This window comes from Rhizobium sp. RHZ02 (genome assembly GCF_014851575.1).
GTDB lineage: Bacteria > Pseudomonadota > Alphaproteobacteria > Rhizobiales > Rhizobiaceae > Rhizobium > Rhizobium altiplani.
The window spans coordinates 459,418-516,512 of record NZ_JACUZX010000001.1 but is presented as its reverse complement, the minus strand read 5'-3'; the positions used below and the strand labels follow the sequence as shown (position 1 = coordinate 516,512).

Here is a 57,095-nt window from a genome sequence, read left to right as displayed (position 1 = left end):
CTCGAGCGAAATCAATACCATGTCTTCCAGGTCACGGGCCTTGCCGAACCAGTGATGGGCAAGCGTGATCGCATGCGCATCGCTTTCAACGATGGTCGGGGTATCAAGCCTGGTCGTCATCTCGCTTGCAAAATCGACATTCGTGTCGCGAAAGATCGGGCTGCTGCGGATATGGCCGGTTCGGTGCTCGATCACGCCGGGAAGGCCAAGGCAGACGCTATCGACATCCTCGAGCGAAAGGCCGGCATCGACGACGCAGCGGCGCACCCCGTCTTCGACGAGGTCTGCGATCACGCCGATCGGCTGGCGGTCGATGCGGATCGGCAGGGTGATTTTCGACAGCACGTCGCCACGGAAATCGGTCACCACGAACACCAGGCGGTTGGCCGCGATCTTCGCCCCGACGACGCGTGCTGCATCGGGATTGAGCTCCAGCATGACGCGCGGCCTTCCGCGTGCCGCCTCGTTGCGAATATCGCCCTCGTGGCGCGGCAGGATCAGCCCGTCGTCGAGCAAGGAAGCAGTGATCGCCGAAACGGTCGTGGTCGACAACTGCGTGCGTTCGCTGATCTCGACACGCGATATGGGCCCGTGACGCCGGATCGTGTCCAGCACGTTCAAGCGATTGATCGCGCGCATCAATTCGGGATCTGCGGTCTTCATCAGGTCGGCCAGGCTCTTCAATGTTACCGCGGCGTGCGGGCTCATATTTTCAACGGTATGCGAATTAAATAGCGCGCCAGCATCCCCGTCTGTCAAGGCAAATCTGCCCGATTTTAACGAGGGGAGTTGACATTCGCCAAAACCTCCCGATGATTTAATCCGCATAAGGGAAAAATTGAAGAGGACGATTTTTGCCCTTGCTGGAGGAGAAAATCATGTTTGACCATATGAAGGCGAAAGCCTTGCTTCGCAGCCGTTTCATCGCCCGCTCGGCGGCCACGGGACTGGCGCTCCTGATTGCTGCGGGAAGTGCCGCGGCAGACACCACCGTCAAGTGGCTGCACCTTGAGCTCGATCCGAACTATGTCGCGATCTGGCGCAAGATTGCAGACAAATACCAGGCCGAACATCCCGGCGTGAAAATCGAAATGCAGTTCCTGGAAAACGAGGCTTTCAAGGCCAAGCTTCCGACCCTCTTGCAGTCGAGCGATGCGCCGGATTTCTTTTACAGCTGGGGCGGCGGCGTGCTGAAGCAGCAGCTGGCGACCGGAACGCTCATGGACCTGACGGCGGCGATGAACGCAAAGGACGGCGCCTGGGTGAAGAGCTACAACCCGGCCGCGATCAAGGGCCTGTCCTATGATGGCAAGATCGGCGCCGTGCCTTTCAAGATGGGCACCGTCTCCTTCTTCTACAACAAGGCGCTTTTCGCCAAGGCCGGTGTCGATGCCGCCAGCATCAAGTCCTGGGATGACTATCTCAATGCCGTGAAGAAGATCAAGGATGCCGGCATCGTCCCGATTGCGGGCGGCGGTGGCGAGAAATGGCCTCTCCATTTCTACTGGAGCTATCTGGTGATGCGCAACGGTGGCCAGAAGGTCTTCGACGCGGCCAAGACCGGTGAAGGGGAAGGTTTCAACGATCCGGCAATCATCAAGGCCGGAGAGCAGCTTGCCGAGCTCGGCAAACTGGAGCCGTTCCAGCCGGGCTATCTCGGCGCCACCTGGCCGCAGACGCTCGGCGTCTTCGGCGATGGCAAGGCAGCAATGATCCTGGCGTTTGAAAACACCGCGGCCAACCAACGCACGAATGCCGGTGACGGCAAGGGGCTCGATCCGGACAATATCGGCCGCTTTGCGTTTCCGGCCGTGACGGGCGGCGCAGGCGCGGTCACCGACACGCTTGGTGGATTGAATGGCTGGGCCGTGACGAAGAAGGCGCCGCCTGAAACGCTCGACTTCCTCGCCTATCTGACCAACGCCGAAAACGAGCGCGAGATGGCCAAGGCCGGCATGCTCATCCCGGTCGCCGTTGGTGCCGAGGACGGTGTGACCAATCCGCTGTTGCATCAGTCTGCCGAACAGTTGGCGCACTCGACCTGGCATCAGAACTTCTTCGATCAGGATCTCGGCCCCTCGGTCGGCCGTGTCGTCAACGATGTCTCCGTTGCCATAGTCTCCGGGCAGATGAGCCCTGCCGATGGAGCACAGCAGATCCAGGAAGCCTTCGAGCAGGATCAGCTCTGATCAAGACTATCGCGGCGCGGAGAAGCATCCGCGCCGCCCTCAATCTGAATGAGGAGGATCGGCTTTAATGACCACCATCAGCGCGACGAGCGTCATCCGTGCGCGCCCGACTTTAAGATCGTCGGCGCGCAGCAAGGATCCCAGCCTGGCGCGGCGCCTGCCTGTCCTGCTTCTGTTTCTGCCGCCAGCACTGCTGCTGTTCACGATCTTCGTCATCCTGCCGATGGGCGAGGCGGCCTGGTACAGTCTCTACAAGTGGGATGGCTACGGTCTGCCGACACAGTTTGTCGGCATGCGGAATTTCGAGGTCCTGTTCAAGAACAGCGCCTTCATAACAGCATTGAAAAACAATGCCCTGATCATCGTTGTTTCCATTCTGGTTCAGATTCCGCTCGCGATCTGGCTGGCGATGATGCTGGCGCACCGGATCGCCGGTGTGGTTCTCTTCCGCTTGATCTTCTTTCTGCCCTACGTCCTGGCGGAGGTGGCGGCAGGCCTCATCTGGCGCTTCGTCTATGACGGCGACTATGGCTTGTTTGCCTCGGCGGCCCACCTCATTGGCGTCGAGACACCCTATGTTCTGGCAGACAAGGACCTGGCAATCTATGCGGTGCTGGCTGTCGTCGTCTGGAAGTATTTCGGCTTCCACATGATGCTGTTCATCGCCGGGCTGCAGTCGCTCGACAAGAGCGTGCTGGAGGCTGCCGAAATCGATGGCGCGAGCGGCTGGCAACGGTTCCGCTACATCACGCTGCCGCTTCTCGGTTCGACGGTCCGCCTGTCCATCTTCTTTGCCGTCGTCGGCTCGCTGCAGCTCTTCGACCTCATCATGCCGCTGACCGGTGGCGGGCCGTTCAATGCGACGCAGACCATGGTCACCTTCCTGTTCAACTTCGGCGTCACGCGCATGCAGGTCGGCCTCGGCAGCGCCGTCGGCGTCGTCCTTTTCGTCATCTGCGTGACGCTGGCCTTCGGCTACAAACGGATATTCATGCGCAATGACTGACATGGCCTCATCTGCCCGGACCACGACCGGCACGAAGATCTATCTCTATGTTTCGCTGACGCTCATCGCGGCGATCGTGCTGGTTCCCCTGATGACGACGGCACTTGGCGGCTTCAAGGACCTCGGCGACCTCAGAACCAACCCCTTCGGGCTGCCTGCCGCATGGCATCCGGAGAACTATACCGACATTCTCTTCGGAGACCGTTACTGGCGACAGATGATGAATTCGCTGATCATCGCCACCTTGACTGTCTGCCTGACGGTTTCGGTTTCCGCCATGGCTGCCTTCACCTTCGCGCATGTAAAGTTCTTCGGTGCCGGCTTCCTGCTCAATTACTTCCTGATCGGCCTGATGTTTCCGGCCGCGACCGCCATCCTTCCCTTGTTCATCCGGATCCGGGACCTGGGCCTGTTGAATTCCTACTGGGGTGTCGTCCTGCCGCAGGTCGCCTTTGGCCTCGGCATGAGCATTCTCTTGTTCAGGAACTATTTTCGCAACCTTCCGGAAGAATTGTTCCAGGCTGCCATCGTCGACGGCTGTGGCTACATCCGGTTTTTCTGGCACATCTCGCTGCCGCTCTCGCGGCCGATCATTGCAACGGTCAGCATCATCTCCTTTGTCGGCAGCTGGAACAGCTACATCCTGCCGCTGATCATGCTGAATTCGGAGACGATGTATCCCTGGCCGCTCGGCATCATGGTTTATCGCGGCGAGTTCGGCACTGCCTGGCAGCTGGTGCTCGCTTTCATCACGCTGACAATCATGCCAACGATCATCGTCTTCTTCCTGGCGCAGAAGCACATCATCGCCGGCTTGACCGCGGGTGCGGTCAAGTCCTGAGGTGGCTTTGCCTCAGCCGAAGACGAGCCCGCCGTCGACGATGAGGTTCTGCCCGGAAACGGCGCGTGCCCAGGGGCTTGCGAAAAACAGGACCGCATCAGCCATTTCCTCGGGCGTCGTCACTTGCCGGAGCGGGGTGTTTGCCGCAATCAGATCGAAGACCGCATCCGGTGTGGCGCTGCTCGCTTCGGTGGCGCGCAGCAAGCCGCCCGAGACCATGTTGACGGTAATGCCTGATGGGCCAAGCTCTGCGGCCGCCGTGCGGGTCAAGGACAGAAGCGCACCCTTGGCAGCCGTGTAGTCATGGTAGGGCACCACCGGGTTCTGGAAGAGATTGGTGCCGATCGTGATGATCCGCCCAAAACTGGCAGTGGCCATGACCGGGCGGGTGGCCTGGATCACGTTCAAAGCCCCTTTCACGGCGGTATCGAGCTGTGATGTCATTTCACCCCAGGTCAATTGGTCGAGCTTCGATCGGGCGTCTCCGTTGAAGCTGAAGTCGGTCAAGGCATTGTGCACGACTGTCGTCGGCGCACCGAGTGTATCCTTGACCTCGGCCACCATGCGCTTGACGGCCTCGCTGTCGCGGACATCCGCCTGGAAGGTTCGGGCACGATCACCCAATGACGCGGCAAGCGCCTCGGCCTCGATGCGGCTGTTGCGGTAGTTGATTGCGACCTTCGCGCCTTCGCGGGCAAAGGCAGCAGCAATGGCGGCGCCCAGGCCACGCCCGGCCCCGGTGATGATGACGGTCTGTTCGCTGATCGCCAATGTCATCTCGAATGTCCTTCTCTCAACTTCCAAAGCTCATGAAAATGCTGAACCGGCCCGTGCCCGGAACCGACAGAAAGCGTATCCGCCTGCGCGACGGCATGGGCGAGGTAGCTTTTCGCATCCGCCACTGCCTCGGGCAGCGTCGCCCCCTTCGCGAGCTCGGCGGCAAGCGCGCTCGATAGCGTACAGCCGGTGCCATGCGTGTTCGCCGTCGGTATCCGGAGCCCCTCGAACCAGCTCAACCCTGCGGCTGTCGCCAGGACATCCGGGCTCTCCTGGCTTGGCAGATGACCGCCCTTGACCAGCACCGCCTCCGGGCCAAGAGCACGCAGGCTTTGCGCCTGCTCAGCCATGTCCGCGCGGGTATCGGCCGTCGGTCCATGCAGGAGTGCTGCCGCTTCCGGAAGATTGGGAGTAAGCAGCGTCGCAAGCGGCAGCAGCCGTCGGGTGAGGACGTCGACCGCGGACACATCGAGGAGGCTAGCCCCGCCCTTGGCGACCATGACAGGATCAAGAACGACCGGAATGCCCTTGTGGGGTTCGATCGCATCGGCGACAGCGTTGGCGATTTCGGCATTGGCAATCATGCCGATCTTGATTGCATCAACACGGACATCGGCAAACACTGCCTTGATCTGGTCGGCGACGAAGGCAGCCGGAACCAGATGCACACCGCAAACGCCCTGTGTGTTTTGCGCCGTCAGCGCGGTCAGCACTGCCATGCCGTAGACACCGCGGGCAGAGACGGCCTTCAGGTCCGCCTGGATTCCGGCGCCGCCGGAAGGATCGGACCCGGCAATGGAGAGAACGTTTCGGATCATCGGTGAACCTTTCTGATGTTTTCCGCGATCTCGCGAGCCGCCGCCTCAGGGTCACGCGTGCCGCATATCGCAGAGACGACGGCAAGACCGTCAGCCCCAGCAGCAAAGACATCCCCGACATGAGCCGCCTTCAGCCCGCCGATTGCGACTGCGGGAACGGGGCAGATGCGCACGAGGCGAGCAAGGCCAGCAAAACCGGTCGGCTCCTTGTGATCCGCCTTCGTCGATGTCGCAAAGACCGGGCCGATACCCGCGTAGTCGACGATTGCCGGATCGACCCCCGCGGCCAGCGCCTCGGTCTCAACGGAGAGGCCAAGGATCATATCGTCTCCAATCCGCGCGCGGGCAGTTCGCGCATCCATGTCCTCTTGCCCGATGTGCAGACCATCAGCACCAATTGCGACGGCAGCCTCCACGTCATCGTTGACGATGAGCAAGGCACCGGTGCCAGACAAAGCCGCCTTGAGCGCCCGACCTGTTTCGATCATCAGGGGTGTATCGGCATGCTTGTCGCGCAGCTGGACAACGCTCGCTCCGCCAGCAACAGCCGCCCGCGCGGTCTCCACCATGCCGAAGCCGGCACAAAGACCGGGATCGAGGACAAGATAAAGTGAAAGGTCGATGGTCCTCATGCGAAACGCACCCTTGCATGGCGATCGAGGAGCGGGGCGTCAAGCGCTGCAAGCGCATCGAGAAACGCCGGAGAAAACGAACCCGGGCCGTCCGCGCTGCTGGCTGCCATCTCACCGGCAACAGCAAAGGTCGTAAGCGCTGCAACCGTTGCCTCGAACGGCGCGGCAGGCCGGATCGCCGTGAATGCTCCGACGAGGCAGGTCAGTGCGCAGCCGAGCGCGGTCACCTTGGGCATCAAGGCCGACCCGCCTTCAATCCAGGCAGCTCGTTCACCGTCGGTGACGAAATCGACGACGCCGGTTACCGCGACCGTCGCACCGTGTGTCCTCGCAAGCAGCCTGGCGGATTCCTCTGCCTGTTCGACCCCGTCACGACTGTCCACCCCCTGGCCCCGACTTTCGCCACCGGCAAGGGCAATGATCTCGGAGGCGTTGCCACGAATGATGGTTGGACCGAGTTCCAGCAGCCGATCAACGGCCGCCCGGCGGAATAAGGTGGCATAATGGGCAACCGGATCGAGAACCCATGGCTTGCCGGACTGGCTGGCGGCGAGGGCTGCCGCCTCCATGCCGCGCAACCAGGATGACGACAGTGTGCCGATGTTGATTGTCAGTGCGCCTGCGATCGCCGCAAACTCGCCAGCCTCTTCTTCCGCATGCACCATGGCGGGAGACGCGCCGGCGGCCAGAAGCACATTGGCTGCGATGTTCATGGCAACGAAGTTGGTGATGCAGTGCACGAGCGGCGGTTGCGCGCGCAGTTCGCTCAGCAGTATTCCCGGTAAGGTCTGATCTTGCATGGTGCGCCTTTCGATCGGGGAGAAAGGCGCGGGGACTGACGCAGGAGGCGAAACGTCCCGAGCGACTCCCTCCGCCGGCATTATCCGGTTCAGGTTCAAAGGGTCCTTCTCAGCCCATCTTTCGAGGGCGCCCCTGTCTCTCACTGCCTTCTTCTCGCAGAGAAGCGCTGGCCTGTCATCCATAAAATGACATCGCCAGGTGAACCCGGCCATGCCAGGAAAGGCCCCGAAGGAGGCGCGGCGCCTGCCGGCCTTCTGGCGGTTGCATCACTCATCTGATAGCGCGCCATAATACAGCTGACGGAAGGACTTGGATTCCCCCTGCAAACGTTTCACTTCTGGATTGCGGTGAGCAACCTTTTACCGATTCCGGCGCCGCTTTTCTCTGTCCGAACCATGGCACTTTCCAAATGTTCGGCGGTTAATAGCCGGCAGTTGTAAGCATGGTTAGATGGCAGCCGACACAGCGATCGTGTTGCATTTACTTATTTTTGTTTACTTTCCAGGAATTGTGTCAAATGGCATACTCCCGCTCGCTGGGTAAAGGCGAGTTCCATGGGCGTCCGACGATTTTCGGTTCTGACCTACTCGACTGCTTGATTACACGCGGCCAATAGGCCGGCAAGACAATGCCGATACAATCGTCCAACTCGGTTGGCGACCGAAGGGAGGTCTTGATGCGAACACTTCATGCTGCAGTATTTGTACCGCTTCCTGCCGTGTGTGTTCTCCTATCTGCTACCATAACAATAATCTCGCCCGCACCTGCCCTGGCCCTGTTCGTCTGCGCAAACACCACAGGCTCGGGAGACGGGGCGGCTGCCGGTGGTGTCAATGACGTCGCCTGCGGAACCAATGCGACAGCGGCAGGCGCCGCGGGAGCAAACTCCGCTTTCGGTGCGGGAAGCAAGGCGACAGGCGGAGCCGCCACTGCCCTCGGCACAACGACGAATGCGTCCGGTGCGGCATCGGTGGCAGTTGGTCAAAATTCTCAGGCGACGGACAGGGGCGCGGTCGCCGTTGGTTTGGCCAGCAACGCCTCCGGATTCAACAGCACAGCCATCGGGGAAAATAGCAGAGCTGCCGGCCCTGGCGCGACTGCCCTGGGGGTCGACAGCAATGCGCAGAGTGTGGACAGCACGGCCGTTGGTGCTCGAAGCCTGACGACGGGTGCCGGTGCGGTTGCCATTGGGGTCGACAGTCGGGGCACCAGTGTTGATACTTTGGCTGCTGGCGTCAGAAGCCTTGCCAGTGCTGGCGGCGCAGTCGCGCTCGGAGGTGACAGCAGTGCAAGTGGCGGCAATAGCACTGCGGTTGGTAATAGGAGTTCGTCCTCCGGCAATCAGGCAACAGCGATTGGATTTAACAGCAGTGCCCGGGGCCTAAATAGTCTTGCCCTGGGGACCGGCTCAGTGTCATCAGGGCAGAATTCAGTGGCGCTCGGAGCTGGTTCGTCGGATGGCGGTATCGCCAATGTCGTCTCCGTCGGGGCGCCGGCCGCCGAGCGAAAGATCGTCAACGTCGCGCCCGGCACGATTTCGGCGACCTCGACGGATGCGATCAATGGCTCCCAGCTGGACGCCACCAATCAGAATGTCGCCCAGAACACGAACGAACTTGCCGATCACGAGACGCGCATTACGAACAATACCAACTTCTCAACCTCCATACGACTGAGATCGCCGGCCTCGATACGCGTGTAGCCGCAAATACAAACGCCATCGATTCCCTGGACAATCGCGTCAGCAGCCTCGAATCCAGCATGTCGCCGATGAATGGACGCATCGACAAGGCCTACGAGGGCACGGCGATGGCGCTGGCGATGGGTGGGGGAACCCTTCCGAATGACAAGAACTTTGCGGTGTCCATCAATTGGGGCACGTTCGAAGGCGAGAACGCTTTCGCTGGCAGCGCTTACGCGCGGATTACAGAGAATCTGCTGATCCATGGCGGCGTCGGCGTAGGGGCGAGCGAAGGTACTTTCGGTGGGACCGCGGGGTTGACATTCACGTGGTGATCGTCCGAGCGCTACAGCCGTTCGGTTCACGCGAGCCGAGATCCTCAACGATGCATCTGCCGTTCAAATTTATCGTCGCGGCGCTGGCAGTCCTTTGCATAGAGGCCGGCTTTGAAAGCCCCGTTCGCGCCGAAATCAAGAAATCCCTGAAGGAAGATGTTTCAAGAGCACCGCGTCCGGCAGATATCGATCGAAATGGCGTTCTTATCCTTGTGCGAAACACGCTTCTTGCCCTCGACCAGGCGAACAAGACTGGCAACTACACCGTTCTGCGGGAACTCGGCTCGCCAGGCTTTCAGGCCAATAATTCCGCGCAACTTGCAGAGATCTTTGCCTCGCAACGAAAACAGGGATACGACCTGAGTGGCCTTGCGGTCATCGAGCCGCAACTAACCGTGCTTCCGCAGATCGAGCCAGACGGCAAGTTGCATATGGCGGGGTTCTTTCCGTCGGTGCCAATCCAGGTGCATTTCGAGCTACTCTATGCGCCTGTCGATCGTCAGTGGAAGCTCTTCGGGATATCAGTGAACTTTGATGAAAGCGGCCCGGCCGCACCCGCAACAACCGACAATCGGCCCCAAAAGCCGGATGTTCCGGTGAAGCTTCCTGACCCGCCGACGCCTGCGGTCAGACCGAAAGCACCTTCTTCAGATTCGGGCCTTTGAGACGTCGACCTCGACGTCGTCGGGTTCCGGCTCCTGCACGGAAATGAGGACTGATCGATACGCCGGGCCATCAGATCCGCTCCCAGCTGCTGGTCAAGTGAACTCCCGTCGGTGCGCAAGGTCCAGGGTCGCGCCTGTGACAAGCTGGACAGATCATATCTCGGGGCCTAGTGTTCTGAAATGTTGGGATGTCGTCTTCTTCTCTTCGGTTTGATCGTGCTGTTCGCATGGACAGCAGGCGCGCAGCAGATGCCCTGTCCCTTTGAATATCCAGACACGCCGGTCAACCGGTCTCGCGGGGTGGTCGGCTGCTCGCTGCAGTGCGATCAAAAGCTCACGTGTCCCGGCCAGCAGGCGATCGAGCCACAAAAGCTCCCTTCGGCGCAGGCTCCCGGCAATGCGGTCAATGCGAGTGGAACTTGTCCGGAGGGGAAAAACTGGGATTCGAGAAGGAAAACTTGTGTCGCGTGCGCCGCGGGGGCGTCGTGGGATGCCAAGCGCTCGACCTGTTCCTGTGGGACCGGCCGGTTCGTTGATCCGAAGACAAAGCGCTGCGTCAGTTGTCCCGAGAATTGGGGTTGGGAAAAGGGGAGGTGCCTGTGCACTCGCAGCTTGAAATCCACCTTGGCGGGAAAGTCCTGCTCGCCCAAGCAGCCGGTCTGCAGGACCGACAGCGTTTGGGATGCCGAAAACAAGCATTGTGTGGCAGTGAAGCTGCGGAAGCCGAAGGCGTAGTTCGAGATGGATAGACGGCTCCAGACCCCGAATCGAGCTTGTCGTAGATCGTTCGTCCTGCGCGAGGGCAGGGGGCGCGAATTGCACGTAACATCCGCGTCGTTGCTGTAAGAGTACTTCACCAAAGCCCGGCCACCGTAAGGTGCTTGCGTTTCAATGAGGGAACCGGAACGTGATTGCAGCCCGTATTGTTCGGACACTTGCACCTTTGCTCGTCGCGGCAGTTCTTGCCAGCTGCGGTCATCCAAGCGGAGTCATGGCCCCTGTTGCGCTATCGGCGGCAACGCAGAATACCTCAAAGGTCAGCATGCTGGTCGCAACCACGCGCGAACCTTCCGGCGACCCGGCGACGCTCTTCACCGGCGAACGCAGCCCAAAGCCCTATCTGACGGCGATTGACGTCTCCATTCCGCCGAAACGGGCCTCAGGCACAGTCCAATGGCCGAAACATCTGCCGCCCAATCCCGCGACCGATTTTGCGGTGACCAGCGTCAAGGAGATCGACACCGTTCCGGAGGGGCGCGTCTGGTTCCACCAGAACATCCAGGGCGGGCATGCGCTGGTCTTTGTCCACGGCTTCAACAACAAGTACGAGGATTCCGTCTTCCGTCTGGCCCAGATCGTCCACGACTCCGGGATGCAGGCGACCCCTATCCTCTTCACGTGGCCGTCACGCGCGCAGCTTACCGCCTATCAATACGACAAGGAGAGCACCAACTATTCACGCACGGCGCTCGAGCAGGCGCTGCGGACGCTAGCCGCCGACCCCGACGTCAAGGACATCACGATCCTCGCTCATTCAATGGGCACCTGGCTGACCATGGAATCCCTGCGGCAGATGGGTATCCGCGACGGTCACGTGAACAGCAAGATTCACAACGTCATTCTCGCGTCCCCGGATATCGATATTCAGGTCTTTGCCAAGCAGTTCGCGGAGATGGGCACGCCGGCGCCGAAATTCACGATCTTCGTGTCTCAGGATGACAAGGCGCTTGCGGTTTCAAGTTTCATCACGGGAAAGGTCTCGCGTTTGGGCGCGATCGATCCGACCGTTGAGCCCTATCGCTCGAAACTCGAAGCCGCCGGCATTACCGCCATCGATCTCACCAAGGTCAAAGGCGAGGGCCTGAACCACGGCAAGTTCGCCGAAAGTCCTGAAATCGTTCAGCTAATTGGCCAGCGGATCGTCACCGGTCAGACGCTGACGGATTCCAACGTCACGCTCGGCCAAGGACTTACCGCTGTCGTTGGCGGAACAGTGACGACCATCGGTAACGTCGCAGCCACGGCTGTCGCCGCGCCGGTGACGGTGCTTGAACAGCCGAGGCGGGCCAAGAGGCGCCCTGTCGACGAAACCCTGCAAGGTGATCTCAAACCACAGCAGTTGACCCAGTAGGCGCTCCCGCGCATCGCCAACTGCTCCAGAAATTGCTCGCGTCCAGCTCAGGCCGTTCTTTGCAATCTTCTTGACCCCTATGATGAGGGTTGCGTCGCTCTACGAGACGACGGTGGTCGCTGAATTGGAAGCTGAGTTATGCCACAGCCACCCTTGCAAACTCGTCGAATATTTTCTGAATATCCCTTGCCGGTCGTGGTTTGCTGAACAGATAGCCCTGCACCTCGGTACAGCCCTCCACCTTCAGCATGTTGAATTGGTAGACGGTTTCGACACCTTCAATCGTGGTGTCCATTCCAAGGCTGCTACTCAGCATCGCCACCGCCTTGACGATCGCCAAAGAATCCGGCCGATCGGTGACATCGCGTACGAAGGACTGGTCGATCTTGATCTTGTCGAACGGAAATTTTCTCAAATAGCTCAGCGATGAATAGCCGGTGCCGAAGTCGTCCATCGATATACGCACGCCGAGTGCGCGAAGTTGATGCAGTGTCGAGAGCACCTCGTCCGTATGCTGAAGCATGACCGATTCGGTGATTTCTAATTCCAGCCTCCGGGCCGACAGCCCGGACGCGGCGAGTGCCGAAGTCACATCGAGAACAAGACCGGGGCTCTTGAACTGCACTGGAGACAGGTTGACCGCCACCCGCGTCATTTCAGGCCATGCCATGGCGTCAGAACATGCCTGCTTCAATACCCATGCGCCTATGCGCCCTATGATTCCGATCTCCTCAGCCACCGGGATGAACACGTCAGGCGAGACCATGCCGCGCTCAGGATGATGCCAGCGCAACAGTGCCTCGAAACCGGAAATGCGGTTGTCCTTCAGGTTGACCAGTGGCTGGTAGTATACTTCCAGTTCGCCATTGCCGAGCGCCTTGCGCAGGTCAAGTCCCAGAGCTCGCCGCTCCTGCATCCTGGCGTCCATCTCCTGTTCGAAGTACTGATAGTTGCCGCGCCCTTCATTCTTGGCCCGGTACAGTGCCATATCTGCAGCCTTGAGCAGCACGTCCGGATCATCGCCATCTTCGGGCGCCGCTGCGATACCGATGCTGGTGCCGACGACCACCTGGTGGCCGTCAATCTCGAATGGGGCACTGATCTCGGTCACGATGCGCTGCGCAAGCAAGCTGTTTTCACCAAGAGTCGCGTGACGCTGTATGATTGCGAATTCGTCGCCGCCGAGCCGAGCCACGGTATCATGAGGGCCAACTGCGTCCCTGAGACGCTTGGCGACGGCCTTCAGAAGCTGGTCGCCAATCGGGTGACCAAGCGTGTCATTGACATACTTGAAGTGGTCGAGATCCAGGAACAGGACATGGGCCGCCTGGTTTTCGCCCACAGCCAGTAGCGTGGCGTCCAGAACGTCGCGGAAAAGCACACGGTTCGGCAAATCGGTGAGAGCATCGTGATGCGCCATATGCGCGATCCGAGCCTCGGCGCGCGTCCGCTCGGTGATATCCTCATGCGTCGATACCCAGCCGCCGCCGGCCAGCGGACGACTGACGATCTTTACGATCCGCCCATCCACCGCGTTCACGATCGACGAGAACTCACCGGCCGCGAGACCACGCTGCATCATTTGCAGAACATAGCCCTTGTCGCCCTCCATATGGGCACCATGCGCAACCTGGTAGCTGATAACGTCGTCGAAGGAAGTGCCCACGCGCATCAACTCGTCAGGCAACTGGTAGATGTCGCCGAAGCGCTGGTTGCAGACGATCTGCCGACCGTCCTTGCCATACATTGTGAGGCCCTGCGACATGTTTTCCAGAGCAGCGTTGAATCGGTCGTTCTGCTGCTGGAGGTCACGGTCACGACGCTTGAGGCCTTCTAGCGCATGCTTGAGTTCGTCGTGGCTTTCCTTCAGGGAAGCGGCGAAGCGATAGTTGCCGATCAGCGCGAGCGTGCTGACAAGGCCGCTGACCACGAAAAGAACCGTCAGCATCCAGAATACATTGGTTGTCCCAGCGCTCGAAGCCGCGGCGGTCTGCTGGGCCCTGCCGGTGGCACTGGCTTCCAGCCGCTTCAGGATGTCGCCCGCCGTTCCGGCTTGCTGGAAGACGTTAAGGAAATGATATGCCTTCTCCCCCTCGGTCATGCCTTCCTCGAGGCCGTCCTTGACCTCGTCCCAGCTATGGCTGAACGCTTGCACCGCCTCCGTCAGCGCCTGCTCCTCCTGAGGGCTGAGAAATATGCTCGTCAGGCTCTTGGCGGACGTCACCTCACGCTGCAGAGACACAAGGTTCCTGTCGGTCTTGCTGTAGATCTCGCTGCGTTCCTCCTCGGACAGGTTCAGGGGAGCCGCGGCAAGGTTGAACATGCTTTCGCTGACGCGCGAGTGCAGATCCCGGGCTTGGGTCGCAAGCTCCGCTGCCTCGCGGTTTGCGTCGAGGTAGCCACGGATACCGGCAAGTTGCGATAGGCACAGTGCGCCCGGAACCACCGCTGCGAGGAGGCTCACCGACAGGACAAGACGCAAGCTTCCCTTATTGGCGAAAATCATCTCGAACATCGACCATTCCCTGAGAAAGGTTCTACCGCCGCTCAATGCTCTTCAACGATTTCGCCGGTGACGGGATGGTAGTAGATCTCCACCCGTTTTCCCTTCGCATTGCGACCGTAGACCTCATAACAATTGCCCTTGGTCTTCTTGAAGACTTCGACAGAATTGCCCGTGACAACGGCCCTTTCGCGTACCACAGCCTCCGAAAGCCAGACGCTTTCCGGCTCCTTTGTGCAGAACGGCGACGCCCAGGCTGAAAATGCCAGGCTTGCAAACGCTGCGGTAAAAAGAATGCGCACTACCCCGTCCTCCGATTGGTCAGACGACTATGGGCGTTATGAGTAAAACCAACGTTAAATTACAGTATTACCTAGAATAACCATCGGTGGCCGAGGGGTTCGCATGGCTCACCTCGCTGTCGGAGCCGACGCTGAACAGACTATGTCCGCCTGGATGAAGTTGACGACCAAAGTTCAGCTATGAGTGCGGGGCGGATAGAGAGCCCGAACACGGCTCCTCCGCTGGCATGGTGATGTGCCATATTTGCGGTGCTGTTAGAATTGGCGGTGGGCTAGCGGCTGAAGTCTGCGTTGAAGTCCAAGACTTGTCGACTGACACACTGTGCCCGACTGTCATGCGCGAAGGGACCAAGTGTCCTGGTCTCAAAACAGCGCTCCGACCGCTCGCCACAGATGCTCCTGTGCCGATGCTGATGTAACAGCCGTAGATCGCCTGAATTAATTTTCCTAGGCAGGCAATGGGGGCCAGTCTGCTGTCAGGTGGTGCAGAATATTCGGTTTGCTTGCACCACCTGCGCGAACGGCTTTTGCGCCTTTCCTCTCAACGTCGCGCTATCAAGTAAGACAATGTACGGACCGGTGCAGATGACATCTGGAGATACAATTCAGTCTTATCCGGAACATAAGGGAGATACATCCTAAGAGCACATCTTGGGCGTACCTTTTGAAACCCCAAGACGGAGTTTTTCCAATGTCGTCCTTTTCAATTGATATGAACCGGCGCAGTTTTATGGCAGCCGCGGCCATCGCTGGCGCAGCAACAATGTTGAAACCTGCCATGTCGTTTGCTGCCGCAGGAGCACCTGATGAAATTCGTCCGTTCAAAGTAAATGTCCCCGACCGCGCGATCCAGGAACTCAAACAGCGCCTGGCGATTGCTCGGTGGCCCGCCAAAGAAAACGTTGCCGACGACTCGCAGGGCCTCCAGCTCGATCGCTTGCGCGGCCTGGTCGACTACTGGGCAAACGATTACGATTGGAGAAAGGTCGAGGGGAAGTTGAATTCGCTTCCTATGTTCATCACTGAAATCGATGGACTGGACATCCATTTCATCCATGTCCGCTCGAAGCACGAAAATGCGCTGCCGCTGATCATGACGCATGGTTGGCCAGGTTCCGTTCTCGAAATGCTCAAGGTCATCGACCCGCTGACAAATCCAACCGCGCATGGTGGAAGTGAAGCAGACGCCTTCCACTTGGTGGTGCCTTCGATTCCGGGATTCGGTTTTTCTGGGAAGCCGACGGTGAAGGGTTGGGGATCTGATCATATCGGCCGCGCATGGGCAACGCTGATGCAACGTCTAGGCTACGAGAAATATGTCTCGCAGGGTGGCGATTGCGGCTCAGTCATTTCCGAGCGTATGGCTCACCAGAACGTACCGGGCTTGCTGGGAATTCACCTCAATATGCCTGCAGTCGTTCCTAAGGAGATTGTCCGCATTCTCGCGGTTGGCGATCCGGCACCCGCGGACCTCGACGCCAAGGAGCGTGCCGCCTTCGATAAGCTCGCCGCGTTTTACAGAGACAACGCAGGCTACGCGCAGATGATGGTTACGCGTCCCCAGACGATTGGGTATTCGCTGGACGACACGCCAGTAGGCATGGCGGCTTGGATGTACGATAAATTCGTCACGTGGACCTACAGCGACAAGCAGCCTGAAAAAGTTCTGACTAAAGATGAAATGTTGGATGATATTTCGCTCTATTGGTTCACGCAGACAGGCACCTCTGCCGCCCAGATCTACTGGGAAGACAAGACGAACAATTTCAACGCTCTCGACACCATCCTCTCAGTTCCAGTAGCCGTCAGCGTCTTCCCAGGCGAAATCTTCCAAGCGCCCAAGTCCTGGACCGAACGCGCATTTGCGAACCTGGTCTACTTCAACGAAGTGGACGAAGGCGGACACTTCGCCGCCTGGGAAGCTCCAGATTTGTTCACCAAGGAAGTCCGTGCAGCGTTTCGCTCGCTGCGCTCAGCTTAGCTGGATGGTGCCGCTTCGCGGCGGGCATCATCTAGCCCCGGTAGGTCGCTTGCGATCGCTCGCGGTGGCGTGGATCCTCTTCTTCGGCTTCGGCTTCGGCTTCGGCTTCGGTGCGGGTGGTGGCCCATTCTTGCCTGTCGTTCCTTAGCCTTCGCACAATCGAGGCAGCAGATGCTGCCTCGCTTTCTGGCTTACTCCAAGGGGTAGGGTATCTGTTAGCGGCTATAGGGCCAACGATGGTTGGATACCCCATGACCTTACAGGCGGATGGAGCGCGCCTCTAGTCCTATGCTTGGCCATGAGCGTGGCGATGGCCATCGTGGGGCTGGTCGCTGGTAGGAAGGCGCAGATCGCCCTTGATCACCTTCCGACGCTCACCTAAGAATTTGATGCCCTTTGTTCGTCAAGGACGATGGGGCATCGCCTGGCCAAGTACGAGCGCAATATCGGATGAAGAGAGAAGCTCATGTTGATCCCGTTATTGGCAATCCTCTGCGGATGCAACGAGGGGAGCCGCTAGCTCAGACACTCAGCACCGTCAGGGTAACTGGTGTTCTTTCCAGCAATATTGCGGTCGGGCCAGGGCGTTGGGCTACTTCAATTCCACATCCTGAAGCTTGCATTATTTTGTACATTATAACGGAGGGACATTGCGTCGGCGGGACGCTTGACCCTCGATACCTTATCGAGCTGAAGCGCGGTGACGCACTACTTCTGTCAACGCCTGTCCGGTGCCTGTTGGCCAAGGAGGATGACATTCCTCCTGTTCCGCTTGAGAGCCTTTTGCGCGAACAGCTCAAGGGACTTGATGATGTCGAGTCCAAATGGAAGTTTTTGTTCTCGTCGCCCTTTTTTCATGCGCGGGCGGACACAGGCGAGATTTCGACCGGGATAACGGCATTGCGGATGTTTTTTGATCCAGCGAGCCCGGCGCCCGTACTGCAAAGCCTGCCGCCGGTCGTTCATCTGCGTGAATTTGTACAGAGGAACGATACCTTCGTGTCTGCGATCCTTCCACAAATAGCAGCGTTTGGAGCGGAAGGTTTGTCAGGTCAAGTCACCGCCGTGCGGTTGGCTGAGGCATTTCTGGTGAAGGTTCTGATAGAAGCATTGAGCGATGGAAAGCACGCTGTGCCTGGACTCCATCGGGCACTCAGGGATCCGTACCTCTCGAAAATTGTGGGTGCAGTTCAGGCTGACCTTTGCGGTGACTGGACGTTGGAACAGATGTCTTCGCTGGTGGGACTGTCGCGGTCGGCTTTAGCGCAGCGCTTCCGTCATTTAGTAGATGCCGCGCCCGCACAATTTGTAACGTTGGTCCGCATGACGCGTGCAGCGGATCTCTTGCATCATGGACTGCTCCCCCTCGCATCGATTGCTGAGATGACCGGTTATGGGTCGGAGGCTGCGTTCAGTCGCGCTTTCCACAGGTGGAGTGGCTCACCGCCTGGCGCGTTTCGTCGTTCTGCGTGGGGGATCAATCTGGACGTTTGATCAAAAACGACGGTAAACCGGCTACAGATCCTCCCATCAAACCCAGCTACTTCTATCGCAGAGCCACCTTTGGTTTGCCAGATACGGCAAACGCGAGTGGCTTCCATTAGCTGGGAGGGCTTTTGGAGAGGCCGCTACAGGATCGTCGTTTGAACGCGGGACTGTGAGCCTTCTCGACTAAGACCCCCGAGCTCCATAGGCGATGGGAGGCATAAATTCTCGATGTTGGCGACCGATGTGAATTACAGCGACATGATCGTGGAGGCGCTCAGCCGCTATCCAGAACGAGAAGCGTTTGTGCTTGGCGAACGACGGATTACGTACCGCGAGACGGCGCGACAGATAGGCCGCTTCATGCAGGTGTTTGCAGCACGAGGCATCGGTGCCGCTAGCGCGATAGCCGTCCTAAGTCCAAACGTCCCCGAAGTTTGGATGGTACAGGCGGCGATATTTCTTATGGGTGCTCGCTTCAGTGGTTTGCATCCTTTGGGTGCGGTCGACGACTACGCTTACATTTGCGCCCATGCTAGCGTGGAGACGCTGGTTGTGCATCCCGATTACATGGCTCGTGCGCAGGCTTTGGCGGAGCGAGTGCCGACGATCAGAAACGTATTTTCGCTGGGTGCTTCATCCGATGCCGAGGACTTGATTGCCCTCACTGCGAACGCCTTGAGTGCAACTTTGGTCCGGCGGTATAGCAATCCGGATGATTTTCATTGGGTCGCGTATACCGGTGGAACAACCGGTCGACCAAAGGGAGTGGAAATACCGGATAGGGCGCTTGTTCAACAGGTGCAGACCGTCATCACATCCCTCTGCCTGCCAGACCGTCCGCGGTTCCTGGCCGTCGCTCCGATATCCCACGCTGGCATACTCCCAATTCTACCGACACTTCTGCGTGGGGGGACTGTTGTTCTGCAAGATGGCTTTGATCCCGAAAGGTGGCTTTGGACGGTCGAGCGGGAGAGGGTAAGTTGGAGCTTCATCGTCCCAACAATGCTTTACAACCTGCTTGACCGGGGGCGACCCGAGCGTTTCGATCTTAGCTCGCTCGATACGCTCATGTACGGTAGCTCGCCAATGTCACCTAGTCGTATCGCGGAAGCGCATGAAGTCATTGGGCCGGTGCTGCTGCAAGCTTACGGTCAGACCGAATGCGTTTCGTTCGCGACGACGCTTCGCAAGGACGAGCATGACCCGGTAAAGGAACCGGAGCTCTTGAAGTCGTGCGGACGGAGCGTAATCGGCATGCGTGTGGAACTCCTCAACGAACACAATGAGCCGGTTCGACAAGGCGAAATCGGCGAGATTTGTGTTCGCGGTCCAGGCGTAATGCGTGGCTATCACGAAATGCCCGAGGAGACAGAGGAAGCCCTCAACGGCGACTGGCTTCATACCGGCGACTTGGCCGTGCGCGACGAGCGAGGCTTCTTTTTCATTGTGGACCGGAAAAAGGATATGATCGTAACCGGTGGGTTCAATGTGTACCCGAAAGAGATCGAGGACGTCATCTCATCTCGACCAGAGATTTCCATGGTAGCGGTAATTGGCGTGCCGGACCCAAAGTGGGGTGAGGCAGTTAAGGCCGTGATTGTGCCTCGTCCGGGGGCTGAGATCGATGTCGCTTCGATCGTTGAAATGGTCAAAGAGCGCAAAGGTGCGCACCAGACGCCCAAAAGCGTCGATGTAGTCGAGCGGCTACCTCTGACCTCCGTCGGCAAAGTAGATAAGAAAGCCATCCGCGCTGCCTACTGGGCGGGGAGCGAGCGCATGGTGAACTAAGTACGCGCTTTAACGGGAGGAGGAAGAAATGCGAAGAACACTACTGACGATAATAGGATCAATAATGCTTCCAGGATTGCTGTTAGCACATGAGGTTGACCCGACAAAAGCACCGGTCCTAGTCGGGCAGCTCGTCTCCCGCACGGGAAACAACCCCGGCGGTCTAGACAACGAACAAGGGGCGGCTCTTGCAGTAAAGGAAATAAACGTAAATGGAGGCGTCCTCGGCGGGCGACGGATCGAGCTTCGCTTGGCAGACGATCGAACCGACCCAGAGAGCGCGGTTCGGGCTTTCGCCGAGCTAAAGGCGCAGAGTGTTTCTGCTGTGGTTGGCACATCTTTCTCGAACGCCAGCCTAGCCGTCATTCCGTCTGTTGAGGACGCGCAAATCCCTTACGTTTCCACCGGAGCGGCTGAAGCGCAGATTATTCCGGTCCGCTCCTATGTCTTTATGACCCCTCTAACTGGTAGACTTGTTGGGGAGAAGCTGCTTCGATACATGCAGGCGGCTGGATTTATACGGGTTACCGCAATCTATGACGCCGATAGCCTTTTCGGAAGAACCGGCTGGGCGACGCAAAAAGAGATGTTGGCCAGATACGGCATCGAGCTGGTCGAAGAGCATAGTGTCCACGTCAATACTCAGGACTTCTCGACTCTCCTGGAAAAAATCGATGCTAACAAGCCACAAGCCATCATGGCTTGGTTAACTGGCCCGCCCGCAATCGCTTTCGGAAAAGCCTACGCGGAGTCAAGCCGCACTGTGCCAGTACTGATGCCACACGGCATTGTCGGACCGGCCTTTCTTCACTCAGTTGGCGCCGGAGCCGATGGCATTATAGCGGCAGCACCTCTAACCGCTGTGGCTGCAGATATGCCGGAAGGTGAGGTCAAATCTGTGGCCAGCCAGATGGTTGGAGCCTTCAGAAATGCATATGGTCATGCACCATCTCAATTCGCGTTGGATGGATACGTTGCGGTAAGACTGATTGCGGCAGCGATAGATAATGCGGGTAGCAGCGACCCGAGCGCAATCCGAGATGCGCTCGAACGAGTAAAGGTACAGACGCCTCAGGGGCGCTATGCTTTCACCGCCACAAATCACTCCGGTCTCTCAATCGAGGACGTAACGATTACTCGGATTTCGGGCGGCCAGTTCAAATTGCTTCCTTGGTCAGCTTGTGAGCTTGCCGGACAGCCATGTCCGGCCTTGGCAACGAGTGAATGAATCGATCGACAGGGGTTGGTGCCTTCGATTGGTGACCACCGGCTCACATGCAACGGTATGTAAGCCGGCGGCTCACTTCCGTGCAGCTTGAGGCCCGGCCTAAATGGAAAGAAATGAGGTGGAGACCAAGATGGATAATCCCATTCAGTCAATGAAAAGCGGTCATGTTGTTACTATTCGCATGAACCGGCCGCGTGCGCTGAATGCAATCAATCTGGCCATGATTGAGATGATTGATGCAGCATTGATTGATGCTGCACGTGATCCCGATGTCCGAGTGCTTGTCATAACGGGTGCGGACACTGCGTTCTGCGTAGGTGCAGACATACGGGAACTCGGGCAGTGGCAGCATGATCCATCCCTAAGGGAGCGCTTCTATACCCTAGCGCCAGAGATGTTCCGGAAGCTGCGGGATTTCCCTCATCCTGTGATAGCGGCCGTTAACGGCCTCACGGTTGCCGGTGGATTTGAGCTCGGTTGTTATGCTGACCTGATCATTGCCGCCGAAGACGCGATGATCGGAGACGGTCACGCAAATTTCGTTGGGTTCGGGCCCGTTTCTGCCGTCCTTGCCCCGCTGATGATGCCGGGCAAGAAGGTCGCGGAGTTGCTCTTTACCGGTGACCTTTGGACTGCGCGAGACATGGCTGAGGCGGGCTTTGTCAACCGAGTGGTTCCGCGAGCGGACCTTATGGATGCGGTACAGGAAATTGCTCAGAAAATTGCTTCCAAGCAGCCGCTGGCCTTAACTGCGGCCAAAGCACTGCTGCGGAAGGCGGGGTCGGGAGATTCCGCAACTCTATTAGCGGACGCGTTCGAAAGTGCACAGCGGATATTCGAAACTGAGGATTTCGCCGAGGGTTTAAAGGCATTCGAAGAGAAGCGGCGTCCCGTTTTCAAGGGCAGGTAGTAGGACGGCATCTACCGCGCGTCTTCTCCCATTTCGTATATCCCATCTCGGAGGTCCGATCACAAAAAACAGTCATTGGATCAATGAACCCAAATCTCGAAGGGGCTATCATTTACGGCAAAGAGTCACGTTGATGATAGGGGTGAAAATGGCTGCATATTGGATCGCACGAGGAACATTCCACGATATGCAAAAAATCGAGCGCTACGCTGAGCTTATTCATGGCCTCGAGAAAGAGTACCCCTACGAGATCGTCGCTCGTGGTGGGAAATTTGCGGAGCTCGAAGGTGCTTCGAAGTTCGAGCACTACTTCATCTGGAAGTTTCCTTCGATGGATGTTGCCTTGGAATTGTATAACTCAACAAAATACCAGGCGGCAGCGGCAGTGCGTCAGGCCGCTGGCCGTAGCGAATTGGTAATTGTGGAGGGAGGCGACCGCTTCGCGGGAGCCCTATAGGCAAAGCCGACTGTACTCGCGACGCATCCGTCAGGACATTGTGCTGCCTCTACGTGGCGGCGATGCTGGCTGCTCGTCTTGCCAACGTCGACGGCAACCGCTCCAGCATTTGACCACCGATATTCAGATAGTACTTCTCTGACCAGGGCGGCAAACGTTCAGCTGAAGTTTGCCGCCCTGACGTCTTTTACAACAATTCCCCGTAAGAATGCGTGCAGCAAGCTCGCCACAACGACGCAGGCCGCCATAGTGTTACCGGTTGGGGTTTCTCCGGTCCAATCGCTTCCTAACCTTCAACGCGGTAGCGGGCCATCTTCGTTGTAGAACCCGCCGCTCGGGCCAGCATCATCAAGAGTAGCTAACTTCACGACGACCGTTGCCCCCTGGCCGGCGGTCCTTGTGCCTTGATGTCCATTGAGATCGGTCGCTATATGGCCCGGCGTAGCGGCGTTGATCTTAACATGAGCATGAGCGGCGCTCCGAGCGAAAGCGTTCGCGTACTGAACCGTCAGCATATTAACAGCCGCCTTTGAAGAGGCGTAGGCAAGTATCGTATCGGATTGACCAAACAGCGTTGTTGGATCGCCGCAAAGCGTTTGTGATGCAGTCGTGCTCGCGACTGTCACAATGCGTGGATGTTGCGACTTCTGTAAGAGGGGGAGCATTCGGTGAACGGTACGCACCATACCAAAGACGTTTGTGTCATAGGTCTCAAACATGTCTGCCGCTGTGGTTTCGAACGTAGCAACACGCCTAAGGATGCCGGCATTCGCGATCAGAACATCCAAGCGACCGAACGTATCGTTCACCCAATTTGCCGCCGCTTCCACGCTAGGCTCGCTAGTCACATCAATCTGCAGGGCGTAGGCTTCATGACCTTCCTTGCGAAGCTCTTCAGCCGTTGCTTCCCCCGAGGCGCTGTTCCTGCTGCCGATCAATACTTTTAGGCCTTGCTCGGCGAGTTGGCGGGCAACTTCTCTTCCAAGGCCTTTGTTCGCGCCTGTGACGAGGGCAATTTTCTTGTGATGCATTCAGAAATTCCCTTCTTGAACAGAGACATGATTTTCCAGTGCCAACAAGCTTGAGCTGTTGAATTAGAGAGGACGAACATGGATGGTGCTGCGGCTATCCGCGAGAGGACTCGAGAATTCCCATCGTAGAAATGTAGATGAGCCGCGAAAGTCGTTGAACGAAATCGACTCTCGATTCCGAAAGTGCCGGGCAATTTAGCGCCTCAAGAACCGATGCAGACGGGTTAGCGAACGGCCAGAGGCCGGCTACCAGAATGACAATCGTCGATACAAGTTCTCGTGCATTCCTTGCCCCTAACGCAGGCAGCGATTCAGCTATAATTTCTCCCAGTTTGTCCTGGCGTTCCGCGTGTTCAAGCTTGAATGCTCGCACGGCGTCGGGGCTGATATTACTTTCTAGCTCTCCACCCAACGCACTCCAGAGCTTGCAGATAATCGGGCGTCTACCGATTGCTGTGGCAAGGGCATGCGCGAGTTCGGTCGGTTGCACGGCTCTTGAGGAGAACTCATTCGCCAGTTCATCTCTCAGGCCAGCGAGCCACTCTTCGAGCTCCCGGTTTAACAAAGCGAAGAAAACCGCCTCGCGTGTCTCAAAGTAGCGAACGACGTTCGTTTTGGAGAGGTCAACTTTCCGACTGAGCTCTCTGAGGCTGACCTCGCTGACGGGTCCACCCTCCAGCAATTCACGTGCCGCACGCAGGATAACTGTGCGTCGCGCCGCTCTTTGTTCCTCGCTGCGAGCCCTTAGGAATTCGGGCTTTTGTTCGTCCGCCATCTCTTCACCTTGCCTAGACCGTCACCATCGTATCAGTGGCAACGGTCTAGCCCAATCTTCTAAACCAATTCTCTGGCTTATGCTGCGTAGACAACGGACTCGCTGACGGACCGCCATTTTTGGTCGGAGGCGGCAAGGTTGTCAGCGGCCATCTTCGCTACCGCTACAGCGTCGCGACCAAGCAGGAGGCGAAGGGGAGGGGCATCCATGGCGGCAACATCCAGGAGAACCTTCGCAATCAGTTCTGGATCACCCGGCTGCCTCCCGTCTGAATCCCTGAGACGCTGCACTACAGGTTCAATAACAGGCTTGTAGGCCCCGCTGACCAAAGGCACATTCATTGAGGAACCCGCCCAGTTCGTCCTCATCCCGCCCGGCTCGGCAACTGTGACCTTAATGCCGAAGGACGCGACCTCCTTCGCGAGAACCTCCGAGAAGCCGCCTACCGCCCACTTGGCGGCTTGATAGGCACCGAGCCCGGGCCCGCCGACACGACCGCCGACAGACGAGATCTGGATTATGTGTCCCGCACCCTGTGCTCTCATAACGGGGAGAGAAGCTCGCGTCATATTTACGACGCCGTAGAAGTTCGTGTCGATTTGGGCTCGAAACATCTCCTCGCTCATGTCTTCGATCGAAGCGACATCCGCATATCCTGCGTTGTTAACGAGGACATCCAAGCGACCAAAAGTCTGGACTGCCTCAGCCACGGCGCGATGCGCAGCTATGGTGTCAGTCACATCCAAGGAGAGGGTTTTTACTTTTGAACCATATCGCTCGAGCAGACCACTTAGTTGAGCTTTCTCTCGAGCCGTTGCAACAACGTTTCCACCTGCTTGCAGTATGCTTTCAGCGAGCTGTCGGCCCAGGCCACGGGAGCTTCCCGTGATGAGCCAGGTTTTATTGTCTGTCATGTGATTTCTCCGTTTGAGGTTGGGTAACGGCAGCTTCAGCTGAGGAAGCCGCCGTCGACAGCAAGATGGGCGCCCGTGACATAGGAAGCGTCATTGGATAGTAAAAAGCAGACTGCCGTGGCTATCTCGGCTCCATGGCCGAGGCGGCCGAGCGGAATTCGCTCCGCGATTTTTCCGACTTCGTCTGCGTTGGAGTTCTGCCGGGCGACGGCGATAACGCCAGGCTGAATCTCATTGATACGGATGCCTCTCCTTGCGTATTCGATCGCAGCTGAGCGGGTGAGCCCGCGAAGTCCGTGCTTGCTGGCGCTGTAGGCTGACCGGCCAACAAGACCACGGTCGGCAAAGACGCTAGAGACGTTGACGATGCTACCGCCGCCGGCTTTTTCCATCGCTTTGATTTCGTGCTTCATGCAAAGGTACACGCCGGATAGGTTCACCCCGATGATTTCGGTCCACCGCTCTCCATCGAGATCACCAACCGCACGGTTGTCACCTGGGATTCCCGCGTTGTTCACCGCCAGATGTACAGCGCCGAACCTATCGATTGTTTGTGCAATCGTACGCTCGACGGCAGCTTCGTCACTGATGTCCGCGGGCAAAGTGATGGCCGTCCCGCCATCTGATGTGATCTGAGCTTCAATGTCTCTCAGAGATGCTTCACCCCTGCCAACGAGAGCCACTGCCGCCCCGCGTCCGGCTAAGGTCTTCGCAATTTCTGCGCCGATCCCGGTTCCAGCGCCCGTTACATACGCCACTTTATTATCGAACGGCTTTGACACGATGTTCATCCAACTTAAAAGACCAGTGGTCTTTTAAATAAAAGGCCAGTGGAACCTTGTCAAGTGGAGCATGTCACGATGCACTGGATGAGTAAGCGCTTTGTGCGTTGTAGAAACCCTGCCCATGATGATGGCTAGGTTTGGGTGCTTCGCCCCACGGGCCTGCGTGAAGGCTCGCATGCGCGACGATGGCGCCTGCGACTTCAGTGTCGCAGTCCACGAGGAGCCGGCGTCCTGGCACATCCGGCAGCCGCTTTTCAGCCAGTGTTCCGTTTGTGTCTATGACCCCACACAACTAAAGCGCAAAGCACCGCTGACGCTGGAAGACTTCGTCGATGCCGCCCATGTCACGGTGTCATTCGAGGGCAATAGCGCGACGAATCTCGATACAGTTCTTGCCAAGGCCGGCCTGCGTCGCCAGGTCGTCGCCACCGTGCCTCGCTTCTCGGCATTGCCGCCGGCACTGAGGGCAATGCCGGCGATCGCCACCATTCCGGAATCGATTGCCCGTTGCATTGCGCAGTTGCACGGGCTCGAGCTCTCTGAGCCACCGATCGAGCTTCCGGCAGATCCGGTGACGATGCTTTACCGGCGCGTAGATCGCGCGGACGGCCGCTCGGTCTGGTTCCGCAGGCTGTTCGTTGATGTCGTCGAAGGCGCGCTCAAGGCGTCCGGTTGTTCCATGACCGTGTCGAAGGCCGCATGATCTTCAAACGGCTTGGTCAGCGGGTCGGGTGACGTCGACGGCACGGGCCGGCCAGCTCGTCAACGCCTCATCAAGCTCTGCTCGATCAGGCGCCCCGATGCGCCCTCCAAACGTCCGGCACTTTATGGCCGCCGCCATCGATGACGAGCGCATAACATCCTCCATCGCCATGCCCTCGCAAAGCATCAGCGCAAAGGTTCCATGAAAGATATCGCCCGCGGCCAGCGTATCGACGGCTCTAATGCGTGGTGCCTCGAGATGACGAATAAGGGCGTCATCATCATCGAACCAGTAAGAACCTCTCTCGCCGAATGTCACGCTGACGAAGGCATGAGCGAACGTCTCCTTCAACTGGCGAACGATCGACACCGGATCTGATGCTCCCGTCAGTCGTTCGGCGGCCGGTTGCGAAAAGATAATGTGGCTTGCGGCCGGTCCCAGCATCTCGATCACGCCCTCGGGCGCAACGTCGCCATCGAGGATGGCAGGAATGCCTGCTTTTCGGGCAGCAAGCAATGTCTTGAGAGCAAGCTCTGGCCAACGCACGTCGACCAGAACTGCATCAAATGCCGCGATATCTTCAGCAGTGACGGGTTGAACGCCGTGATGCAGCCGCGGATCATAAAACGGTATGATCAGGCGTTCGCCGGCATCATCGATCAGGATCGTCGATACGGCTGAGCGGGCGCCTGCCACGCAACGCATGCCAGCGGTATCGATGCCGCTTGCAGCCAGATCGCCGATGATGCGCTCGCCGGTCTCGTCATCTCCGACAGCGCCCCAGATGCTGGCGCTCCCGCCAAGCCTTGCAACAGCATAAGCGGCACTCGAGGCCATTCCTTCTGCGATCTGCAACATGTCGGTTGGCAGCACTTTGCCTTGGCCGGCGGGAATGACATGGACCCTGAAGAGCGTATCGAGAACAGCGGCTCCGACGCACAGAATACGCCGCGCCGGCTCCGGCTGCTGCTTGGTCGGGATCGTCGGTGTCACTTCACCGCACCCGCCGTCAGGCCGGCAACGATCTGCCTTTGCGCAAAGACGGTCAGGATCAACACCGGCAGGGTGACGATCAAGGCCGCGGCTGCAAGCGGACCCCAGCTGACCTGCTCGAAGGACAGCATGTTGTAGACCGCGACAGGCAGCGTACGCGTCTCACGACTAGCAAGGACGATGCCGAACACGAAGTTGTTCCAGGAGAAAATGACCGACAGGATAAAGGCGACGACGATCCCGGGCCTTGCGATCGGGAGGGCCACCAGGCGGAAAACCTGCCAGGGCGTTGCCCCGTCGATGCTTGCGGCTTCTTCCAGCTCCATCGGCGTCGTTTCGAAATAGCCGATCATGATCCAGACGACGATCGGGACGGTTACGACGAGGTGAATGATGATCTGTGGCCAGAGCGTGCCGAGCAGGTTCAGCCACTGGAACAGCAGGAACAGCGGAATGAGGAAGGAAAGGCCGGGCGTCATACGCGCAATCATGATGACGACGGCGGATTTCTCGGCCTTCAGGCGGGCAATGCCGTAACCAGCCGGCACGCCGATAACAAGCGCCAGAAGCGTTGCCGCACCCGTTACCAGGACCGAATTCCACAGATAAAGGAAGAAGTTGTTCTCCTCGAACACCTTGAGGTAGTTCGACCAGGCGAAGCGTTCGGGGATGAAGATCGGGGGGAAGGCGCCGTTGTCGATCTCGTACTTCAATGACAGTGAGATCATCCAGAGGAAGAACAGCACCACCGGCGACACCATCACCAGAGCCACGAACAGAAGTCCGATGCGATCGAGTGCCTTGCGCTTCATCAGCGTGCCTCCCCGTCGGACCAGTTGGCGCGCTGCTTTATCATCAGCAGAATGAAGGAAAGCACAACGATCAGAACGAAGAAGACGACCGCCATCGCCGAGCCATATCCGATATCATAGTAGGAAAACGCGGTGTTATAGAGATAGATGTTGATCGTCTCCGACGCGGTGCCCGGTCCGCCCTGTGTCATCGCATAGATGATGTCGAAGCTCTTGACCGCGTCGATGCTGCGAATGATCACGGCGATCATCAGGAACGGCGCGATCATCGGCAGTGTCAGGTAACGAAACTTCTGCCAGACATTGGCGCCATCGATTTCCGCGCTCTCGTAGGGCTCGCGCGGGACGGCGGCGAGGCCCCCGAGCACGATCAGCATGACGAGCGGTGTCCACTGCCAGGTTTCCACAAGCACCAGGGAGGGAATGACGCTCATCTGGTTGTAGATCCATTCCTGCGGACCGATCCCGACATAGGAAAGCAGGTAGTTCAGGACCCCGAGCTGCGGGTGGAACATCATCGTCCAGACGAGCGCGATGGCGACCGGCGTCGCCATCATCGGCATCACGAACACCCCGCGTAGGATACCGCGCAGTGGAAACTGGGTATCGAAGATGAGCGCGGCCAGCGTTCCGAGAAAAAGCGGAGCGACGACCGACAACGTCGTGTAGAGCACGGTATGCCACAACGAGTCCCAAAAGCGCAGGTCGACCGCGAGGCGCAGGTAGTTATCCAACCCGGCAAAGGCCTGTGCCTGACCAAGCGTCCAGCTGTTGACGCTCATCCACAGGGTAAAGACCCAGGGAAAAACGATGACAGCCGCCACGACGATCAGCGCGGGAATGACGAAAGGCCAGTAGTTGGGAGCAAACCGACCCGGTTTGCTCCTCTGCTTTTGCTTGGCCTTGGCCGCGGTTGCGGCTTCCATGCTCACCGAAGACATTATCCCTCGCTTCGTGCCAGCACCGGCTCGAACTGAGCCGTCGCCGTCTTCAGCTCGGCAGCCGGATCGGCGCCACCGATCATGTTGGTGAGCCCGACGCCATAGATGTCGCGGAACTCCGTGACGGGAATGATGATCGGCAGGGCAAGCTGCGAAACCTTTGCGGAACCTGCGACAGCATCGAGCCATGCGGCCGGCATCTTCACGCCTTCGCGCACCTTCTGATCCTCAAGGACCGACTGACGGAAGGGAACGCCGGCGCCAGCCTGCAGCAGGCGCGCACCCATGTCATGGGAAATCGCCCACTGGCAGAAGAGATATGCGGCTTCCTTCTTCTGGCTTGCAGCCACGACGCCGAGCCCGTCGCCGGTTGTTGCCGCCGCCTGGGCCTTCGGACCCTTCGGCATGATGCCGTAACCGACCTGGCCGACGACACGCGACTTTTCCGGGTTCTCGATCGGCGGCGCAAAGCCAACGCCATCGAGCCACATGCCGATCTTGCCCTGCAGGAAGGCCGACTGGGCTTCTGCCCAGTTGAAGCCGGAGACGCCGGGAGGGGCGGCCTTGGTCATCAGGCGCTGGTAGAGCTTGGCCGCTTCCACAGCCTCTTCGGAATTGGTGCGCAGCTTGCCGTCCGCCCCAAGCGGGCTCGATCCGTAGCCGAGCAACAACGTCGTCCAGACCGGTGTATTGGCGTTCTTCAGGCCACGAGCGACGAAGCCATAGGTGTTGGTCGAGGGATCCGTCAACGCTTCGGCAGCGCTTGCCATTTCCTCGAATGTGGTCGGATAGGAAAGCCCCTTCTTTTCGAAGAGCGCCTTGTTCCAGTACACGATCCAGTAGTCCACCGAGAAGGGCAGGGAGCGCAGGACGCCTTCAGGGTCCTTGGCGAAGGTCATGCCGGCGCCGGCAAAGTCGCTCTCGACCAGCGACGGATCAGTCAGCGATGGATCCTTGAGGAAACCGCTGATATCGGCAAGCCAGCCGCCCTTTTCAAACTGTCGCTTCTGGACGTGATAGCTCATATGCACCACGTCGAAACTCGGCTTGCCTGAGCTCAGTTCGATCGTGGTTTTCTGACGCTGCTGCTGCTCTGGCGTCGCTTCTGCATTGACCTTGATGCCCGTCAGCTCCTCAAACTCCGGGAGATACTTGATGAGTGTCTCACTGCGAGGGCTCTTGACCAGATTGACTTCCAGCGTCGTGCCGGCAAAACGCTTCCAGTCGACGGCCGCCGATGCAGAGCGGATGCCCATGAGGCTGCCGGCGCCGAGTGCCGCGGTACCGGCGAGAAAGCCGCGCCGGGTGGGATTCAAGAATGATGATGGCATGTAAGTCCTCCTCTGTTGCCGCCGATCTCCTCATCGCCGGCTATGATGCAATTAGATCCGCAGGGCGCGATCCCTGGCGTGGTTGATGTGAGCGGCGAGGTTGTTCACCGCATCCTCGGCCGAGCGGCTCTCTATCGCCTCCAGGACCTTCAGATGCTCTCCCATGACGGGACCGACACGCCCGTCGATACGGAAGCGTTCCTGGCTGATCAGGCGCATCTTGATCGAATTGACCCGGTAGGCGTTGGAAATGATCGTATTGCCAAGCGCGTCGATGAAGGCGTCGTGCATGCCCCAGTCGACGGCTTGTGCGCGTACTTCAAGCTCGTGGGAGGCGTCGCCACTGGCGATGGCTTCGGCGATATCGCGATGCTGCTTGATGAGCCCGGCAATCGTTTCATCGGAGGCGGAGCGCGTGAAGAGCGCCACCGCCTCCTTCTCCAGGAAGAGCCGGAGCTGAAAAGCCTCGCGGATGAGATTGAGGTCGATATGGGCGATCTGCAGGCCGCGCTGCGGGACCGTCTTGATCAGTCCTTCGGCCTCGAGCCGCGGGATTAGCTCGCGAATCGCAGCAAGCGTCAGGCCGGTCAACTCGACGAGGCGGCGCTGGGAGACAAATTGGCCGGGACGCACGTCGCGCGCCAGCAGGTGGCGCGTGAAGCTTTCATACGCCTTTTCCCGCAGCGTCGGCTGCTCCTCCAGTCCGTCCATTGCCTCCCCCTCGTACATGGTGCCTATGCAGCCTTGGAGCGGAAAAGTGAATCGAAGGCAAGAGCAAGCCGCTCCTGTCCCTCGCCAGATATCGAAATGAGTGGTGGGCGAACCGCAAGCCAAACATCGTCGCAGGTTTGCCTGGCCACCATGACCTTGACTGCCGGGGTAACCGGATACTTCAGAAGTTCGGCGACAAAATCCTCGACGCGGGCATCGTCCCTGCCTTCTTCCGCCATCAGCTTGACCTCCGCAGGCAGGAAGTTCGCCATCCCGGAGATCGCACCTTGTCCGCCGAGGCGAACACCCTTTGCAAGGTGGCGCTCGTCGCCGATCAGGATGATGAGGTCACCGTGCGCCTTCAAAAGGGCTTCGGTGAACGGCCAGTCGCCGGACGAATCCTTCGCGCCAGTGACAACCGTTGGAAAGGCCGTCCGCAAACGCCCGATCAGAGACACGGTCAGGGGCACCATCGTAACCGAGGGAATATTATAGACGATGATGTCGCGCGCCCTGTCGCCGAGGATCACAAAGACCGCCGAGAACCATTTGAAGAGGCCGTCATCGCTTACGTTCTTGAAGTAGGAGGGCGGGGCAAGCAGGATGTTGCGCACGCCACGGGAAAGCGCATACCCGGCCTGCGCTGCGGCATCTTCGGCGGCGTCAACAAGCACTCCCATGACGATCTTCCGCGGCTCGATACCGGCATCCAGGAATGCCCCGAGGATACGTTCGCGCTCCTGGGTCCCGATCGACGATCCCTCGCCGGTGGTGCCAAAAAGCGTAACACTCGAACATCCCTCTGCAAGGCTTTGTTTTGCCTGCCTAATCATCGTGTCGACAGCGATCTCGCCGCTGATTTCGAACGGCGTGGCAAGCGCAACGGAAAGCCCAAATTTCTCAGTCAATATCCATCCTCCAAGGCAACGTGTTAGACGTAACAGACTGACATGTTAGTTGTAAATAGGTAATATCTCGCAATGGAAATTTCTCCTGCGGCAAGCAGGGCGGGCGGTGGAAAATTTAGGCTGGGCTAGGCAAGGCCGACCTTCAGGCGCCGTTTTCCTTGACCGCCTCCATGGCAACGAAGGTCGATGTGCTGGCGACGAAGGGGAGGCTCGATATCTTCTCGCCGAGCACGAGACGGTAATTGGAAATGTCTGATGTGCGGATTTTCAAGAGGTAGTCGAAAGCGCCGGCGATCATATGGCACTCCTCGACTTCCTGCAGCTTCCGCGCGGCGATGTTGAAGGCCTTCAGCGCGTGCTCACGCGTGTCGGAGAGCTTTACCTCTGTGAACGCGACATGGTTCTTGCCAAGTTTCTTCACGTCGACGATTGCGCGGAAGCCAAGAATATAGCCATCCTCGATCAATCGCTTTAGTCTGACCTGGCAAGGAGTGTTGGACAGGCCGACCTTCTTTGCAAGATCGGTAATCGACATGCGACCGTCGGCGACAAGGGCCTCGATAATCCTGTGATCGAACTGGTCGATTTCTCTGCCGTTTGCGATGGTAGTCACGACATTGCCTCTGATTTCCGTATAAATTAGGCAAATACATTTCATTCCAGCCTATTTCAAGTGAAATCAACTTCATAGATCTGCTATGTATCAGCCATACCTGATCTGGAGCAAAGACATGACGATCACCAACGATACGGTGGGCAACGAAACCAATGGCGCGCAGCCGCGTGACGCTGCAAATCCTTTCGAGGGTTTCGCGCCGGCGGTCCGACCGCAAAGCGAGCTGCCCCGTGCCATTACGGCAGCTTATCGCACGCCGGAGACCGTCTGTGTTCCGCGCCTCATCGGGGCTGCGACGCTGCCGGAAAAGGTCAGCCAAGACGCAGCTTCGACCGCTCGCAGGCTCATTGCAGCGCTTCGCGCCAAGCACAAGGGCACCGGCGTCGAAGGGCTCGTGCACGAATATTCTCTTTCGAGCCAGGAAGGCGTGGCACTCATGTGTCTGGCCGAGGCCCTGCTGCGCATCCCCGATACAGCAACGCGCGATGCCCTGATCCGCGACAAGATTTCTGAAGGAGATTGGAAGTCGCATCTGGGCGGTGGTCGCTCGCTCTTTGTCAACGCCGCGACCTGGGGTTTGGTGGTGACCGGCAAGCTCACCTCGACAGTCAACGATCGCAACCTCTCGGCAGCGCTCACCCGCCTGATTGCACGCTGCGGCGAGCCGGTCATCCGGCGTGGCGTCGACATGGCGATGCGCATGATGGGCGAGCAGTTCGTTACCGGCGAAACGATCGACGAGGCGCTGCAGCGGGCAAGGCCGCTTGAACAACGCGGCTTCCGCTATTCCTACGACATGCTGGGCGAGGCCGCGACCACAGGCGCCGACGCCGAACGCTACTACAAGGATTATGAAGCGGCGATCCACGCGATCGGCAAGGCATCCGACCGCCGCGGCATCTACGAGGGCCCCGGCATCTCGATCAAGCTTTCGGCCCTCCATCCCCGCTATTCGAGAGCCCAGAGCGCGCGCGTGATGGGCGAATTGCTGCCGAAGGTGAAGGCACTTGCGCTGATCGCCAAGTCCTATGATATCGGCCTGAACATCGACGCGGAGGAAGCCGACCGGCTGGAACTGTCGCTCGATATCCTCGAAACGCTGTGCCTCGACGAGGACCTTGCCGGCTGGAACGGCATGGGCTTCGTTGTCCAGGCCTATGGCAAGCGTTGCCCCTTCGTCCTCGACTTCATCATCGATCTTGCCCGCCGCGCCGGTCGCCGCATCATGGTTCGACTTGTCAAGGGCGCCTATTGGGATGCCGAAATCAAGCGCGCGCAGCTTGATGGCCTTGAAGACTTCCCTGTCTTTACCCGCAAGATCTACACCGACGTCTCCTATATTGCCTGCGCCAGGAAGCTGCTTGCCGCGACCGATGCCGTCTTCCCGCAGTTTGCCACCCACAATGCACAGACGCTTGCCACCATCTACCACATGGCCGGTTCCGACTACTATGTCGGCAAGTACGAGTTCCAGTGCCTGCATGGTATGGGCGAGCCACTGTACGACGAGGTCGTGGGCCGGCAGAATCTCAACCGCCCGTGCCGCATCTATGCTCCTGTCGGCACCCATGAAACGCTGCTTGCCTATCTTGTGCGCCGCCTTCTCGAAAACGGCGCCAACTCCTCCTTCGTCAACCGGATTGCCGACCCCAATGTCTCCATCGACGAGCTTGTCGCCGATCCGGTTGAGATTGTCGCGAGAATGCAAGTGCCCGGCCAGAAGCACGACAAGATTGCGCTTCCCTCCGACCTCTACGGCCAGCGCCGCAACTCTGCCGGCCTTGATGTCTCCAATGAAACATCGCTGCAGGCGCTTACAGAAGCACTGAAGGCGAGCGCCACCGTCTCGTGGTCGGCCGCGCCAACCAACCAGACCGAGGCGGGAACTGCCCGCAACGTTCTCAACCCGGCCGACAACCGCGACGTTGTCGGAACAGTACGCGAGGCAACCGCAAAAGAGGTCGCCTCGGCAGCCGCGATCGCTCTGAAAGCTGCTTCGTCCTGGGGATCGGTAACGCCGGGTCAAAGGGCAGCACATCTTGATCGCGCTGCCGACATCATGCAGGCGAGGATGGAGACCTTGCTCGGCCTCATCATCCGCGAAGCCGGCAAATCGTTGCTCAATGCGATTGCCGAAGTGCGCGAGGCAATCGACTTCCTGCGCTACTACGCCGAGCAGACCCGCCGAACTCTTGGCCCTTCGCATGCGCCACTCGGACCGGTCGTGTGCATCAGCCCCTGGAACTTCCCGCTGGCAATCTTTACCGGGCAGGTGGCTGCTGCTCTTGTTGCCGGCAACCCGGTTCTTGCCAAGCCCGCGGAAGAAACGCCGCTGATCGCCGCCGAAGCAGTTCGCATCCTGCATGAGGCTGGTATCCCAGACGATGTCGTCCAACTGGTTCCCGGCGACGGAAGGGTAGGGGCGGCCCTGGTCGCAGCGCCTGAAGCCGCCGCTGTGATGTTTACCGGCTCGACCGAGGTCGCCCGACTGATCCAGGCGGAACTGGCCAAGCGTCTGTCAAAGGATGGCAAGCCGATTCCGCTGATTGCCGAAACTGGCGGTCAGAATGCCATGATCGTCGATTCCTCGGCGCTCGCCGAACAGGTCGTTGGCGACGTGATCGCCTCGGCGTTCGACAGCGCCGGGCAGCGCTGCTCGGCACTTCGTATCCTGTGCCTGCAGGAAGACGTCGCTGATCGCACGCTGGCCATGCTCAAGGGGGCGTTGCGCGAGCTTTCGATTGCCAACACCAACCGGCTGGCCTCCGACATCGGCCCGGTAATCACCGCCGAAGCCAAGGACATTATAGAGAAGCATGTAGATGCCATGGGCCGTTCCGGCAGTGCCGTGGAGCGCGTCGAATTGCCCGATGCGACCACGAATGGCACCTTCGTTGCGCCGACAATCATTGAGATCAACAAGATCTCTGAACTCAAGCGCGAAGTGTTCGGGCCTGTTCTCCATGTCGTTCGCTGGCGCCGCCAGGACCTCGGCCACCTGATCGACGAGATCAATGCAACCGGATATGGCCTGACCTTCGGGCTCCATACACGCCTCGACGAAACGATTGCGAACGTTACCTCGCAGGTGAAGGCCGGCAACCTCTATGTCAATCGCAACGTCATTGGCGCAGTTGTCGGCGTCCAGCCCTTCGGTGGCCGCGGCTTGTCGGGCACCGGCCCGAAAGCGGGCGGGCCGCTCTATCTCGGGCGGTTGGTGACGACGCCACCAATCCCACCGCAGCACAGTTCCGTCTACAGCGACCCGGCTCTTTCGGACTTTGCGAAGTGGCTGGACCAGCAGGGCCTTTCCGAGGATGCTGAAACGGCACGCCATCTCGGCAGCCAGTCGGCCCTGGGACTTGAAACCGAACTTGCCGGCCCCGTCGGTGAGCGCAACCTCTATGCTCTTCATCCCCGTGGAGCGATCCTGTGCGCTCCGGTCTCCCAGACCGGCCTCATTCGCCAGGTCTCGGCTGTGCTTGCCACGGGCAACAGCGCGGTAATCGAATGCGATGGGAGCCTCCGCACGACGCTGAAAGATGTTCCCGTCAGCGTCGCGCAGCGGATTTCCTGGAGGAAGGCAACTGACGATACCGAGCCCATGGCCGGCGCACTTGTTGAAGGCGATGCTGATCGTGTCTCCGCCATGCTCGCAAAGATCGCCGCGATGCCGGGCCCGTTGCTGCTGACCCAATCCGCTTCGACAGAAAAGCTCGAGCACGATCCGGATGCTTATTGCCTCAACTGGCTTCTGGAAGAGGTATCCACCTCGATCAATACCGCCGCGGCCGGCGGCAATGCCAGCCTGATGTCGATCGGCTAGGTCGATCGACGAAACCAGATTCCCTGCTTCAGGCGCAACCAGCTGCGCCTGAAGCAGGGTTTGTTTTCCGTGTACTTCACTCCGGAACTGGCGACCATGGAACGAGTTGTGCTTGAGTTCGCGCAAGGCTGCGGCAGCTAAAACCTTGTCATGTTCGCCGCCGGCGGGTTTGGTGATCGCGCAAGGCTCGCCTTATATTCTCCCACCGCCTGCAGCAGCGGCCCCAGAACCCAGTTGTACATCTCGCCGATATTGTGTTCCTCCTGTGGATCGGCCTCGATGTTGAACACTTGCGGATAACCGTTCATGGGTGCAGCACTCGCGCCAACGCCTCCCATCAACGTTGCGCCCCCTGCGCCGCTACGGCCCGGCGCCACGTTGACGAAATACGCACGGAACTGTTTCCAGCGGGCTGCGACCAATTCCGACCCGACGAAGGTCAGCAGGTGATCACGGGCACCGTCGTCGTCCTCTCCTAGCAACAGGCTGGTTTGATCCACACCGTCGATTGGCCGGTCATCCGGCACTTTGGCGCCAGCGATGTGGGCGAAGGTCGGGAAAAAATCCATGATCGAAAACATCGCGTACGAAGATCCCGGTTTGATCCGTTGCGGCCAGCGTATCGCCGCGGCCGTGCGTATCGCACCTTCGCTGATTTCGCCAAGCGCACCACGATACGGTCCGGAACTGCCAATATCCGGCATGTCGCCGCCGAAGCGGTTTGCGCCAGGGCCGTCCGGTCCATTGTCTGATGCAAAGACCACGATCGTATCCTGCTCGACCCCAAGGTCCTTGATTGCGTCAAGCACCGTTCCAACAATCGCATCGCCCTCCATCAGGGAGTCCCCGAACTGACCAATCCGCGACGCGCCCTCGAACCGTTTCGAAGGCAGGTTCGGGAAGTGCGTGCGCGATATCGGCAGGTAAAGGAAGAACGGCTTGCCCGCCGATTTTTGCCGCTTCATGAAGTCGATGCCGTGATCCGCCAGCTCCCAATCGATTTCGCGGCGGACTTCCTCGGTGTATGGCTTCACGGATTTAAGTGGCTGGCCGCGGCTCGCTTCGACGATTTGCGGCCCCTTGTCGAGAGGGATATCGAGCGCGTTCGTCTGCCTTGCCTGCCGGATCATTCCAAATGCGTCCCAGGTATCGCCGGGCGGAATACCGTAGAATTCGTCGAAACCCTGGTTTTGCGGTTGACTGTAGGCTTGCGCGCCGAGATGCCACTTGCCGAAGATTGCGGTCGCGTAGCCTGCGTCATGCAGCATTTCCGCCATCGTGACTTCGTTTGCCGGTAAGGAAAAAGACGTGCCCGGAACAGCAACCAACGACAGTCCGGAACGAATGGAATAGCGTCCTGTCATCAAGGCTGCGCGAGACGGCGTACAGGAGGGCTCGACCAGAAACTGTGTCAGTCGCAGCCCTTCGGAGGCAAGCTGGTCAATGCGCGGCGTCGGCGATCCACGCAAATTCCCGCCTCCGTAAACGCCGATGTCTCCGTAGCCGATATTGTCGCCGAGAATGAACACGATGTTCGGTTTTGCTTGCTGAGCGGATGCGGTTCCGGCAGAAAACGGATGCACGCTGAGGCAGGACGCCATTGCTACTGCTTCGGCCATCGGCCGCCAGTGTCTAAGCCATTCCATATTAGACCTCCCTGTTAGCCTTCTGGCTGGTCAGTCTGCCTGAGCTTCGTGGCGGTCGGTCATCGTCCAAGAACTCACGATCCGATCGCCTTCTTCACCGCGTCGATGAGTCCGACCCCTGCGAAAGGCTTTCGCAGATAGGCGACACACCCGGCTCGTTCTGCCTGGATTTTCAGGCGGGGGTCTTCGAGGGCGGTGATGAAAATCACCGGCAGTTTCGATCCTGCCTCTTTCAACTGGTGCTGCAATTCGATCCCGGACATGCCGCCGAGGTCGATGTCCAATACGAGACAGTCGATCAGGATGTCTGGATCGCGACCGAGGAAGGCTTCTGCAGATTGGTACTCAATGGCCGGAAATCCGTAAGCGTAGAGCAGGCGTCCGACGCTTCGACGCAGGCTCGCATCATCATCGACAACCGCGACAGTGCCGCGCAGCTTTCCCACTATCATGCCCCCATTGTGACATTTCTCGTGATCCGCAGTTGGCACCCATTGTAGGCGCGTCGTCGAAAACTCGATATTGCCCTAAGGGGAAGGCGGCCCGTCACTTTGCGTCACACGTCGTACTTGTCCGTGGTCGAGCCCGATGTCCGCGGCAATCGAGACAGCCTCCGCAAGCGACCTTGCTCCGAGCTTCTCCATAACCTGATGACGGTGAACCTTTACCGTGCGCTCCGATATACCAAGGGCGTAGGCAATTTGCTTGTTGAGATGGCCACGGACAACAAGCCCAAACACTTCAGCTTCGCGGGCACTGAAGCCAGCCACCAAAGTCCTCATTTGCTGCCGGCGCTCATACTCGGTCCTGCGCCTCTCATACTGAGCCAACGCGCGCTGGATGGTTTCCATCAGGACCGCACCTGAACTCGGCTTCTCCAGGAAGTCTTGGGCGCCCGCTTTCATCGCGTCGACGCCGGCCTTTATGTCCCCTTGCCCCGTAAGAAACACAATCGGAAGCAGCGGTGCGAGCTCGGATAGTTGGTGCTGTACCTGCAAGCCGGACCGACCGGGCATCTGCAGGTCAAGAAGAACGCAGCCCGGCTCGCAGCCTGGAAGGCGGGCAAGAAACTCATCACCGGATTCATAGACCTCCACTGCGATGCCATAGGCGGAAAGCAGCCGTGCCGTTGCCGTGCGGTAAGATTCGTCGTCATCGACGATATGGACGACCGGTTTCATGAGTGTCGCTCTCCGCCTCGGGCAAGCGGGAGCGCCACACGAAAGATTGCGCCACCTTCAGGTCGGTTGGTCGCAGAGATCGTTCCGCCGTAAGTCTCAACAATCGCGCGCGCGATGGAAAGGCCAAGACCCGTTCCTGCCTGCTTTGTCGTGTAGAACGGCTCGAAGATGCTGGACAGGCGTTCCTGCGGAATTCCGTTGCCCGTGTCGGCCACGCAGAGCTCGGCTTTCTCCTTCACAACTCCTGTCGCCAGCGTCAGAATCCTGCTGTCGGACCCCGCCTCGGTCATGGCATCCATCGCATTGGTGGCCAGGTTGAGGACAACCTGCTGCACATGAACCTTGTCTGCGCGCACCGGTAGCTCTGTCGTCGGCCGCTTTGTCTTGAGCGTGATCCCCCTGCGTTCCGCCTCTCCGTGAATGATGCTGATTGCGTTCGACGTGACATCGTTCAGGTCGAACTCCTGCCAGTCGATCTCGCTTCTTTTCTTGAGCAATCCTCTCATCCGGCCAATGATGTCGCCCGCACGCTGATCATCTGCCTGGATATCGAGAAGGATCTGCTGGATGAGCTGAAGGTCCGGGCTGTCATTTTGAAGCAGTACAGAGGCAGCCTCCGCGTTGTTTCTGATGGCCGACAGTGGCTGATTGAGTTCATGGGCAACGGAAGACGACAACGCCCCCGCCGTCGCAGACTGGTTCAGGTGGACAGCTTCGAGCAGGTGAAGTCGCGACCGGCTCTCTGCCTCCTGGCGACGGCGTCGCTCGAGAAGTAGGGCTGCGATGACGCCGGCCTGCATCAAAAGGACACCAAACGCTCCTGTCACTGCCAACCAGTGGCCTTCCCAGAGGCCCTTTTCCCTGTACATCTGGATGGTGCCCGCGGGCAGGTTCTTTTCCGCCAAGCCCCAACGCTTCAGTTGTCGCGCGTCGACGATGTACGTCTGGGGCGCTTGAATATCCTTAATCGGCCTACCGGCAATGGCATCGAGGACCAGGTTGCCGACGGTCTGACCCAAAGTTTCAAATGTGACGGTATTGCCGCCGACGACCCCGTAGTTGATGTAGGTCTGGTAGGGGCCGTAAACCGGAGCACTGGCCGTTGCAGCAATTTTTCCTATCGCTTCGCGCGGTATGAAATTCCGCCCGGCCTGATCCTTGAAGACCGTCAACGCCAGTATGATGCTGTCGGCAGGGACTTCGGCTGCCCGTTCAATGAATTGCTCGATCGTCAGGTTTTCGAGGTAAGTCGTTTCGTACGACTTGGAGAATTCGGCGAGGTCGGCGCGCGCCGTTGCCAGCCAACCCTGGTCGAATTCAGATGATCCGCCGATGATGTAGAGGTGACGGGCGCCGGGTTGCAGACCTCGCGCCATTTCCGCGGTCTTCAGAATGTCGAATGTCGTGAAAGCGCCGATCACGTCATCGGGAAGGTCGATGTTTTCAGAGGTCGAGTTGCCGAAACCGGCCGCAACTATCTTCGCGTCGGGAGCGATGCTTGCCCGGTTTGTCGAAATGAAACTAGCCGACTCCTTGCCCAGCGCGACAACGACGTCCGGGCGACGGATGGCATACTTCTCTGCCATGTACCGCCCCAGTCGCTGGACATGTTCAGCCTCCGGAAACCGCGACAGGTCCAGGAACTCGGAGAACAGATCGATCTTCCCACTGGTTGCTTCAAGGAGCCGGCCTCGCAGTGCTTCCCCGGCAGCCGTGGTCGCCGCGATCCTTTCGTCATATGGATAAAGTATGAGAACCCGCGGCGACCGATCGAGAGGCGGTGGAGTGGTTTGAGAGGCAGCGAATACGACCGAGGCCGTCAGAAAGAGCGGTGCCAGCAAGGCGCCGGCGCACCGCAATCGACCTTCCCCCTTGCCCGAAGCCATCGTCCAACTCCCAAAGCTCGCGCATGATAACACCTTGTCGCTGAAGTGTCATGCGTCGCCAAAGCCACTCATGGTTGCGCGGATTCCCCAAAGGGCAATATCGCGGAGGGAACGCTTTCGTTAGAGTCGATGCATGCCGGAAGAGAAGGAACGCGCAGCCCGCGCCACGCTTACCCTGGGGGTAAAAACAATGTTCCGCCACCTCGTCAACGCGCCACTCTACGTGGCTGCCGCCGTCATCTTTGGTGCGTTCGCCTTCGCAATATCCGCGTACGCACAAAGTGATCCCCTGCCGTCCTGGAATGATACCGGGCCAAAATCGGCAATTGTGTCGTTCGTGGAGAGAGTGACAAAGCAGGGATCACCCGACTTCGTCCCGGAACCGGAACGGATCGCCGTCTTCGACAATGACGGGACCTTATGGGTCGAGCACCCCATGTACACCCAGCTTGCTTTCGCCCTTGACCGCGTGAAGACCCTTTCTCCGCAGCATCCGGAATGGCAGAACGTCCAGCCATTCAAGGCCGTGCTCGACGGCGACATGGAGACACTCGCCGCATCAGGGGAAAAGGGTCTGCTAGAGCTCATCATGGTGACCCATGCGGGAATGACCACATCTGATTTTGAGAAGGTGGTGACCGACTGGCTTTCGACGGCCCGCGACCCGAAGTTCAAACGACCCTACACGGAACTCGTATACCAGCCGATGGTCGAGCTGCTTTCCTACTTGCGCGCCAACGGCTTCAAGACGTTCATCGTGTCGGGCGGCGGGGTTGAGTTCATGCGTCCATGGACCGAGAAGGTCTACGGCATCCCGCCGGAGCAGGTTATCGGTTCCTCGATCAAGACGCAGTTCAAGATGCAGGACGACACGCCGACCTTGTACCGTCTGCCGGAAGTCAACTTCATCGACGACAAGGCCGGCAAGCCGGTTGGGATCAACCAGGAGATCGGTCGTCGTCCCATCGCAGCCTTCGGCAATTCCGACGGCGATCTCGAAATGCTGCAGTGGACGACAATGGCAGGCGCGCCTGCGCGTCTCGGGGTCCTCATTCACCACACCGATGAGGAACGTGAATACGCCTATGACCGCAAGACGGACTTTGGCCGCCTCGACAAGGCGCTCGATGCGGCCGCGATCACAGGCTGGACCGTCGTCGACATGAAGGCCGACTGGAAAAAGATCTTCAAGGACTAAGCGGCTCTGCTGTTTGGGAGATCGCCACACCAGAAGTCTCAGACTTCAAAACGGGGCGTGGAAGGTGATGCAACACTACCCCGTTCCAACTGCGAGGACACATCCATGAAACTCGACCGATTGACTACGCTCATCCTGCTCGGAAGTGTTGCCTTGAGCCCCGCCGCCTTTGCCCAGGACGCACCGAAAAAGCCGCACGTGCCGTTGGAAAAGACGATTGGCGTGGTCACGCCGACAGGGCCGGTCCCGTCATTGGCGGTGCTCAATTCGTCTGGCGCGAAAATGGAAAGCGGCAAGCTCATTCTGACCGGCGTGTCGGCCAATTCGATCGTCTTTGCCGATCGGCCTGTTCGGGCCGCAGGGCATGTGACGACCGAACAATTCATCATGCAGTGGGACGACGGCAAGGACAACTTTGCGGTCGACCCGCCGAACGCAACGGTGTCGGTTCTGGGCGGCGACGGTTCAGATGTCAGCGACGCTGTCGTGACGCTCAAGACCCCTAAACTGGATGGGACGACGCTCACCTTCGATATAACCGTTCTGGAGGGCAGCCTTAATGGTGCCTCCGGACCGGCAGCCCTCTTCATCGATCATTTCGGCGGTGGTGGCGGAGGGTTCGGTGGTGGAGGATTCGGCGGCGGAGGATTCCACGGAGGAGACTTTGCCGGTGGTAGCTTCGGCGGCGGAGGCAGATTCGGAGGAGACATGCGCGGAGGAGACTTTGCGGGAGGTTTCAGGGGGGACGACGTGCATGTCGGCGACACCAACATCAACCGCGTAGGAGGTACATACTGGCAGGCGCCCGTCTATCATGGTGCCTGGTATCGTGGTGCCCCGGTTGCCGCGGGCGTGGTTGCAGGCGCTGCGGTGGGCGCGGCCGCAGCGCGACCCTACTACTACAACTCCTACTACAACGGTCAGCAATGTGGGTACTATCCGTTCCCACCTTGCTATTGATCCCAGCAAGGGACACGTCGCTTTCGTGGCGTGTCCCTGCCAGCAGGAAAGCAAGACTGAGGCCAACGAGCCACAGTCTCAGGCATTCTGTTGCTCCAGCAAGTCCGAATAGCCGTTTCGGCTTGCCGAACCCCATTCCCGTCACACACTGTCGACCCGGAAGCAATGCTGGGCGGTAAACGAGATCGGGGGATTCTCATGAAGACCATTCACTTGCCAGCGATCGTCATGCTCGCAGTCCTGTCGACCGCATCGCTCGCCAATGCGGCTGATCTCACACCCCTGGCACCCGAAGCGAAAACGGTCGAGACCCGCAGCGGCTGGGAATTCACCGTGGCGCCCTACTTCTGGGCTGCCGGAATTTCCGGGAACGTACGGCAATTCGGGCTTCCTGAGGTCAATATCGATGCCGATTTCGGCGACATTCTCGACAATCTCGACTTCGCCTTCATGGCTACAGCCGAGGCACGATATGACCGCTACAGCGTCGTCGGCGACATTGTCTACGTGAAACTGGGGGCCGATGCGCACACGCCGCGCGGCATCTTCGCCGATAGCGTCGGAGTGACGTCGGAGACATTTGCAGGGCTTCTGGGCGTGGGCTACGCCGTACTCGAAGATCAGAATGGCCACCTCGACGTGTTCGGCGGCATGAAAGTCTGGTCGGTTGAGACCGACATCACCTTCAACGGCGGACTTCTGGCTGGTGTGGAGCGGGATGACAGTGCCACGTGGGTGGACGCGGTCGTGGGCCTGCGCGGAAACTACTTCTTCACCCCCGAAATCTATGTCACGGGATGGGGGCTGGTGGGCGGTGGCGGCGCCGACGTTGACTGGGACGTGGGCCTCGGCCTCGGCTACAAGTTCAACGACACCATCTCGGCAGTGGCCGGATACCGTGCCATAGGCGTCAACTACGAGGATGATGGTTTTGTCTTCGACGTCGTCCAGCAGGGGCCGATCATAGGGGTAGCCTTCCACTTCTAGTGAAGGCGAACCCGCACAGTTCGATCTATCACCGCAACTGACGATCTTTGTGCTCGCCTTGGGAGAGCCTGATGTCCTGCAGGAACCGGAACAGGGATCCAGCCAGAAAGCAAAGCGACGCGATGAAAAGCACGGCGGCGCCTGGTTCGTGGCGGTACCCCAAGAATGCCACAACAAAGCCGAAGAGGAGTAACAGCGTCACCCCGATCCCGGCAAGGACAGCGAGGTGCAAGGCACTGTTCAAGAGCAGCTCCCGCCGTCTGAGTTCGCCGATCTCCTGCTTTAGCCTGGCTCGAACGAGGTCAGCTTCATCGATCTCACGGAGGTTTCTGATCCGCTCGGTAACGGAGGAGATCCGGTTGACGAGCACGGCCACCATCGCCGCGACGCCGTTGAGCATAAACGCCGGCGCCACCGCGTGATTGATCATTGTTGAAAGCTGATCGGCCTCGACTGACATCAGGCACCCTCGATCTCGACGGAACGAACAATGCGCCGCTACGGAATGACATTGACGGCGCGCGCAGCCACGAGCACGAGCGTCAACAGAGCAATGGCACTTTCGATCATCATCAGTCCCTTCGCACGTCTTGTCAGCGGCAGCACGTCGGTGGGACTGAAGGCAGCCGCCGTATTGAACGCGAGGGAAAGATAGTCGACGTAGAGCGGTCGCCAGTCCGGCGCGGCTAGCTCGGGAGCCGACGCCTGCGGGAAAAGCCAGTCGGGTCGTCCTGCCATGCTACGCGCGAGGCGCGCGGGACCACCCGCGTCGATCTGCCAGTAGAGCAGCGAGAAGGTCAGAACGTTGGTGATCCAGATCGTAAAGGATGACGTCAACAGCGAAACCGAACGCGTCTCGGGCGGATGAACGGTGATGATCCCGACCATGTCGCCAAGCTCTGCTGCCGTATTCCCCGCGTAAACACTGGCGAGCAGCATGATCGCGACATGCTCGACACGCAGCCACACGGCATTGTCGCTGGAAAGCGTGACAAGGACCATCGGTACAATGGCTGCCACCAGAACCGCGTATGATATCCACCGTGGCAGGGCGTAGACGTGATGCGGCAGCACCTCCAGAAAGGCAAACACCCCGAGGATTGCCAACACCGGAGCCCACCGCGGTTCATCATGATCTGCTTGGGTGAAATCGCTCATCGTTCGGCCCTCTGCAGCCCTTGGGCATACCGATGTAGCGGCCGCCATGTGGCGGCCGCTACAAATGTCGCTATTCGCCTGCGCGTCAGTCGTGACCAGTCTTCATTTCGCGGACCTGCTGCATCACTTGCTCCAGATTGTAGCTTGCAGGGCTCTGAAGCGGCGGAAAGTCGATGTAGGTCTCGAGATGCTTCAGCCACAACTGCTGGCCGATGGGCAGGATGTTCCAGTCGTAGACATAGGCGGTGGACGGTGACGCGATGGCGCCGCCTGTACCGAAGAGCGTCTTCAACTGTTGTCCGACCGAGGTTTCGAACGGGTCGCGCTTGATGTTGACGACCTGCGTCCAGGCGTAAGGCTGCACGCCGCCGATAAACCCAGCCGGATCGTCTGACACCATGGCGAAGTACATCTTCCAGTTCTTGTAGCGGACTGCCGACGGCTCCTTGCCGGAATAGTACAGGAACGAGTCGCGCTTGGATGGCGACTTGCCTTCCAGGAAGTCGCGCTGATCAATCCCGTCGAGCGTGGTCTTGACGATGCCAGGATACTTGCCTGCCTCGATCTCTTTTTTCAGGCCGTCCCCCTTGGGCCCACCGGCGATATTCACAAAGGTCGGCAGCCAGTCAAGGGCCGAGAACATCTCGTTCTTGACCGTACCGGGCTCGATGTGCCCCGGCCAGCGAACTACGAGCGGCGCACGCATGCCGCCTTCCCAGGTGCTGAGCTTTCCGCCCTTGAACGGAGTGGTGCCGCCGTCCGGGAACGTGATCGTCTCGGCGCCGTTATCGGTGGTGAAGACGACGATGGTATTATCGAGTTCGCCCATCTCCTCGAGTCTCTTCAAGACGTAGCCGATGTTGTCGTCCATCTGCTTCATGCCGGCTTCGTTGACGCCCCAGTCCTTGCCGCCCTGCTCACCCACCATGTTCAGGTACTTGTCCGGCAGCACGGTGGTGATGTGCATGCGCGCGGGGTTGTACCAGACGAAGAACGGCTTGTTGGTCTTCTTCGGGTCGTTGCGGTCGAGGAAATCGATGACCTTGGCGGAGATCTCTTCGTCAACCGTCTTGGAGCGCTCGAGCGTTAGTGGCCCTGCGTCCTTGCATGACTGGTTGGCCGGGGACCCGTCGGAGGATGTGCACGCGAGCATTGGACGCGGCGGCGTCAGGCAGGTCGTGGTTTTTGCATCCACCGCCGCCGGATCTTCCGCCATGCCAGGAATGGGCGTGTTCCTGCAAGGTGGCGCGATCCCTTGCTCGGTTGAGGTCTTGTTGATATCGGGGAAGCTCACCCCCTGCATGGCGTCGAGGTGATAGAGATAGCCCCAAAATTCCTGGAACCCGTGCGCCGTCGGCAGGGATTCGGTGGTGTCTCCGAGATGGTTCTTGCCGAACTCACCTGTGGAGTAGCCGAGATCATACAGGAACTTGGCGAGGTGAGGCGTGCCGGCCCGCAGGTAGGACGGACTTCCGGGGATCTCCGGCAGAACCATGCCGACGCGCACCGGCTGCATGCCGGTAATGAACGCGGTCCGCCCCGCCGTGCAGCTCTGCTCGGCATAGTAGGTCATGAACTTCGCGCCTTCCCGGCCGATGCGGTCGATATTGGGGGTTTCACCGACCGCGAGGCCTTGGTGATAGATGCTCGGCTGCATCCATCCGATGTCGTCTCCCATGATGAACAGGATGTTGGGCTTCCTCTCCTCCTGCGCATGTATTGTCGCGGTACTCGCAAGCAGGCTGCCCGCGACCGCCATTGCGGTTGTTATCAGCTTCGTGGTCCGTCTCATTTCGAATGCCTCCCTCTGGGGGCCGCCTCGATGACGGCCAAGGTTGGTTGAAAGACGAGTCAAAGCAAAAGAGGGTTTTCTCGGCGGCGCCCAGTTCACTACCCAATGGGCAGGTCTGCTCCGGTAAAGACGCGGCTCACGGCCGTAGGTGACCCTCGACTTGCAGAAGAGGACTTCCACTCTTCCAACCATTTTCTACAGTGTATTAGAGGATGCAGATATTGCCCTTTAGGGAATCGCCGTGATCAACCGCTGTGCTTGCCAGAGATGGAAGCCGTCCGCGACGACGCGTTCTTTGCGAGCGCGTCGTGGCTCCCTAAGGGGTAAAGGCAGCGACCGAAGCGAGGCAACGTCACAACGCCGGAACGGCTGGGCTGATCGGAGGGCGTGACCAATTCGGAGGCCGATTCCGGCCATTCCCTCGTATAATTCCGGTGACAGCAGGCAAAAGTAAGCCCTTTAGCCTGTCGGCCAGCGGATGCCGGCGATACGGGCCGCAGGGAACAAATCCCTGAAAAAAGTGGTGGGGCCGGAGGGACTCGAACCCCCAACCAAGCGGTTGTGAGCCGGTGGACGACTTGTTAGGTTCGGCTCAATTCCATCAGTCGCTTCAGGGGTTGAATCACTTATTTCGTTGGACGGCCGCGACGCAAATTTTGAGGCGGTCGCTCTCCTTCTGTCGGTTCGAGCAACAGCTCAAAAATCTTGCAGTGCAATACGGAGGCAATCTTTCCTAAAGAATCGACTCCGAGATTCACCTGTTTCCGCTCGAGTTGAGAGATTGAGACACGCTCCAATCCCGCTTCAAGCGCAAGGCGCTCCTGGGAGAGGCCTCGGCGAACTCGAAGTTTCTTCACATTCCAAGCGAGTAGATCACGTGGCGACATCCGCCCACCTGATCATTCTGTTGGGAATAAAATAACTGGCTATTCTATACAAATAACGATAGACTCTCCATGCTCACATGGCGAGCAGAGGAACGAATCGGTGGAACTACGCCAACTCACCTATTTCAAAGCAGTGGCCGAGGAACTGCACTTCGGCCGTGCGGCAGCCAGGATGCACATTGCCCAGCCGGCCCTCAGCAATCATGTGATGTCGCTGGAAAGGGAGCTTGGCTGTCCGCTGTTCATCCGCTCGACCAGAAGGGTGGAACTGACCAGGGCAGGGGAAACCTTCTATGATCGCTGTGTGCGGATCCTGAGCGACATCGACCTGACCACCGAACTGACGCGGGCAGCCGGCGGCAGTCGCATCCGCCAGATCAGGATCGGCAGCATCTATCCGGCCACCATGGGCATGCTGCCGACCTTCCTTGCCAAGATCGCCCGCAAGTATCCCGATGTCCGCATCCACATCGCCTCTGGCAATACCGGCGAGATCATCCGCGGCCTGGAGACCGGCCAGCTCAATTTAGGCTTCATCCGCCCGGTGGAAAACATCGGCTCCTTGCGCTTCGTCTCGCTTGCGCATGAGCGCTACTACCTGGCGGTTGGCCATGCCAATCCGCTGGCAGCCAGGGACGAGATCAGCATCAACGATCTGCGCACTCAGAAGATCATCGCCTTTAACCGGCAGAACCTGTCGTTTTCGGAACGCTACTTCAATGAGAAGTTTGCCGAATACGACCTCACCGCCAACATCGCCTTCAGCTGCGATGACACCTATGCGCTGGTGTCGCTTGTCTCTGCCGGGCTTGGCATCGGCTTTGCGCCGGAATGGACGCTGGATCTTCCCAATCGCGGCTTCGAGCTGAAGAAGGTAAGTGGGATCGACTTCCGGATCGGGCTTGGGATCGCCTGGAACAAAGAGGATCCAACCGCTGGCCGCGATGATATCGTCGACATTGCACGATCGCTGGCAAGGGCAGGGGGACGCTCGTGACCTGCGACTACAAGACACCGTTCGACTTTGGCGAAGAGGTGATCAGCCGCAGCAAAATCGTGCCATGACGGTTGGCTATTTCCGCTAACGTCATTTCAGTTGCAATGTACGCTCTTGGCCGCACAGCGGACGTCATCGCCATTGCAGAGTATAGGCTCGACCGTTACGATTGCTGCGCTCAGGCTAAGCCAACCAAGAGTGGCGGCAAAACAATGCCCGCAAATGGATTCAAGAACCTGTCAGAACGAATAAGAAGCTTTCCAACGCCGGTAGCAGGGCTGGCGCTTGGCATCGCGAGCCTTGGCTTGTCGTGGGAAAATCTGCTTCCTGGCGTTGGGCTTGCCGAAACCGGTGCCGTGATTGCTGCGTTTCTGCTCATCCTGCTGAGCGTGCGGTTCGTCCTTCACCCGAAAACGCTTTCCCGCGACCTCGCCAATCCCGTGGTGGGCGGTGTGGTCGCTACGTATGCAATGGCTTGGATGCTTGTCTCGATAAGTCTCTGGCAGTCCAATCATCTGGCCGGGGCGTTGCTATGGTTGTTCGGGCTATGCGTGCATGTTGTCTTCTTGGCATTGTTTGCCAGAAACAGAATGGCGGTTCGGTTCGAACTGCCGCATATGGTACCCAGCTGGTTTATTCCCCCGGTCGGCGTCATTGTTGCCGCCGTGTCCTATCGAGGTCCCCACGAAGGACCGTTGTTCTTGTTGGCGGTTACTGCGTTGTATTTCGGGATGGTTATCTACGCGCTGATGCTGCCGGTGATGTTTTACCGGTTCATCTTTGCGGAGAACGTTGCGGTTACAGCAATGCCGACGCTGGCGGTCCTCGCGGCCCCGGCCAGCCTGTCGCTGACAGGATATTTGTCGTTGGTCGACGACCCACAACCATTGCCAGTTATTCTGCTGATGGGAATCTCGGTGCTGATGACTGCCATTGTGTATGTCGCGTTCATACGATTGCTTGCGCTTCCGTTCTCGCCCGGGTTTTCGGCTTACACTTTCCCCTTGGTCATCGGGGCGACGGCGCTTTTCAAAACGGCCGATCAGCTAGAGGTCTGGCAAATCCGACAGAAACTAATCGACCAAACCCACGGGCTGGCGGTCTTCGAATTGCTGATTGCGACCGCAGTTGTCGTCTACGTGATTGCACGGTTCGGTCAGTTCGCGTGGACACACTGGTGGCAAGTGCCTCGACCCGACTTGCTGGAGGTATAGTCACGGAAAGATTGCCCAGGTAAGTCGGAAGCAACCGCCACGAGTTTCTGGGATAAGTGCGGCCGGAATTGGGGCGCAAAGAGGGTTTCGCCCGCGATCGGCTCATTAGCGGACAGGTGTTATGGCCAGGAGCAGTGCGAAGAGGGCCTAAGGATATGAATCCACCCCGGCAGGAAGGTTACGTGTACTTCCAATCGGAACCTAGTGCGCAATCGATTGCTGCGGGTCCTCTGCTTTCCGCCCACGAACCTCAGTACGAAGTCAGAAAAAGCACGCGAGCCGTCAGCGGGCGAGACGAGGGTCCAAAGGGCTGGTAGGCCACCTTTAATCCCGACAACCAATGCGTGGCAAGCGTCTGGTGGCGGCCGATCATCCACTTGCCTGTTCACACGATAGCCACAGCTTAATCACTTCAATCCCTGAACGTTTCGCGCCCGCTAGATCGCTGCGACCTGGACGATGTAGGGTGAGCTAGCCCTTTTTCATCTCGGCCATGTCGTCGGGAAGTACGCGCATGCCTGCTTCATGGGCAGCATCGACGAATGCGGCCCGGACCGTATCGGCATCGGTGTAAAACTCAAGGGCTTCGACCGATCGCATTAACGCACTGTGAAATTTATCGCCGTCGCCGGGAATATGCTGGATCGGATCAAATGGGAAGCCGCCTCCGGTCGCTTACAGCGGCACCCGTAAAAATCTGGTCTGGGTCAAACCGACACTTATCGCAGAGATCGATACCGAGCCTGGACGGATGACGGGAAGCTTCGTCACGCTTCCCATAAAGGGCTTCGGGACGTGCAAGACAATGTGGCCGCCTTCGACATTTCTCTCGGTTAAGTGCTTCTTGCTGTATGCCTCGGTATCGCATGCCATCGAAGACGGCGCTCGATTACTACAAGATTCAATGAGGCGCTCGCTCAGAAGAAAAGGTCGCCCGGTTTCGTTTGCCGGGCGGCCTCCCACTGCCGCAAAATTTGATTATCGCGATTAGCGCTAATCAGTTTACCTAGTTGCTGCGGCAAGCTGCTGGGGACTTAGGCGAAGCGCTGCTGCGCGGCGGTGGCCCTCAAGCTTTTCTGTGGCACTCTGCCGAACGGCCGCGGGGGCGACTGCTGCAACACCGCGCTCATCCAGCCACTGGTGCGTGGCGATCTTTACATAGGAGCCAACCCAGAGGCCACCGGTGTAACGGCCAGCAGCCATCGTAGGCAACGTGTGGTTTGTGCCACAGCACTTGTCGGAGTAGACGACGCTGGCCAATTCGCCAATGAAGAGGGAGCCGTAGTTGCGCAGCTTCTTAGCGGTCGCTTGTGGATCACGGGTATGGACCTGAAGGTGCTCCGTCGCGATGTAATCCGAGTAGGCGATCATGGTTTCTTCATCATCGACAACGGTGACCTCACCATAATCCTTCCAGGCAACGCTGGCGACAGGAGCTGTCGAGAGAGTTTCAAGCTGCTTCTCTACTTCCTTGATTGTTTCTTCTGCCAGCTTGCGGTCGGTTGTAACAAGGCCGACGCGGGTGCGTACGTCGTGCTCTGCCTGGGCCAGCATGTCAGTTGCGAGGGTTGCAGGATTGGCCGTCTCATCGGCAACGATGAAGATTTCACTCGGGCCAGCGAGCTGATCGATTCCGACCTGACCGAATACTTGGCGCTTCGCCTCATTGACGAAGGCGTTGCCCGGGCCAACGATCTTGTCGACTGCGGGGATCGTTTCCGTACCGTATGCCATAGCCGCAATCGCTTGGGCTCCTCCGACCCGGAAGATGCGGTCTGCGCCAGCGAGATGGCAGCCTGCGATCATTGCGGGATGAGCATTCGGCGGAAGGCATGCGATCACCTGGTCACAACCAGCGACCTTGGCCGGGACAATGGTCATGACCGGTGCCGAGAGGAGGGGGTAACGACCCCCCGGAACATAGCAGCCCACGATCTCGATGGGAATGACGCGGTGGCCAAGGTGTAGGCCCGGCAGGCTTTCGATTTCGAGTGGCAGGATGGTTCCGAGTTGAGCTTCCGCGAACCGGCGGACGTTTGCAATGGCGAACTCAGTGTCTTCGCGGGTTTGCGGGTCGAGATCGGCGATGGCCTTCAGCTTCTCTTCCTCGGTAACCTCGAAGTTCGCGACGTCGGCCTTGTCGAACGCCACCGAGTATTCACGCACCGCGGCGTCGCCCCGCTCACGTACGCTAGCGATGATCTCCTTAACCGTCTTTTCAATCGAAGCAGTGTCGGAAACTGCGTCGCGCTTCGGTTCCTTGATCCGTGTAAATTTGCCTTTCAGGGCGTCGAGCCGCGATGTCATGAGGTTCTCCTATGTGCGTGCTGGAACGAAGCATCCCGTACTGAAGCCACTCAGACAATTGCCCACTAGACAGGTGTTCAGTATTTTCACCGCGGCTCGCGGACTGCACGCATTGTGGATAGGCGTGCGTGCTCACCAATGCCATGCTAGCGAAGGCGCATATTCTAAAGGGAAATCGCATGCCAAAAATTGGGGTGAAGCTCAGAGAGCTACGTCGTCGTCGCGATTTGGGTGTTAGAGAACTTGCAGCACGTTCGGGGATCTCACACTCGACGATATCCCTCATTGAGCGGGATCGGATGAGCCCCTCGATCGACACGCTGAGTGCCGTCTTGGACGCGCTGGGTACCACGCTGCCGGGTTTCTTCTCAGATTTGCAGTCTAGCCTACCGTATACCCCATTCTACACGTCCCAAGATCTCGTAGAAATTGGCAAGGTCGATACGATCTCATATCGAGTGATTGGCCTCGATCATCCCAATAGGCAGCTTCTAATGCTCCACGAGCGTTACGCGGTCGGGGCAGATTCTGGCGAAGCGTTCACCCATGCGGCCCAGGAAGCAGGCATGCTCCTGTCGGGAGCAGTTGAGGTTACCGTGGGCGGACAGCAGAAAATTTTGCGCCCGGGCGATGGTTACTATTTTGACAGCCGTCTTCCACATCGATTCAGGAATGTCCACGATGGGGAGAGTGAAATTCTGAGCGCCATCACCCCGCCCACGTATTAACCCTCTAAGCAGCGATCACCAGCGGTGAGAATAGTCACCAAGCCCCCAACGCTCACTTCCAAAAGTGGCAAAACGTGGTTTCCTGTTCGAGGTTCAAACCAACAAAAGGGAACGCCGATGAAACTCCTGAAAGTCTCGCTCATTGCGTCAACAGTATTGGTGACTGGCGTCCTCGCCGCCCAAGCTCGTGATCTCACAGTTGTGTCCTGGGGTGGAAATTTCCAAGACGCACAGCGCAAAATTTTCTTCGAACCATATGCAAAGGAGTCCGGCAAACCGGTTCTCGATGAGAGCTGGGATGGCGGGTACGGTGTTCTCCAGGCCAAGGTTAAGGCTGGAACGCCGAACTGGGACGTTGTCGAAGTAGAGTCCGAGGAATTGGCTCTTGGTTGCGCGGACGGCATCTACGAAAAGATCGACTGGCAGAAGCTTGGAGGTAAGGAGTCCTTCCTGCCAGCAGCCGTCAGTGATTGCGGTGTTGGTAACATTGTTTGGTCAACTGGTCTTTCTTACGACGCTGACAAGCTTAAGGAAGCACCTCAGACGTGGGCGGACTTTTGGGATACCAAAAAATTCCCAGGCAAGCGTGGTTTTCGCAAGGGGCCGAAATATGCGCTCGAATTCGCACTGATGGCGGACGGCGTTCCGGCTAATGAGGTCTATAAGGTCCTCAGCGCCGAAGGCGGAGTCGACCGTGCGTTCAAGAAGCTCGACGAGCTGAAGAAAGACATCGTCTGGTGGGATGCAGGTGCGCAACCCCTCCAGCTCCTGTCTTCCGGCCAAGTCGTTATGACAGCAGCCTACAATGGTCGTATCACCGGCATCAACCGCTCCGAAGGCAAGCATTTCGGCTTCGTGTTCCCAGGCAGCGTTTACGCTATCGATAGCTGGGTCATTCTGAAGGATGCTCCCAACAAGGACGCGGGCATGGACTTCATTGCCTACGCAAGCAAAGCCGAAAACCAGGCCAAGTTGCCCGAATACATTGCTTACGGCCTGCCAAATCTTGGCGCCTCCAAGCTCGTGCCGGAGAAATACCAGAAAGAATCCCCGACCTCGGAAGAAAATCTTAAGGGCGCAATTCCCTTGGATGTCGACTTCTGGACGGATAACTCTGAGGAACTGACCCAGCGATTCAACGCTTGGCTCGGTCAGTAACTATTGGTGCGGGGCCTCCTCGGAGGCCCCTTGTCGAACGGCTGTTTCAGCAGTTCGCGTTAGAGAAGAGTCGGCTTACATGACAAACGCCTTCATTCAATTCGAAAAAGTCAACAAATCGTTCGGGATCATGACTGTCGTCGACAATCTCGACCTCGCGATTGCAAAGGGCGAGTTTGTCAGCATGCTGGGCCCCTCTGGCTCGGGCAAAACGACTTTGCTCATGATGCTTGCGGGCTTCGAGAAGCCGACCAGCGGCGCGATATCTGTTGGCGGGAAGCGTGTCGACGGCCTGCCGCCTTACAAGCGCAATATGGGCGTTGTTTTTCAAAACTACGCTCTGTTTCCCCACATGACCGTTGCAGAAAATGTCTCGTTTCCCTTGAAAATGAGGGGTGTCTCCAGATCTGAGATCGTGGAGAGGGTCGGGAAGGCGCTCGATATGGTGCAGTTGGGCGCGTTTCAGGATCGGAAACCGATCCAGCTGTCCGGGGGACAGCAACAGCGTGTGGCCCTGGCACGTTCGTTGGTATTCGAACCTGAAGTCGTCTTGATGGACGAGCCCCTCGGTGCTCTTGACAAAAAGCTTCGCGAGCAAATGCAGCTCGACATCCGTGACATCCACCGAAGGCTCGGTTTGACGATCGTCTTTGTCACTCACGATCAGACGGAGGCGTTGACCATGTCCGACCGGATTGCGATCTTCAATCACGGGAAAATCGAACAGATCGGAACGCCCGCACAAATTTACGATAACCCACAGACGCAGTTCGTTGCTGAATTCATCGGGGAAACGAACCTTCTAACGGGCAAGGTCAAGAGTGCCGGAAATGGTGTCTTAGGTGTCCATCTCGAAAGCGGCGCAAATATCGAGGTCCGAACCTCGACGATTGCCGACGTGGGCAAACCGGTCAAGGTTTCGGTTCGACCTGAGCGTGTCGAGATCAATTCCGATGTGCCAGCCAGCAATCGCCTGAGCGCCACGGTCGCCGATATTGTCTATCATGGCGACCATCTGCAGGTTCGCATTCGCAACCAAGGGAAAGACTTGATCGTCAAGGCGAACCGTAAATCCTCGCCATTGAGCGTTGGCGATGAAGTTGTCGCTTCCTTCTCTCCAGAACAATGCTGGATCGTGGCATGAAGGACACTTGGCTCTGGAAACAAGCCGCATCGTTATTGTTGGTAGCGCCGCTGGCACTCTTTCTCGTCTTCTTCTTCGTCGCGCCGCTCGCGACCATGATGAAGTCGGCAGTATCCGACCCCGTCGCATCTCGTGCTCTGCCAACGGTCGCCTCTGCATTAAAGGGGTGGGACAGGGCGAGCGCTCCTCCCGCTGATGCTCAAAAGGCTTTTGCAGCCGACATCCGGGGCATCAAGGACGACGAGCTTTTTGGTGATCTCGTTCGGCGATTGAACAGCGCCAAATCAGGCTTCCGCACCCTGATGAGTAAAACAAAATCCGCCGTTTCATCCGACCCCAACATTAGCGACCTTACGACGATCGACAATCGCTGGAGTGATCCTGCATTCTGGATTGCTATCCAAGACGCAGCGAGTTCTCCAATAACGGACCGCAACCTGCTCGCCGCCGTGGATTTGACCCGGGACGTAAATGGATCGATCACGAGTGCTCCAGCAGGAACGTCCGCCAACCGGGATACCTTGATCCGGACGCTCACTACCGCCGCTACTGTCACGATTTGCTGCATTCTGCTGGGCATGCCGTTCGCAATGGTCGCATCCTCAGTCACAGGGTGGACCAGGCAGTTGTTGCTGGGCGCGGTCCTGTTGCCACTATGGACATCGCTTCTAGTTCGAACAGCGTCTTGGTTCATCCTGCTTCAGGACAACGGACTAATCAACTCCACACTTCAAGCAGTTGGTTTGACTAGCGGGCCTATCCCTTTGATCTTCAACAGGGTAGGGGTCGTGATCGCCATGACCCACGTGCTATTGCCGTTCATGGTGCTGCCAATCTTCAGTGTGCTGATCAGTATTCCCAAGAATCTGATGCCTGCGGCCGCATCGCTCGGGGCAAATCCGGTCCGCTCCTTCTACCTTGTGCTTCTTCCCCTCTCGCTTCGCGGCGTTGTTTCGGGATCGCTGCTCGTCTT

General features: G+C 58.6%; 51 protein-coding genes, 2 pseudogenes and 1 riboswitch (2 of these 54 only partly in view). Of the genes and pseudogenes, 25 read left to right on the top strand and 28 right to left on the bottom strand.

The genetic code is table 11. The features are described from left to right. On the bottom strand, nt 1-663 hold the 5' portion of the coding sequence (locus tag IB244_RS02450) for an ROK family transcriptional regulator (RefSeq protein WP_192303142.1). It extends 537 nt beyond the left edge of the window; only the first 663 of its 1,200 coding nucleotides appear in the window; its start codon is at nt 661-663; its stop codon lies beyond the left edge, outside the window. 215 nt (nt 664-878) lie between these two features. Between IB244_RS02450 and IB244_RS02445 the strand changes: the two genes are divergently transcribed. The 3 genes from IB244_RS02445 (at nt 879) to IB244_RS02435 (ending at nt 4,036) form a co-directional block, all read left to right on the top strand. Continuing rightward, nucleotides 879-2,189 carry an ABC transporter substrate-binding protein gene (locus IB244_RS02445; protein ID WP_192303041.1) on the top strand — a complete coding sequence of 437 codons (1,311 nt, stop codon included), beginning with the start codon at nt 879-881 and terminating at the stop codon, nt 2,187-2,189. Between the two features lie 67 nt (nt 2,190-2,256). Beyond that, on the top strand, nt 2,257-3,195 hold the full coding sequence (locus IB244_RS02440; RefSeq protein ID WP_169683491.1) for a carbohydrate ABC transporter permease: 939 nt from the start codon (nt 2,257-2,259) through the stop codon (nt 3,193-3,195). Then, nucleotides 3,188-4,036 carry a carbohydrate ABC transporter permease gene (locus tag IB244_RS02435; protein WP_169683493.1) on the top strand — a complete coding sequence of 283 codons (849 nt, stop codon included), beginning with the start codon at nt 3,188-3,190 and terminating at the stop codon, nt 4,034-4,036. Before IB244_RS02440 ends, IB244_RS02435 begins: the two co-directional genes overlap by 8 nt. Nucleotides 4,037-4,048: 12 nt before the next feature. Here IB244_RS02435 and IB244_RS02430 read toward each other — a convergent pair whose 3' ends face one another. From IB244_RS02430 to thiM, 4 genes are read right to left on the bottom strand one after another with little or no spacing between them, the layout of a single operon-like run. Beyond that, entirely contained in the window at nt 4,049-4,813 is a 765-nt protein-coding gene (locus IB244_RS02430; protein ID WP_169683495.1) for a 3-oxoacyl-ACP reductase, read from the bottom strand. After that, nucleotides 4,810-5,631 (bottom strand): bifunctional hydroxymethylpyrimidine kinase/phosphomethylpyrimidine kinase, encoded by an 822-nt coding sequence (gene thiD / locus IB244_RS02425; RefSeq protein ID WP_192303039.1) that lies wholly within the window; start codon nt 5,629-5,631, stop codon nt 4,810-4,812. Before thiD ends, IB244_RS02430 begins: the two co-directional genes overlap by 4 nt. Further along, a complete protein-coding gene (gene thiE, locus IB244_RS02420) occupies nt 5,628-6,263 on the bottom strand; it encodes a thiamine phosphate synthase (RefSeq protein ID WP_169683499.1) in 636 nt (211 codons plus the stop codon). Before thiE ends, thiD begins: the two co-directional genes overlap by 4 nt. Then, nucleotides 6,260-7,063, bottom strand: a complete 804-nt coding sequence (thiM, locus tag IB244_RS02415; RefSeq protein ID WP_169683501.1) for a hydroxyethylthiazole kinase — start codon at nt 7,061-7,063, stop codon at nt 6,260-6,262. The genes thiE and thiM overlap by 4 nt, the downstream gene beginning before the upstream one ends. A 49-nt stretch (nt 7,064-7,112) precedes the next feature. Next, a riboswitch (TPP riboswitch) is annotated at nt 7,113-7,208 on the bottom strand. 532 nt (nt 7,209-7,740) lie between these two features. On the opposite strand from thiM, the gene IB244_RS02410 reads away from it, so the two are divergent. From IB244_RS02410 to IB244_RS02395, 4 genes are all read left to right on the top strand, one after another. Beyond that, nucleotides 7,741-8,766 carry a hypothetical protein gene (locus IB244_RS02410; RefSeq protein WP_169683503.1) on the top strand — a complete coding sequence of 342 codons (1,026 nt, stop codon included), beginning with the start codon at nt 7,741-7,743 and terminating at the stop codon, nt 8,764-8,766. A gap of 59 nt (nt 8,767-8,825) precedes the next feature. Further along, entirely contained in the window at nt 8,826-9,080 is a 255-nt protein-coding gene (locus IB244_RS02405; protein WP_169683505.1) for a YadA-like family protein, read from the top strand. A 50-nt stretch (nt 9,081-9,130) separates the two neighbouring features. Next, entirely contained in the window at nt 9,131-9,745 is a 615-nt protein-coding gene (locus IB244_RS02400) for a hypothetical protein (RefSeq protein ID WP_169683507.1), read from the top strand. Nucleotides 9,746-10,736: 991 nt separating this feature from the next. Next, complete coding sequence (locus tag IB244_RS02395; RefSeq protein WP_246734282.1) at nt 10,737-11,876, top strand: alpha/beta hydrolase; 1,140 nt, start codon at nt 10,737-10,739, stop codon at nt 11,874-11,876. A 136-nt stretch (nt 11,877-12,012) separates the two neighbouring features. On the opposite strand, the gene IB244_RS02390 is transcribed toward IB244_RS02395, so the two are convergent. Together IB244_RS02390 and IB244_RS02385 are read right to left on the bottom strand one after the other, a co-directional pair. Beyond that, the gene (locus tag IB244_RS02390; RefSeq protein WP_192303037.1) at nt 12,013-14,391 is read right to left on the bottom strand and encodes a putative bifunctional diguanylate cyclase/phosphodiesterase; all 2,379 of its coding nucleotides are present in this window, start codon (nt 14,389-14,391) and stop codon (nt 12,013-12,015) included. Nucleotides 14,392-14,423: 32 nt separating this feature from the next. After that, nucleotides 14,424-14,681 (bottom strand): PepSY domain-containing protein, encoded by a 258-nt coding sequence (locus tag IB244_RS02385; RefSeq protein WP_169684148.1) that lies wholly within the window; start codon nt 14,679-14,681, stop codon nt 14,424-14,426. Between the two features lie 691 nt (nt 14,682-15,372). On the opposite strand from IB244_RS02385, the gene IB244_RS02380 reads away from it, so the two are divergent. The 6 genes from IB244_RS02380 to IB244_RS02355 all read left to right on the top strand — a co-directional run bounded on the left by IB244_RS02380 (nt 15,373) and on the right by IB244_RS02355 (nt 22,533). Then, a complete protein-coding gene (locus IB244_RS02380) occupies nt 15,373-16,662 on the top strand; it encodes an epoxide hydrolase family protein (RefSeq protein WP_169684149.1) in 1,290 nt (429 codons plus the stop codon). A 450-nt stretch (nt 16,663-17,112) separates the two neighbouring features. Next, nucleotides 17,113-18,156, top strand: a complete 1,044-nt coding sequence (locus IB244_RS02375) for an AraC family transcriptional regulator (protein ID WP_169684151.1) — start codon at nt 17,113-17,115, stop codon at nt 18,154-18,156. A gap of 222 nt (nt 18,157-18,378) precedes the next feature. After that, nucleotides 18,379-19,938, top strand: a complete 1,560-nt coding sequence (locus IB244_RS02370) for an AMP-binding protein (protein WP_169684152.1) — start codon at nt 18,379-18,381, stop codon at nt 19,936-19,938. A 64-nt stretch (nt 19,939-20,002) separates the two neighbouring features. Then, nucleotides 20,003-21,166, top strand: a complete 1,164-nt coding sequence (locus IB244_RS02365; protein WP_169684153.1) for an ABC transporter substrate-binding protein — start codon at nt 20,003-20,005, stop codon at nt 21,164-21,166. Nucleotides 21,167-21,296: 130 nt separating this feature from the next. Then, nucleotides 21,297-22,076, top strand: a complete 780-nt coding sequence (locus IB244_RS02360; RefSeq protein ID WP_169684155.1) for an enoyl-CoA hydratase/isomerase family protein — start codon at nt 21,297-21,299, stop codon at nt 22,074-22,076. A 148-nt stretch (nt 22,077-22,224) separates the two neighbouring features. Beyond that, the gene (locus IB244_RS02355) at nt 22,225-22,533 is read left to right on the top strand and encodes a DUF1330 domain-containing protein (protein ID WP_169684157.1); all 309 of its coding nucleotides are present in this window, start codon (nt 22,225-22,227) and stop codon (nt 22,531-22,533) included. A gap of 293 nt (nt 22,534-22,826) precedes the next feature. Here IB244_RS02355 and IB244_RS02350 read toward each other — a convergent pair whose 3' ends face one another. From IB244_RS02350 to IB244_RS02335, 4 genes are all read right to left on the bottom strand, one after another. After that, nucleotides 22,827-23,564, bottom strand: a complete 738-nt coding sequence (locus IB244_RS02350) for an SDR family NAD(P)-dependent oxidoreductase (protein WP_169684158.1) — start codon at nt 23,562-23,564, stop codon at nt 22,827-22,829. A gap of 94 nt (nt 23,565-23,658) precedes the next feature. Next, entirely contained in the window at nt 23,659-24,339 is a 681-nt protein-coding gene (locus IB244_RS02345; RefSeq protein ID WP_169684160.1) for a TetR/AcrR family transcriptional regulator, read from the bottom strand. Between the two features lie 77 nt (nt 24,340-24,416). Next, complete coding sequence (locus IB244_RS02340) at nt 24,417-25,253, bottom strand: SDR family NAD(P)-dependent oxidoreductase (RefSeq protein WP_169684161.1); 837 nt, start codon at nt 25,251-25,253, stop codon at nt 24,417-24,419. 35 nt (nt 25,254-25,288) lie between these two features. Beyond that, nucleotides 25,289-26,035 carry an SDR family NAD(P)-dependent oxidoreductase gene (locus IB244_RS02335; protein WP_169684163.1) on the bottom strand — a complete coding sequence of 249 codons (747 nt, stop codon included), beginning with the start codon at nt 26,033-26,035 and terminating at the stop codon, nt 25,289-25,291. Between the two features lie 172 nt (nt 26,036-26,207). On the opposite strand from IB244_RS02335, the pseudogene IB244_RS02330 reads away from it, so the two are divergent. Beyond that, nucleotides 26,208-26,741: pseudogene (locus IB244_RS02330) on the top strand (LysR substrate-binding domain-containing protein); the annotation flags it as partial. Between the two features lie 3 nt (nt 26,742-26,744). Here IB244_RS02330 and IB244_RS02325 read toward each other — a convergent pair. The 7 genes from IB244_RS02325 to IB244_RS02295 all read right to left on the bottom strand — a co-directional run bounded on the left by IB244_RS02325 (nt 26,745) and on the right by IB244_RS02295 (nt 33,023). Beyond that, complete coding sequence (locus IB244_RS02325; protein ID WP_169684165.1) at nt 26,745-27,734, bottom strand: sugar kinase; 990 nt, start codon at nt 27,732-27,734, stop codon at nt 26,745-26,747. Beyond that, a complete protein-coding gene (locus tag IB244_RS02320) occupies nt 27,731-28,546 on the bottom strand; it encodes a carbohydrate ABC transporter permease (RefSeq protein WP_018860105.1) in 816 nt (271 codons plus the stop codon). The genes IB244_RS02325 and IB244_RS02320 overlap by 4 nt, the downstream gene beginning before the upstream one ends. Beyond that, a complete protein-coding gene (locus IB244_RS02315) occupies nt 28,546-29,487 on the bottom strand; it encodes a carbohydrate ABC transporter permease (RefSeq protein ID WP_169684167.1) in 942 nt (313 codons plus the stop codon). The genes IB244_RS02320 and IB244_RS02315 overlap by 1 nt, the downstream gene beginning before the upstream one ends. Next, nucleotides 29,487-30,818: an ABC transporter substrate-binding protein gene (locus tag IB244_RS02310; RefSeq protein WP_169684169.1), complete on the bottom strand. Its 1,332-nt coding sequence runs from the start codon at nt 30,816-30,818 to the stop codon at nt 29,487-29,489. Before IB244_RS02310 ends, IB244_RS02315 begins: the two co-directional genes overlap by 1 nt. Nucleotides 30,819-30,869: 51 nt before the next feature. Then, nucleotides 30,870-31,547 (bottom strand): GntR family transcriptional regulator, encoded by a 678-nt coding sequence (locus IB244_RS02305; RefSeq protein ID WP_192303034.1) that lies wholly within the window; start codon nt 31,545-31,547, stop codon nt 30,870-30,872. 5 nt (nt 31,548-31,552) lie between these two features. After that, nucleotides 31,553-32,437: a dihydrodipicolinate synthase family protein gene (locus IB244_RS02300; RefSeq protein WP_169684171.1), complete on the bottom strand. Its 885-nt coding sequence runs from the start codon at nt 32,435-32,437 to the stop codon at nt 31,553-31,555. A 142-nt stretch (nt 32,438-32,579) separates the two neighbouring features. Next, a complete protein-coding gene (locus IB244_RS02295; RefSeq protein WP_312867196.1) occupies nt 32,580-33,023 on the bottom strand; it encodes an Lrp/AsnC ligand binding domain-containing protein in 444 nt (147 codons plus the stop codon). Nucleotides 33,024-33,168: 145 nt separating this feature from the next. On the opposite strand from IB244_RS02295, the gene putA reads away from it, so the two are divergent. Then, entirely contained in the window at nt 33,169-36,879 is a 3,711-nt protein-coding gene (gene putA, locus IB244_RS02290) for a trifunctional transcriptional regulator/proline dehydrogenase/L-glutamate gamma-semialdehyde dehydrogenase (RefSeq protein WP_192303032.1), read from the top strand. A 137-nt stretch (nt 36,880-37,016) separates the two neighbouring features. Here putA and IB244_RS02285 read toward each other — a convergent pair whose 3' ends face one another. The 4 genes from IB244_RS02285 to IB244_RS02270 all read right to left on the bottom strand — a co-directional run bounded on the left by IB244_RS02285 (nt 37,017) and on the right by IB244_RS02270 (nt 41,592). Beyond that, nucleotides 37,017-38,525 (bottom strand): arylsulfatase, encoded by a 1,509-nt coding sequence (locus IB244_RS02285; RefSeq protein WP_246734278.1) that lies wholly within the window; start codon nt 38,523-38,525, stop codon nt 37,017-37,019. A 74-nt stretch (nt 38,526-38,599) separates the two neighbouring features. Beyond that, on the bottom strand, nt 38,600-38,971 hold the full coding sequence (locus IB244_RS02280; protein WP_192303136.1) for a response regulator transcription factor: 372 nt from the start codon (nt 38,969-38,971) through the stop codon (nt 38,600-38,602). 81 nt (nt 38,972-39,052) lie between these two features. Then, complete coding sequence (locus tag IB244_RS02275) at nt 39,053-39,706, bottom strand: response regulator transcription factor (RefSeq protein WP_169684174.1); 654 nt, start codon at nt 39,704-39,706, stop codon at nt 39,053-39,055. Then, nucleotides 39,703-41,592 (bottom strand): sensor histidine kinase, encoded by a 1,890-nt coding sequence (locus IB244_RS02270; protein ID WP_169684175.1) that lies wholly within the window; start codon nt 41,590-41,592, stop codon nt 39,703-39,705. The genes IB244_RS02275 and IB244_RS02270 overlap by 4 nt, the downstream gene beginning before the upstream one ends. A 190-nt stretch (nt 41,593-41,782) precedes the next feature. On the opposite strand from IB244_RS02270, the gene IB244_RS02265 reads away from it, so the two are divergent. The 3 genes from IB244_RS02265 (at nt 41,783) to IB244_RS02255 (ending at nt 44,737) form a co-directional block, all read left to right on the top strand. Beyond that, nucleotides 41,783-42,790 carry an HAD family phosphatase gene (locus IB244_RS02265; protein WP_169684183.1) on the top strand — a complete coding sequence of 336 codons (1,008 nt, stop codon included), beginning with the start codon at nt 41,783-41,785 and terminating at the stop codon, nt 42,788-42,790. A 105-nt stretch (nt 42,791-42,895) separates the two neighbouring features. Further along, complete coding sequence (locus tag IB244_RS02260; protein WP_192303030.1) at nt 42,896-43,750, top strand: hypothetical protein; 855 nt, start codon at nt 42,896-42,898, stop codon at nt 43,748-43,750. A 198-nt stretch (nt 43,751-43,948) separates the two neighbouring features. Next, nucleotides 43,949-44,737 carry a hypothetical protein gene (locus IB244_RS02255; RefSeq protein ID WP_169684178.1) on the top strand — a complete coding sequence of 263 codons (789 nt, stop codon included), beginning with the start codon at nt 43,949-43,951 and terminating at the stop codon, nt 44,735-44,737. A gap of 28 nt (nt 44,738-44,765) precedes the next feature. Here the strand turns inward: IB244_RS02255 and IB244_RS02250 are convergent, their stop codons facing one another. The 4 genes from IB244_RS02250 to IB244_RS02235 all read right to left on the bottom strand — a co-directional run bounded on the left by IB244_RS02250 (nt 44,766) and on the right by IB244_RS02235 (nt 48,574). Further along, nucleotides 44,766-45,167, bottom strand: coding sequence for a DUF2721 domain-containing protein (locus IB244_RS02250; RefSeq protein WP_246733874.1), 402 nt, complete (start codon nt 45,165-45,167; stop codon nt 44,766-44,768). A gap of 68 nt (nt 45,168-45,235) precedes the next feature. Further along, a complete protein-coding gene (locus IB244_RS02245; protein ID WP_112643292.1) occupies nt 45,236-45,895 on the bottom strand; it encodes a hypothetical protein in 660 nt (219 codons plus the stop codon). 85 nt (nt 45,896-45,980) lie between these two features. Beyond that, nucleotides 45,981-47,654, bottom strand: a complete 1,674-nt coding sequence (locus tag IB244_RS02240; protein WP_192241331.1) for an arylsulfatase — start codon at nt 47,652-47,654, stop codon at nt 45,981-45,983. A gap of 659 nt (nt 47,655-48,313) precedes the next feature. Further along, nucleotides 48,314-48,574: a helix-turn-helix domain-containing protein gene (locus IB244_RS02235; protein ID WP_113113703.1), complete on the bottom strand. Its 261-nt coding sequence runs from the start codon at nt 48,572-48,574 to the stop codon at nt 48,314-48,316. Between the two features lie 100 nt (nt 48,575-48,674). Between IB244_RS02235 and IB244_RS02230 the strand changes: the two genes are divergently transcribed. Together IB244_RS02230 and IB244_RS02225 are read left to right on the top strand one after the other, a co-directional pair. After that, nucleotides 48,675-49,571, top strand: coding sequence for a LysR family transcriptional regulator (locus IB244_RS02230; protein WP_192303028.1), 897 nt, complete (start codon nt 48,675-48,677; stop codon nt 49,569-49,571). A gap of 71 nt (nt 49,572-49,642) precedes the next feature. Next, nucleotides 49,643-50,785 (top strand): TDT family transporter, encoded by a 1,143-nt coding sequence (locus tag IB244_RS02225; RefSeq protein WP_246734276.1) that lies wholly within the window; start codon nt 49,643-49,645, stop codon nt 50,783-50,785. Between the two features lie 471 nt (nt 50,786-51,256). Here the strand turns inward: IB244_RS02225 and IB244_RS02220 are convergent, their stop codons facing one another. Then, nucleotides 51,257-51,385, bottom strand: a complete 129-nt coding sequence (locus tag IB244_RS02220; RefSeq protein ID WP_409564041.1) for a hypothetical protein — start codon at nt 51,383-51,385, stop codon at nt 51,257-51,259. A gap of 58 nt (nt 51,386-51,443) precedes the next feature. Between IB244_RS02220 and IB244_RS31960 the strand changes: the two are divergent. Beyond that, nucleotides 51,444-51,622 (top strand): annotated as a pseudogene (locus IB244_RS31960) (ATP-dependent DNA ligase); the annotation flags it as partial. A gap of 165 nt (nt 51,623-51,787) precedes the next feature. Here the strand turns inward: IB244_RS31960 and hisD are convergent. Continuing rightward, the gene (gene hisD / locus IB244_RS02215) at nt 51,788-53,092 is read right to left on the bottom strand and encodes a histidinol dehydrogenase (protein WP_169682364.1); all 1,305 of its coding nucleotides are present in this window, start codon (nt 53,090-53,092) and stop codon (nt 51,788-51,790) included. Between the two features lie 179 nt (nt 53,093-53,271). Between hisD and IB244_RS02210 the strand changes: the two genes are divergently transcribed. The 4 genes from IB244_RS02210 to IB244_RS02195 form a co-directional block, all read left to right on the top strand. Beyond that, the gene (locus IB244_RS02210; RefSeq protein WP_018859639.1) at nt 53,272-53,820 is read left to right on the top strand and encodes a cupin domain-containing protein; all 549 of its coding nucleotides are present in this window, start codon (nt 53,272-53,274) and stop codon (nt 53,818-53,820) included. Between the two features lie 117 nt (nt 53,821-53,937). After that, nucleotides 53,938-54,978 (top strand): ABC transporter substrate-binding protein, encoded by a 1,041-nt coding sequence (locus tag IB244_RS02205; protein WP_192303026.1) that lies wholly within the window; start codon nt 53,938-53,940, stop codon nt 54,976-54,978. A gap of 79 nt (nt 54,979-55,057) precedes the next feature. Beyond that, nucleotides 55,058-56,122, top strand: a complete 1,065-nt coding sequence (locus IB244_RS02200; protein ID WP_169682365.1) for an ABC transporter ATP-binding protein — start codon at nt 55,058-55,060, stop codon at nt 56,120-56,122. Next, nucleotides 56,119-57,095, top strand: the 5' portion of a protein-coding gene (locus IB244_RS02195; RefSeq protein WP_192303024.1) for an ABC transporter permease. Its footprint extends 202 nt past the window's final position; the window shows 977 of its 1,179 coding nt (coding positions 1-977); its start codon is at nt 56,119-56,121; its stop codon lies beyond the right edge, outside the window. Before IB244_RS02200 ends, IB244_RS02195 begins: the two co-directional genes overlap by 4 nt.

Excerpts from the sequence above, each read along its gene's own strand:
- IB244_RS02405 (WP_169683505.1), top strand. The coding sequence starts at position 8,826 with ATGTCGCCGATGAATGGACGCATCGACAAGGCCTACGAGGGCACGGCG.
- IB244_RS02220 (WP_409564041.1), bottom strand. The coding sequence starts at position 51,385 with ATGCGATCGGTCGAAGCCCTTGAGTTTTACACCGATGCCGATACGGTC.
- IB244_RS02440 (WP_169683491.1), top strand. The coding sequence starts at position 2,257 with ATGACCACCATCAGCGCGACGAGCGTCATCCGTGCGCGCCCGACTTTA.
- IB244_RS02305 (WP_192303034.1), bottom strand. The coding sequence starts at position 31,547 with ATGTACGAGGGGGAGGCAATGGACGGACTGGAGGAGCAGCCGACGCTG.
- IB244_RS02250 (WP_246733874.1), bottom strand. The coding sequence starts at position 45,167 with ATGATCAATCACGCGGTGGCGCCGGCGTTTATGCTCAACGGCGTCGCG.
- IB244_RS02445 (WP_192303041.1), top strand. The coding sequence starts at position 879 with ATGTTTGACCATATGAAGGCGAAAGCCTTGCTTCGCAGCCGTTTCATC.
- IB244_RS02350 (WP_169684158.1), bottom strand. The coding sequence starts at position 23,564 with ATGCATCACAAGAAAATTGCCCTCGTCACAGGCGCGAACAAAGGCCTT.
- putA (WP_192303032.1), top strand. The coding sequence starts at position 33,169 with ATGACGATCACCAACGATACGGTGGGCAACGAAACCAATGGCGCGCAG.
- IB244_RS02245 (WP_112643292.1), bottom strand. The coding sequence starts at position 45,895 with ATGAGCGATTTCACCCAAGCAGATCATGATGAACCGCGGTGGGCTCCG.
- IB244_RS02355 (WP_169684157.1), top strand. The coding sequence starts at position 22,225 with ATGGCTGCATATTGGATCGCACGAGGAACATTCCACGATATGCAAAAA.
- IB244_RS02430 (WP_169683495.1), bottom strand. The coding sequence starts at position 4,813 with ATGACATTGGCGATCAGCGAACAGACCGTCATCATCACCGGGGCCGGG.
- IB244_RS02255 (WP_169684178.1), top strand. The coding sequence starts at position 43,949 with ATGAAGACCATTCACTTGCCAGCGATCGTCATGCTCGCAGTCCTGTCG.
- IB244_RS02315 (WP_169684167.1), bottom strand. The coding sequence starts at position 29,487 with ATGTCTTCGGTGAGCATGGAAGCCGCAACCGCGGCCAAGGCCAAGCAA.
- IB244_RS02375 (WP_169684151.1), top strand. The coding sequence starts at position 17,113 with ATGAAGAGAGAAGCTCATGTTGATCCCGTTATTGGCAATCCTCTGCGG.
- IB244_RS02240 (WP_192241331.1), bottom strand. The coding sequence starts at position 47,654 with ATGGCGGTCGCGGGCAGCCTGCTTGCGAGTACCGCGACAATACATGCG.
- thiM (WP_169683501.1), bottom strand. The coding sequence starts at position 7,063 with ATGCAAGATCAGACCTTACCGGGAATACTGCTGAGCGAACTGCGCGCG.
- IB244_RS02260 (WP_192303030.1), top strand. The coding sequence starts at position 42,896 with ATGAAACTCGACCGATTGACTACGCTCATCCTGCTCGGAAGTGTTGCC.
- IB244_RS02390 (WP_192303037.1), bottom strand. The coding sequence starts at position 14,391 with ATGTTCGAGATGATTTTCGCCAATAAGGGAAGCTTGCGTCTTGTCCTG.
- IB244_RS02380 (WP_169684149.1), top strand. The coding sequence starts at position 15,373 with ATGTCGTCCTTTTCAATTGATATGAACCGGCGCAGTTTTATGGCAGCC.
- IB244_RS02320 (WP_018860105.1), bottom strand. The coding sequence starts at position 28,546 with ATGAAGCGCAAGGCACTCGATCGCATCGGACTTCTGTTCGTGGCTCTG.
- IB244_RS02410 (WP_169683503.1), top strand. The coding sequence starts at position 7,741 with ATGCGAACACTTCATGCTGCAGTATTTGTACCGCTTCCTGCCGTGTGT.
- IB244_RS02275 (WP_169684174.1), bottom strand. The coding sequence starts at position 39,706 with ATGAAACCGGTCGTCCATATCGTCGATGACGACGAATCTTACCGCACG.
- IB244_RS02265 (WP_169684183.1), top strand. The coding sequence starts at position 41,783 with ATGTTCCGCCACCTCGTCAACGCGCCACTCTACGTGGCTGCCGCCGTC.
- IB244_RS02360 (WP_169684155.1), top strand. The coding sequence starts at position 21,297 with ATGGATAATCCCATTCAGTCAATGAAAAGCGGTCATGTTGTTACTATT.
- IB244_RS02310 (WP_169684169.1), bottom strand. The coding sequence starts at position 30,818 with ATGCCATCATCATTCTTGAATCCCACCCGGCGCGGCTTTCTCGCCGGT.
- IB244_RS02365 (WP_169684153.1), top strand. The coding sequence starts at position 20,003 with ATGCTTCCAGGATTGCTGTTAGCACATGAGGTTGACCCGACAAAAGCA.
- IB244_RS02395 (WP_246734282.1), top strand. The coding sequence starts at position 10,737 with ATGGCCCCTGTTGCGCTATCGGCGGCAACGCAGAATACCTCAAAGGTC.
- IB244_RS02435 (WP_169683493.1), top strand. The coding sequence starts at position 3,188 with ATGACTGACATGGCCTCATCTGCCCGGACCACGACCGGCACGAAGATC.
- hisD (WP_169682364.1), bottom strand. The coding sequence starts at position 53,092 with ATGACATCGCGGCTCGACGCCCTGAAAGGCAAATTTACACGGATCAAG.
- IB244_RS02345 (WP_169684160.1), bottom strand. The coding sequence starts at position 24,339 with ATGGCGGACGAACAAAAGCCCGAATTCCTAAGGGCTCGCAGCGAGGAA.
- IB244_RS02370 (WP_169684152.1), top strand. The coding sequence starts at position 18,379 with ATGTTGGCGACCGATGTGAATTACAGCGACATGATCGTGGAGGCGCTC.
- IB244_RS02285 (WP_246734278.1), bottom strand. The coding sequence starts at position 38,525 with ATGGAATGGCTTAGACACTGGCGGCCGATGGCCGAAGCAGTAGCAATG.
- IB244_RS02200 (WP_169682365.1), top strand. The coding sequence starts at position 55,058 with ATGACAAACGCCTTCATTCAATTCGAAAAAGTCAACAAATCGTTCGGG.
- IB244_RS02210 (WP_018859639.1), top strand. The coding sequence starts at position 53,272 with ATGCCAAAAATTGGGGTGAAGCTCAGAGAGCTACGTCGTCGTCGCGAT.
- IB244_RS02340 (WP_169684161.1), bottom strand. The coding sequence starts at position 25,253 with ATGACAGACAATAAAACCTGGCTCATCACGGGAAGCTCCCGTGGCCTG.
- thiE (WP_169683499.1), bottom strand. The coding sequence starts at position 6,263 with ATGAGGACCATCGACCTTTCACTTTATCTTGTCCTCGATCCCGGTCTT.
- IB244_RS02235 (WP_113113703.1), bottom strand. The coding sequence starts at position 48,574 with ATGTCGCCACGTGATCTACTCGCTTGGAATGTGAAGAAACTTCGAGTT.
- IB244_RS02400 (WP_169683507.1), top strand. The coding sequence starts at position 9,131 with ATGCATCTGCCGTTCAAATTTATCGTCGCGGCGCTGGCAGTCCTTTGC.
- thiD (WP_192303039.1), bottom strand. The coding sequence starts at position 5,631 with ATGATCCGAAACGTTCTCTCCATTGCCGGGTCCGATCCTTCCGGCGGC.
- IB244_RS02270 (WP_169684175.1), bottom strand. The coding sequence starts at position 41,592 with ATGGCTTCGGGCAAGGGGGAAGGTCGATTGCGGTGCGCCGGCGCCTTG.
- IB244_RS02205 (WP_192303026.1), top strand. The coding sequence starts at position 53,938 with ATGAAACTCCTGAAAGTCTCGCTCATTGCGTCAACAGTATTGGTGACT.